Origin of the sequence: Bacillus sp. FJAT-27245 (genome assembly GCF_001273955.1) — a bacterium.
In the GTDB taxonomy this organism is placed as follows: Bacteria; Bacillota; Bacilli; order Bacillales; family Cytobacillaceae; genus Bacillus_D.
The window spans coordinates 78,585-136,255 of the sequence record NZ_LIGI01000001.1 but is presented as its reverse complement, the minus strand read 5'-3'; the positions used below and the strand labels follow the sequence as shown (position 1 = coordinate 136,255).

The following is a 57,671-nucleotide window of genomic DNA, read 5'->3' as shown; positions in this document are numbered from 1 at the left end:
ATATGCCGCGGCATATTCCTTTGTGTGGGTGATGGAAAGATGGGCTTTCATTTCTTCCGGACGGACGAAATACGGTTTCCCAAGTGCATCTTTGCCTACCTCGATATCTTGAAAAGAGAGTGAAGCGCCAATGCCGGTACCGAGTGCTTTGGAAAATGCCTCCTTTGCCGCGAATCTTCCCGCGAGGAATTCAGCCCTTCTCCCGTTCGGCAGAAGGCTGTATTCTTCTTTTTCCCTCCCGGTCAATATGCGGTCAGGAAACCGTTCCTGCTTTTCCATTAGCTCTTTAATTCGGCCAATTTCAATTAAATCGATTCCAATTCCTTTAATCATTGTCCAACTTCCTTCTAACAGCTATTTTGCAAGCATACGATTTACCTGAATGGATTTGTCTGCTACTTCCGGCTAAGATGTAGGTATCGCTTAATTAAGCAGCCATAGGAGGGCCACATGTTTACGAGAACCGAAAGCTTCGGCCAATTTATCCGTTTTTACCCAATCGTATCTTTAATTATCGCTATTAATCTGATTTTTTATCTCGCTTCCGTTCTTCCTATCTTTCCAAATTATTGGATCATCTCAACCTTTACGGGCTTCAATCTTTATATCGCGGAGGGAGAGCTTTGGAGGCTTGTCACTCCCATCTTCATGCATGCCGGCTTTTCCCATATTCTGTTCAATAGCTTTTCGCTAGTCCTTTTTGGCCCGGGGCTCGAAAGGATGCTCGGCGGCGTAAAGTTTTTGGCAGTGTATTTCATCTCCGGCATTTCCGCCAATATCGCGACGTATCTAATTGAACCGATAACTTTCAGCCATGTCGGTTCAAGCGGCGCCATTTTCGGCTTGTTCGGGTATTATATCGCGATTGTCTTCCTGAGGAAAAGAGGGATGTCGCGCCAGGATAGCCAGGTCATCCTGACAATTGCCGCCATCAGTGTAGTCATGACATTTCTCCAGCCCAACATCAATATTACCGCCCATCTGTTCGGACTATTGGCTGGGTTCATGCTCGGCGCGGTTGCAGGCCGCAAATAGCATTCCAGAAAGCGGGCAAGGGAACCCAAAGACGCTACTCAAACAAATTTGGCAAGGGCCGGCAGCAAGCGCCGCTGGAAAGCCAGTTGAACAGCGTACAAGCACTCCCGCTTTCCTGAAAAACTCGAACACTTTCCATAAATTCAATTTTCCGGTTTATTCTGCATCCAGTATACCGAAGGACTGGCATTGCCGCACGATTGGATGAACCTACCTGATTCTGAACGAAGCCTGGTCGATTATTTCAATGCTTGGTTCACTCCTTAATTCCTCCATTAGCCGGAACAGGGCGGCATCTTTTTCCTTGGCTTCTATCATGCAATCAATTTCCGGCACCGAACCCTTTATTTTTTGCAGAAATTCAAGGAACATCGCGGAGTCGATATACCCTGCATGCGCTCTGAACTCATTATCCGACTTCGGGCTTGAAATATGCATTTTAATGGGAAGCGGGGACGCTGACCATGTACCGATTACCCTCTCCCACTCCTCCTCCCATCCTGCCCCGCCACTATGGGCAAGGTGGTGATGATAGTCGAATACACAGGGAATGCCAAGCTTTTCGCATAAATACAGGCATTCCTTTAACGTAAATGTCGTATCATCGTTTTCAAGCATGATCATCTCCTGCAGGTGCGGGTGAAGATACCCCCAATTGTGAATAAACATTTCCAAAGCTTTTTCATTATCATTATMCCCGCCGCCGATATGGACGACACAGCGGTGCACAGGAGGAATTTCCATTTCCTTTAACATGTGGTAATGCATTCCTAGTGTTTGGATGGACGTTTTTAAAATATCCTTCTTATTTGTATTCAGGACAACAAAATGATCCGGATGAAAATCAACGCGCGAAGGATGCTCTTTTAAAAAGGATGCGATATTTTTAAACCCTTCCTCGAGAGGGGTTATGTAATCCCAGCCGGATAATTCCTCATGGTTCGCAAGCGGGATGAGCCGTGAACTGAACCGGAAAAATCGGATGTCATTCGCGAGGTTATGCCGGAGCAGCCGGAGGCAATTCGCAAGGTTGGAAAGGGCAATCCGTTCCAGTTTCCGAATCGCCGCTTCCCTGTCCTTCAGCCTCTTGAATTGGGCGAACGTCATTGTTTGTGACGGGGAGCAATGCTCTACAATTGTGCTCATTGCCACGTATCCGAGCCTGACTACGGTCATTTGGCATCCCTCCAATTAAAGCTTTATTTTTAGGATGCCTTTTGGCCCCGAAAAACATATGCTTGGCTGCTTGGAAATAAAAAGCACAGGCCCCAATCGGGGACCTGCGCTAAAGAGGTTATTATTTATTGTAGCTGCGTGGCTTTCCGCCGGTGCGCTTTTCGTATGGGCGTTTTTCACCGTAACGGCCGGAGCCTTTGCGGCGGTCATAACCACCTTTGGAATCTCCGCGGCCTCCTCTGTTGAAAGGCTTACGATCGCGGTCCCTTCTTTGTGGAAGAGGAGCCTCTTCTGTGAGCTTGACCGGAGTTGTATCAGGCTCCTTCGTCAGCATCTTCAGAACAGCTGCGACCACAGTCGAAGCGTCATTGTTTTCAAGAAGCTCCGCGGCAGCTGCTTTGTAGTATTGGAGATTATTGGACTCAATTGTTTGTTCAATCCGTTCAACAACCGCTTTTTGCTGTCCTTCAAGCGCTTCATCAAGGGTTGGCGGCAGCATCCGTTCCATCTTGCGCTTCGTTGTCCTTTCAACTACTGCAAGATAGGACTTTTCGCGCGGAGTGATGAATGTTAAGGCAACGCCTGTTTTTCCGGCACGGCCTGTTCGTCCGATTCTGTGGACATACGATTCCGGATCCTGCGGGATATCAAAGTTGTAAACGTGGGTTACGCCTGAAATATCCAGTCCGCGCGCGGCAACATCTGTCGCAACAAGGACATCGATGGAACCTTCCTTGAATTTCCTTAACACAGAAATTCGTTTTGCCTGGGTCAAATCCCCGTGGATTCCCTCAGCCGTATAGCCCCTGAGTGTCAGCGCCTCGGCCAGTTCGTCAACGCGGCGCTTCGTACGCCCGAATACAATAGCCAGTTCCGGGGATTGAATATCAAGAAGCCTTGTCAGTACATCAAACTTATTTTTTTCCTGAACTTCAAGATAGTACTGTTCAATTGATGGAACAGTCATTTCCTTCGCTTTTACACGGACAATTTGCGGGTTCTTCATGAACTTTTCGGCCATCCTCTGGATAGGTGCCGGCATAGTGGCAGAGAAAAGCAGCGTTTGGCGTTCAGCTGGAATCGCAGCGAGGATCGCTTCAATATCTTCAATGAAGCCCATGTTCAGCATTTCATCCGCTTCGTCAAGGATAGCTGTATGAACCTGGTCAAGGCGCATAGTCTTTCTGTTGATATGGTCAATGACACGCCCTGGAGTACCGACGATGATATGAGGGCCTTTTTTCAATGAACGGATTTGGCGGCTGATATCCTGCCCCCCATAAATAGGAAGTACTTGAATCCGTTTACCGGCGCCAATTTTATAAAGTTCCTCGGACACCTGGATGGCAAGCTCACGGGTTGGGGCAATGATGATACCCTGGATGGCATGGTTAGAAGGGTTGATTTTTTCAACTAGAGGAATCCCGAAGGCAGCGGTTTTCCCAGTTCCCGTTTGGGCCTGCCCGATAAGGTCTTTATTTTCCATGCTTAATGGAATGGTTTCCGCCTGGATGGGCGTAGCTTCTTCAAAGCCCATTTTAAGGACAGCTTTTAACGTTTGTTGGCTAATGCCTAAATCTTCAAACTTGGTCAATGTTTTCATTCTCCTTCATGTGTTGCTGTTAAATATAGTATGCGTGCAGAAAAACGTCCCGAATCCACATAAGAGCAAGTTCCGTTTTCATTTCTCTATTTTAGCAAAAAAAAGACATTCTCCCAAAGGAGTATGCCCTGTAATGACTACCTTTTAGACACGTTGGTGCCTATCATACCATTTCCGGCCTGATAATGCAATGAAGCAAACCTACGCTAACATGACTCCGGCAGGACAGGTATCCCCTCAAGAAAGTCGTCTACCTGGGAAAAAAGGGCACCTTTTTCCCGGCAATGGCAAATATGGTGGGCTGATTCTTTTATATACGCCAGCTTTTTATGCTCTGCGGGTATCGATTGATACAAAAATTCAGCGCTCTTGGGAGGAACGAGTCCATCGCTCTCTCCCTGGGCAATAAAAGTCGGCGCTTCAATCAACGATAATTGGGGCCTGATAAAAGCAACCAACTTTCTGAATTGGAGCGCTGCGGACAGTGGCGTTTCCGTTATTTTTCGTTTATAGCGTGAAAATAATTCATTTTCCTCCAAGGTTCCGTTAATCAAGTCCCTGGCCATTTCCCTCAATTCTGCAGCCATCTGCTTTGGGTTAAGGTAATAAGCGGCGGCGCTCAGGAGGATGAGCCTATCCACTTTGTAATTTGCGGCCAGGTATCCGGCAATCAGTCCGCCCATCGAAAAACCGATCACATAGATTGTATCGCACTGCTCGGCCAGCTCCATGTATTCCCTTTCAGCATAAGCGATCCATTCCTTGAATTTCACCCCTCTTAGCGAAAGGGTTTCCCCGTGCCCCGGCAAGGTTGGAATCCGAAAGACCCAATCGGGGTGCCTGCTTTTAAGATAGTCGGCAAGCGGTTCGACTTCATATGGTGCACCTGTAAAACCATGGATGCATAAACAGCCTATCATGCTTGATCACCCCGGAAGCTTAAAGTTGAACAATAGTACTTTAATGGCTTTCCTCCTTCTGCAGGAAGGCGACCACTTCTTCCAACTTCATTCCCCTAGAAGCTTTAACCAAAACCAATGTATCGGAATTTGTGTGTTTCTTTAGTTCCTTGCTTAGCTTTTCCTTTTCTTCAAATGCATAAACCCTTTCACGCCCCAATACCTTCCTCGCTCCTTCGGCGATCAGGGAACCAAGCTTCCCGTAGGTAAAGACAAGGTTAATCTTCCCAGGGTCAAGCATTTCACCAATCTTATGGTGGTATTCCTTTTCAAGCGGGCCTAATTCAAGCATATCGCCAAGCACGAGAATTTTTTTCGTATATCCTCCCAGATTGGCGACAAGCTCAATAGCCGCACTCATGGAGGTCGGGCTTGCATTATAGGCATCGTTGATAATTTTTTCGCCATTTAACCCTTCCGACAGCTCCATCCTCATCTGCGTCAGCCTGACCGATTTAAGCCCTTCCGCCATTTCCTCGAATGACAACGAGAAGTGGCGGGCAACCAGCATGGCGGCCATCGCATTCATAATATTATGCGTTCCGAGAACGGGCAGGTAAAAACGCTCATCCGAAAGATTCACCCGGAACTCGTTTCCATGAGTGGATTGGGTAATTTCAACCGGGTACATATCATTCGATTCACCGCGACCGAATGTTTGTAAATGGATCCCAGCGCCAATCCCGGAAACCCTCTCCATTAAAAGCGGCTCGTCCCCATTCAGGACGGCGATTCCGCCTTCCTGCAAACCTTCAAGAATTTCAAGCTTGGCTTCGGCAATTCCTTCCCTAGATCCAAGATCAAGTAAATGGGATTCGCCAATGTTCGTAATAATGACAGCCTCCGGACGTGCCAGCCTCGTCAAAAAGGAAATTTCCCCGCGGCTGCTCATCCCCATTTCAAGGACAGCCATTTCCGTATCCTCATCCAAATTTAAAACGGTGAGCGGAAGGCCGAGATGGTTGTTATAGTTTCCTTCTGTCTTCTGGACTTTGTATTTTGTCGAAAGGAGGCTTGCCGCCATATCCTTTGTCGTTGTTTTTCCGTTGCTGCCAGTAACCCCGACGACTTTAACGCCAATTTGGCTGCGGTAGCTCCTAGCAAGTTCCTGAAGCGCTTCAAGGCAATCGTCCACAATCAGGAGCGGAATGCCTTCGGGTGGATTCGGGGCATCCTTCTGCCAAAGGGCGGCAACTGCGCCATTTTCAATCGCGCTTTCCACAAACTTGTGGCCGTCAACCTTTTCACCCTTAAAGGGAATGAATAAATTGCCCTTCTTTATTTTCCGGGTATCGATACTAACTCCTGTTATCCTGGTTTCTCCAAATGGTGAAACATCATTGAGTACGGGAATCATGTCTATGATTTCGTTAATCGTTTTCCGAATCAATCGGATTACCTCCTAAAAAACAAAATGCGCAAGCGCCTTGGTCAGCCCCGACAAGCAAAGATAAGGTCCCGCAGGATGGGCCTGCCCTCCGGAGGGAACCGGCTTAGACCATAGAGGGGCTAGGCGCTCCTCGGAAAAGAAGAACACTTTTCCTTCGTGCGATGTTATGCTGCCGTAGCTTTCCTTGTGGAGCTGGATTACAATAACTTAATTCGAGTTATCCACAAGGTTCATTTCTATAATTTCCTAGACAAAAACAAAATGCGCAAGCGCCTTCGCGAGGGAAACTGGCTAGGCGCTCCTCGAAAATCCTCAATTATGCCAAGGCATAATTTCTTGACGAATAAGGACCGGGCGATGCAATTTGGCCCAACGATTGGGTAGCCTTAAAAAGGACACCGCTACTGCCGTGTCCCCGCCCGTCTTTTCCTTAAAATGTATATTTAATGCTTTGTTTTTCCGCATGCCTTTCGAGCGCCAGGCTAACCAGCCTCTCAATAAGTTCTGGATATTCCACCCCGGTATGCTTCCAAAGGAGGGGAAACATACTGAACGGCGTGAAACCAGGCATCGTATTTACTTCATTGATTAAAACAGTGCCATTTTCGGTTAAGAAGAAATCCGCTCTAATTAGTCCCGAGCAATCAAGCGACTTGAAGGCCCGGATTGCCATGTCCCTGATACGCTCGTATGTTTCTCCATCAACATCTGCCGGGATGATCAGAGCTGTGTCCCCATCCTCATACTTCGCCTTGTAATCATAGAAATCCGTTTTCGGGACGATTTCACCTGCAACCGATACTTCCGGATGGTCATTGCCAAGAACGCCAACTTCAATTTCCCTGGCGGTTACCCCGACTTCAACGATTACTTTTCTGTCAAAAAGGAACGCTTCCGAAAACGCCTTCTCCAGTTCCCCGCGGTTCCGGCATTTGCTGATCCCGACACTGGAACCAAGATTTGCCGGCTTCACGAAACATGGATAGCCAAGCTTGTTCTCAATCTTTTCATAAGCCCCTGCCTTATCCGCCTCCCATTCACTTCGGATAAAGAAGGTGTAATCGACTTGAGCAAGGCCTGCTTCAGCAAAAATGTTTTTCATGATTACTTTATCCATGCCCGCAGCCGAGGCGAGCACACCATTCCCTACATAAGGAAGGTTCAATAATTCCAACAGCCCCTGAACAGTACCGTCTTCTCCATTCGGCCCGTGCAAAAGCGGGAAGATTACATCAAGTCCGCCATCATTGTCGTTTCCCGCAAAAATGGCGGGAGCAAGCTTTCCTTCTGCCGCTTCCGGGGAAAATTCAAGCTCTCTTACAGAGCTGATCGGCCCTTGAAGCTGCGGGCCTTTCACCCACTTTCCTTCTTCCGTGATATAGATTGGAAAAATATCGAACTTTTCAACATCAAGCGCTTTGATTACAGCCATTGCGGTTTGCAATGAGACTTTATGTTCCGCGGATTTCCCGCCATATAACAATCCTAATTTTGTTTTCATACCGAACCTCCGTAAATTAATGCCATGGGCAAACCCAACTATATAATTTTCGCTATATAGGTTGAATCAAAAATTGTATAGGCTAGTATAACCTTGCTGTTGATTTCCACTCCGGGCACACGCTTTCCGCGGGGCGAAGCAGCTACCTGTATCAACTTCTCGAGAAACATCTGTGAATTGGCTCCGTGCAGCTTTGCGACGAGCTGAAGATTCACTTCCTCGAATAATCTGTGGCGCAGGAGCATTTTTTGTGGAGCCTCCTCGGCGCTAGCGCCTGTTTGTCTAGTTGCAGCGCCTAGCCCCTCGAGGTCGCTTGGTCCTTCAGGTGAAGTCAAAGAGCGACTTCTCCTTCAGGCCCTCCAGCGCTTGTCGGGGCTGACCAAGGCGCTTCCACTTTTCTAGGGGTCTCCACCTTGCCGCTGCATCCCGCCGGAGTCGGCGCCCTCCGCTCCAATCAACTTACATTTCAAACTGATAGTGTAATTATTTATTTTAACCTATATAGTATATGAATCTGGCTTTCCTATTTTACCATCATGAAAAGGAATATAGGTACGATATCGTTTTGTCTTCTATTAGGTTTATGAAGGAGCCAGCCCGGCCAAAAACCGCCAATCACAAAATTGCCATTTTTTCCAGGCAGGAAGTTCCTTATCATATAGTATGATTGGGTGGGCTCCCTGCCTCATTGCTGACATGCCTTCGATATCTTTTATTTGCAAGACAATCCTAATATGTATTCCAGTGGAACAGAATGGCTGATGCCCGCTTGTTTCCGGCTGGATTAACTAACGAACAATCTCCAGTCTTTCGTTTTTTTATCAAAAACGATTTTCGCATGGCATGGTTTTCCGGCCGATTTGCTATAGGCTTCCGCCATATCGTCCATATTTGCGAAATCTCCGATAACCCAGATAGGGATTTCAACCCTTCCCCTTTGGGTATCGGCATCCCTGACGGAAATGCAGATACCTTCCTTCATAAAAGAAGTCAGGGAGAGGAGCAGCTCTTTGTTCAAGATCGGGTAGATACGTTTTTTCCGGATTCCAAACAGGGTCTTTTCTACTTTCAAATCACCTAGCTTCAAAGGAATTACATAGCTAAGCATTGTAAAAAAGTCCATTAGATTTCGATAGTATGTTTTATTGAACCAGCCATCGTCATGGGCAAGATAAACGAACCGGTTGCCGAGCTGATTATAAAATGGAGGCCTTAGATGCTGTTTGATATGGCCCAGATAAAGGAGCTCGGCAATATCCTGGCCGTTCAGTTCGTTCAGGGCTTCCTCTTCGTCAAAATCGACCCAGCAAAAGTCCCCATACCCATTCACATCATCATGGGCAAGCTTTGCAATCTTATCTCTTTGTACGTATTCAAACCTAGTATGGCGGTTGTATTCCCCATCATCGAATTGATGTTTCAATAAAAGGAGATGATTTGCAAAGCCTGAAAAAGCAGCGGTGAATTCACTGAATTCGATGCCGCAGGACATAACATATTGGGCTTGCTGGTTTAAATGGACATAGATGAGGCCGCGTACGTCCCGATGATGCTTTTTCAAAGGCAAACTCCTCCAATCTGTATTAAAGTTCCCTTCCCATCATAACAAAATCCGGTGGAAAATTCGCATTTCATTTCGTTTACAAAAACATGGGTATTATTATCACCAAAGGTTCCCTCAGGCAGTCTGGCTACTTATGCGAAAATTTGGGAATCCTGTGACAGAAACATGGACTGGCCTGCTCTTTTTCGTTTTTTTATTTTCAATTCAGCGCTAATTTTCATATAATGTATCATGGCAGCAAGGCTGCCGGAAAGGAGCGTGAGCGCATGATTAAAAACATGACAGTCGATCAGATTACCCTTCAGGTAATTAAAGCCATCAAAGAAAACAAAAAGAAGGATTTCGAAGCAATTCTTGATGAACTCCAGCCATATGATGTGGGCAAGCTGTATGAAAGCTTCCCGGAAAAACACAAGACTCGTTTCCTTCTATTCCTGAATCCTCATCTTCTCGCCGATTTGCTCGAGGAGCTTGATACAGAAGAACAGCATGAAGTCCTGAACAAATTGGGGATTGAAAAAACGGGTAAAGTCCTTGACCTGATGGATAATGACGACCTTGCCTCCCTTCTTGAAGAGCTGTCACCAGATAGAATAGCCGCTCTCCTGTCCGGAATGAAAATAGAAGAGTCGAAAATCGTCCGCGATATCATGAACTATCCACCGGAAACTGCCGGACGTCTCATGACGAACCGGTTCGTCTGGATTCGAAATTACTATACTGTCCGGGATGCGGTCGGCAAGCTTAAGTCATTTGCCGATTTTGCCGAAACCCTCAATTATTTATATGTAATCGATGAACAAAGGCGCCTTGTGGGGGTTGTTTCCTACCGCGACCTGCTTATTGCAGATGCGGACGAGGCCATTAATACGATTATGTACGAACGGGTCATTTCCGTATCCGATATGACCGACCAGGAAGAAGTAGCAAGGATGATTGAACGGTATGACTTCATGGCTATTCCGGTTGTGAATTCAGAGAATGTCCTGGTAGGAATTGTAACGGTCGATGATATTATCGACGTTGTCATCCAGGAAGCGAACGAAGACATTGAAAAACTGTCGGCTTCCGGAAAATCGATTGACTTTGACACGAAGGCATTCGTTGCAGCATACAGAAGGCTTCCCTGGCTTATTCTTCTCCTCTTTATAGGCCTGGTCTCCGGAAAGATTATCAGTTCCTATTCCGAAACCTTGGAAAAAGTCGTCTCCCTCGCATTCTTTATGCCAATGATTTCCGGCATGACCGGGAACACCGGGACACAATCGCTTGCCGTTGTCGTCAGGGGTCTGATTTCGAACGATATTGACAAAAAGGTTATCGCCCGCCTGATTTCAAGGGAATTAGGGGTTGGCCTGATTATCGGCCTGACATGCGCCCTCCTTATTGCCGTTATTGCTTTTGTTTGGCAAGACAGTTATATACTAGGGATTGTTGTTGGAAGTTCCCTCTTCCTCACCCTCATCATTGGAACTCTTGCCGGAACGGTTATACCTCTCGTGCTTTACCATTTTAAAGTTGACCCAGCCGTTGCGTCCGGGCCGCTCATCACCACTTTGAACGATATCTTTTCGCTCATCACCTACTTTGGAATAGCCACAATGTTCTTGCACAAGCTAACGTAAAGGGGCATCCGCCCCTTTTTTAATTTTCATTGTCTCGCGGGGCAATAGCCAATAGATGGTGCTTCAATACCGTGATAGACACCGGTGTTTCAAGGTAAACCTCCCCATCCGTATCTGCCTCCATCGGCTCCGCCGTCTGAATCATGATTTCCTCTCCGCTGCAATGGAACAGTTCACAAGCCGGATCTCCGTTATCCACTGTAACGTCATTGGCGAGCAGTTCCCTAACTAGCGCCAAATTCGTATTTTTGATAACGAAAACATTCACCTTTCCGTCATCCACATCAATATTCTGAAAAGGAAGCCGGTTTGTCCCGATAAACCTTCCATTTGCCACAAGGATCATTACCGCCTCTCCTACAAAACGCTCCCCATTGCAGTCGATTGCATACCGAAATGGTTCCATCTCCCTCATTGTCCTAATTGCGCTTAAGTAATAGCTCACTTTGCCCAGCAATGCTTTCTCGGATTCTTTTATATTATTGGATGCTTCTGTTACCAACCCAACGCCTAAAAAATTCAGGGCAAACTGGCTATTAATTTTCATGACGTCAATCGGGACAGGGGCTCCCGCTACAATTACTTCCGCCGCCTTCCTGATATCCTGTGGAATATTGAGAGTCCTCGTAAAATCGTTGCATGTCCCGCCAGGCAAAATGGCCAGGATTGGCCTTTTTTTCAGGGAGGAAAGGCCGTTTATACACTCATGGACAGTCCCATCCCCACCAAGGATGATGACAAGATCAGCCGACTCACCAAATTCGGCACAAAGCTCCCGGGCATGGCCGGGCTTTTCCGTTTTTAAAAGCAACAATTCTTGTATGGCGGGGCTGAGAACGGGKATGCATTCCCCAAGCACTTTCTCGATGTCCTTCTGCCCGGCATTTCCGTTATAAATCAGGACAGCCCGTTTATAGTCGGCCATTATCGTCCCTCCCGTTAAAAATCACCTATTAACCATCCTTATACCCCGCTTTTTCCCGTCTAGTAACATATGGCCTACAGACAGTTTAGCCAACCCATTCCCGGGTATATCACCATTAACCCGCTAATTTAGGGAAACGCAGAAGGAGTGGAGTATATTGGAAAGTAACTATCAATTCTGGAGCGGCTGGGATCGGATCGTCTACAGGCTCCCTGATTTTTTGGTGGCCTTGGCTGTTCTCCTCATCGGTTGGTTAATCGCCAAGGCAATCGAAAAGGGCGTATATAAGGCCCTGTTAAAGTCAAACCTCGATAATCGCCTTTTTTCCAATGCAAACGACAAGAAGTATTCGTCAGAAAAAATTATCAGCAAGATTATCTACTATTTAATTTTGGTATTCGTTTTTATCCTATTCTTTAATATTCTTGGGTTGCACACCATTGCCGGCCCGCTTGTCACGATGCTTACCGCGATTACTTCCGCGATCCCAAGCATATTAAAAGCGGCGCTTATCCTTGTTGTTGCATGGCTTGTCGCTACCGGATTAAGCATGCTGATCCGAAAAGGCGGCCGGACATTAAGGGCGCATCAATGGGCGCAGAAGCTGAATATCACCCAGGACAGCGAAGGCCCCGGACAGCTGGCCGACAGGATCGCAAAGATTGTTTTTTATCTGGTCCTGCTCATGTTCCTTCCGGGTGTGCTCGCGGCACTTGATATCAACGGTATTTCCGGACCGTTTTCCACTATGCTCGGCAGCATGCTGGCCTTCCTGCCGAAACTATTCTCTGCTGCGCTAATCATCCTTGTCGGCTGGTTCGTGGCGAAGCTTGTCCGGGATATCGTTACAAATCTGCTTCAAGGGCTTGGCGCAGAAAGGCTTGTAGAGCGATTTGGCGCGAAAAGGCTTTTTGAAGGGACAAGCCTATCTTCGGTTATCGGGACAATTGCTTTTGTTCTCATCTTGATCCCGACTGCCATCGCCGCACTCGAAAGGCTTGATTTAAAAGGCATCTCAACACCGGCCATCCATATGCTGAACGATGTACTCACAATGATTCCAAATATCGTTGTAGCCATTTTGATGGTGCTGGTTGGCGTATGGATTGGAAAATGGGTCAACAATTTCGTAACCGGGTTGCTTGAGCGCGCCGGCTTCAACGTTTTCATGAAAGGTATCGGTATTGGGGATGGGGCTGCTTCCACATTGTCTTTATCAAAAATCGTTGGAACGGTCGCCCAGGTACTCATTGTCCTGTTGTTTACTGTTGAGGCATTGAACCTTGTCGGACTTGACTTCCTGGTTACGCTCGCAACAGGCGTTATCGCGTACCTGCCGAATGTGCTGGCCGCGGTAATTATTCTGATGGTTGGGCTTTGGGTCGGCAATTTTGTTAAAAAACTGCTGGCAAGCATGCTTCAGGGCCCACACTACGGCCTCCTCTCATCCGTCGCAAAATACGCAGTAATTGCGATTTCGGTTTTCATGGCACTTGACCAGCTCGGGGTTGCCGCATCCATTGTCAACGCGGCCTTTATATTAACTTTGGGAGGCCTCGCCCTCGCATTCGGCCTTTCCTTTGGCCTTGGGGGCCGGGAGTTTGCCGCCAAATATCTTGCACGTTTTGACCAGAAGCTTGAGCAGACAACTGTCGTAAAACCTCCCGCAGCCCATGGGGGAAATACGATGGGCACTGGAGGCCAGCCCGGAAACCCAATGGCTGGCGGACATCCTGGCCACAGAAATCCAACTGAAAAACCATTTTCGGATCCGAACAACCATAATCCGAATGATCCCGATAATCCATTTCATAATTTGTAGGAAGTTGAAACACCGCTGGAGCGATCCCGGCGGTGTTTTTTCCGAATAGCTTTCGGTATTCCATAAAGCAAAACCTCTTTACAGTGGAAATGCTGCCAGTAGAATGTATCTGCAAATTTCAATCAAACGTTTGATTGAAATACTCTGCAATTGAACAATAGTGTTTATCAAAAATTATGGCGGATAGGAATTTGGAGGACCGGACCGTGATTGTATCTCACCGTATTCTGAGATAAACTAGTATACGATATTACTTTTAAGCAGGTGTGACATGAAGGAGTTTATTTTCAATATATTGACCGCCTTGTCTGAACTCGGTTATCTCGGTATTGCCATTGGCCTGATGATTGAGATTATCCCGAGCGAAATTGTCCTTGGCTATGGCGGGTATATGATTTCCCAGGGGACAATTAATTTTCCGCTCGCGGTCGTTGCCGGGACAATCGGCGGCACTTTTGCCCAGTTGTTCCTCTATTGGGCCGGTTATTATGGCGGGCGTCCGTTTCTCGAAAAATACGGAAAATATGTTTTTATTAACAGCCACCACATTGATTTAGCCGAAAAGTGGTTTCAAAAATATGGCGCGGGGGTTATTTTTTCCGCCAGATTCATTCCGGTAGTCAGGCATGCAATTTCAATCCCTGCAGGCATTTCAAAAATGCCGGTTTCGAAATTTACCCTCTATACAATTGCGGCTGTTATCCCATGGACAATTTTCTTCCTTTATCTCGGGGTAGTTCTTGGTGAAAATTGGGTTAACATTAAGGAAGTCGCCCAGCCATATGTAATTCCGGCTCTTGGGGTCGCCATCGTCCTTGGCGCAGCGTACATTTACATAAAAAGAAAGAAATAATCGATTGCCGGATATTCGGCAATCTTTTTTTTCGAAAAAAAATTTCGTATATCCTCGAAAATGTCAGAAGTTTGTCACAAAACATAAATAAAAACCTGTTAAAGTAAAATCATCCCTTTTTATTCAATTCCCAATTCCCTCAGTGGCAAAGGATTGCCTCCCACAATCACTCATGCCAAAAATTTAGTTTCCGAATTCATTGGTCAACTATTTTGTTACTATTTTTTAACATTGACTTGAATTTTCCCGCAATTTAAAATGAAGGGTACGTTTTTTCGAAGGTGAATTTTACATGCAAAGGGGAATGATTTATGAAAAGAATAGGTTTAGCTTGGCAAATCCTGATCGGGCTTGTTTTCGGGATTGCCGTTGGGGCTGTTTTTTACGGAAATCCATCCGTACAAGCTTATTTGCAGCCAATTGGAACCATTTTCATCCGTCTAATTAAAATGATTGTCGTCCCTATTGTCATTTCCAGCATTATTGTTGGGGTCGCCGGAGTTGGCGATATTAAAAAGTTAGGGAAACTAGGCGGTAAAACCCTCATCTATTTCGAGATTATAACAACAATTGCCATTCTGGTCGGATTGGTTGCGGCAAACCTGTTCCATCCGGGAACAGGAATTGATATGGGCGCCCTCACAAAAGGCGACATCGGCAGCTATGTGTCCACGACAGAAGAGGTCAAAAGCCATAGTATGGCCGATACATTCATTAACATTGTCCCAACGAATATCATTGATTCCCTTGCAAGGGGCGATATGCTCGCCATCATCTTTTTCTCCGTATTCTTTGGTCTAGGGGTAGCCGCAATCGGGGAAAAAGGAAAACCTGTCCTGGCGTTTTTCCAGGGAACGGCTGATGCGATGTTTTATGTTACGAACCAAATCATGAAGTTTGCTCCTTTCGGGGTTTTTGCCCTGATTGGCGTAACAGTATCCAAGTTCGGGGTTAGTTCCCTCGTTCCGCTCAGCAAGCTTTTACTAACGACTTACGGAACGATGGTTTTCTTCGTGATTGTCGTCCTGGGAATAACCGCAAGGATTTTTGGTATCAACATCTTCCATTTGTTTATAATCCTTAAGGACGAGCTAATCCTTGCCTATTCGACAGCCAGCTCGGAAACGGTACTGCCGAAGCTGATGGAAAAAATGGAGAAGTTCGGCTGCCCGAAAGCCATTACCTCCTTTGTTATTCCAACGGGGTACTCCTTTAACCTGGACGGTTCAACCCTTTATCAAGCCCTCGCGGCAATCTTTATTGCCCAGATGTATGGCATCGATCTCAGCATCAGCCAGCAGCTTTCTCTTTTGCTTGTATTGATGGTGACATCCAAAGGTATTGCCGGCGTTCCGGGAGTATCATTCGTCGTCCTTTTGGCGACACTTGGAACGGTTGGCATCCCGCTTGAAGGTTTGGCATTTATTGCAGGCATAGACAGGATTCTTGACATGGCCAGAACAGCGGTGAATGTTGTCGGTAATTCACTCGCAGCAATCGTCATGTCGAAGTGGGAAAAGCAGTACGACGAATCCAAAGCCGCCGCTTACCTTGCTGAAGTTAAAGACAGCCAGCCAGCGGCTCTATAATTTGTTCCTTTGGCCTCCCTTTTTATCAGGGGGCCATTTTTTTTAATAAAAAAATCCATCCTTGTGTTTAAGGATGGATTGGACGTGGTATATGAACTATGTTTGCATTCTAAATTAACAGTTTAATTCAGCCATTTTGTGATTTTTACATACGTTCCCTTGCCTTCAGCTGTCTGGATTGAAAATTCATCGGCCATCCTTTTAATGGCGGGAAGCCCGGCTCCAAGGCTGCCAGAAGTTGAATAGCCTTGTTCCATTGCCCGATTGACATTCAGGATTCCGGGTCCGCAATCGACGGCATGGATTTTTACACCTGTCGCTCCATTGCGCCCTTTTATCGTTTCAATAGAAATATAGCCCTGGCCGGCATATTTGAAGATATTGCGCGCCAATTCGGAAATAAGTGTAATAATGCGGGATTGGTCGAACGCACTGAAACCAAGCTCTTTAGCTAATTCTCGCGCAATCCGCCGGGCGGACATAATATCGCTTTCGGACTTTATTTCAATAGCCGGCTTGTCCGGAAAATGTCCATTAAACAGGCGATCCTGGCCGATTACTTTTGTGATTTCAAAAACCTCCACCATTGATCCCCCCTTATAAAATAAGCCAGAAAGGCCTTGCAAATCCTTCCTGGCTTATTGGCGGTGTTTTTCATGCAGCTCGCCGCACCTTTTGGCAGAATTTTTATAATAAAAACGGAATAATTCGATAGGAAACTCTCCTAAAACCGCATAATTTCATGGTTTTTACTTCTCAAGTATACTGGAAAACCTTACAAATAACTACAGGAATAAGTTACTAAACCAATTTTCCCAACTTTTTTACCGTTAAAATCCCATTAATTGTCTTAAAAAGTGATTATAGGGTGCTTGTTATTGTTTTCTTATGAAAATATTAAATCATCCTATCGGTATTTGTTGTCGGAAAGTGAAGAACATGTACAGGTTTTTCCCAATATTTTTCGTCATGAACCTTCAGTTTTCCCATGTGGGCCGAATAATTAAAGTTGCCAAGTCCATTCATGTTTTGCTAATAATAATACTAATAGAGATTTAGCTTCGCCATCAGGCAAACGGCACAATCCACCGTGTAAAAATAGGAGGTGTAGCCCTGGTTTACAGGGCATTCCATTGATCGCATTTAATTTGCTGCTAGTTCTCGTTCTAATTGCGTTGACAGCTTTTTTTGTCACCACAGAATTTGCAATTGTCAAAGTCCGGAGTTCCAGAATTGACCAACTAATTGAAGAAAACAGAAAAGGGGCAAAGGCAGCAAAACACGTCATCACCCATTTGGACGAATATTTGTCCGCTTGCCAGCTCGGCATCACCATAACAGCACTTGGCCTCGGTTGGCTTGGTGAACCGACTGTAATGGCATTGCTTAAGCCAATCTTCGATAATGTTCAATTGAACCAATCGATTTCCAAAGTTATTTCGTTTGGGATTGCCTTTTCGCTCATTACTTTTTTACATGTTGTTGTTGGTGAACTGGCGCCAAAAACCTTTGCAATCCAAAAAGCTGAAGCGGTCGCATTATTCTTCGCCAAGCCGATTATTACTTTTTACAAGATTATGTATCCTTTTATTTGGGCCTTGAATGGTTCGGCGCGTTTCCTTACCGGCCTTTTTGGCTTAAAGCCCGCCTCCGAGAACGAGTTGGCCCACTCTGAGGAAGAATTGAGGATTATCCTTTCCGAAAGCTATGAAAAAGGGGAAATCAATCAATCCGAATTAACATATGTTAATAATATTTTTGAATTCGACAACAGGATTGCGAAGGAAATTATGGTTCCGCGGACTGAAATCGTGACCTTTTCCATCGATGACAGCATGGAGAAAATCCTTGAAACGATTCGCCGGGAAAAGTATACGCGCTATCCTGTTGTAGTTGGGGATAAAGACAATGTGGCTGGAATGGTCAACATTAAGGAAATCCTGACGGCAACATTAAAGCCTGAGGCGTTAAAAGAAAAGCCCCTCACCTACTTTATGAAGCCGATCATCCATGTCATTGAGACAATCCCGATTCACGAGCTCCTTGTAAAACTGCAAAAAGAGCGAACCCATATGGCCATTTTGGTCGATGAATATGGGGGGACGGCCGGACTTGTGACCGTCGAAGACATTTTGGAAGAAATCGTCGGGGAAATCCGCGATGAATTTGATGCTGACGAGGTTGCCGATATAAGGAAAATTAAAGATGGCCATTACATCATGAGTGGGAAGGTGCTTCTCGAAGATGTAAACGATATCCTTGGGATTGAGATTCCCGCGGAGGATATTGATACACTGGGCGGCTGGATCCTCTCGCATACGTATGACGTTAAAATTGGCGACATACTCCATGAAGAAGGGTATGACTTTAAGGTAATTGATGTGGATGGACACCAGATTCTCTATGTAGAAATTAAACAGTCCGAAGTAAAGCTGCCAGCCGGACAGCTTGAAGAGTGATAAATAGGAACCTTTCCCCCATTGGGAAAGGTTCCTTTTGTTTAGGCATAAGAACCTTGTCGAAAAAAATTCCCATTTTATTCTTGTGTTCTAATTTTTTAGAACGTATAATTAATCTAAATCGAGATAGAAAGTTAGATTGGGGAGATTAGGAATCATGGAACCAAAAATAATGGAAATAACCTTGGAACAACAAAAGCTCATCTCGACCCCGCTAAGGGTAAAAATCATTTACTTATTGTGCGAGGAGGCCATGACAGCCAAACAGGTTGCCGATGAACTTGGAAAAACGGCCGGAAGCATCCATTACCATGTCCAACAACTTTATAAAGGGGGAATCCTTGACCTTGTCGAGACGAGAGAAAACAAGGGGATTATCGAGAAATATTACCGTTCCAAAGCCACACAGTTCAACCTGAACACCAATGACCCCGAGCGAAAAGGAATACGCACAAAAGCAATTAGCCTTGAATTCACAGATGAGGAATTGGCCGACTTCGAGGAAGAGTATGACAATCTCCTCGAGAAATGGCTTAAGAAAACCGTCGCGCATAAAGAAGGACGGACCTCTTTTACGCTTTCATTGGAATTTAAAAAGGACCTTACCGGAGAGGACGTGTAATAATGGAACACGCCGTTAAAAGGAATCTGTTTCTCTTTGTCCCCGCCAAAATGATTGCTGCGCTTGGTTCGTCCATTTACAGTTTTTCCATTGGGCTATATATCCTAAGCCAGACAGGGTCTGCCCTAAACTTCTCAATCACGCTCCTGATGGGAAGCATACCCAGGATTGTCCTTTCTCCGCTGGCTGGCGCGGTTGCCGATCGCTTTGACCGGAAAAAAATCATCATCGTGACGGATTTCGCATGTGCGGCCTGGCTTGGCATCGTGTTCGCCCTCTTTACATTCGTCACGAAAGAAATCTGGCTGCTCTATTTGGCAGCCGCGGTCCTGACTTCATTGAATACTTTTTACTCAACAGCGGTTACCTCCACAATCTATAACATGGTTGGCCCAGACCATCTTCAGAAGGCGATGTCGCTTAACCAGACAGCTATATCCTTGTCAAATATCCTTGGTCCTGTCCTTGGGGGAGCACTGTTCGGCTTTTTCCCTGTCAATTCCTTCATGGCCATTAACATCGCAGCGTTCACCATCTCCGCCATATTCAGCCTGTTCATTAACTATCACCTATTTGCAGAGAAAAAGAAAAAAGAAGTAAGCAACGGTTTTTTCCATGATTTAAAAGAGGGGTTCACATACGTTAAAAATGAGTCATTCATCAAGAACATTGTTTTCTTCGCGATAGGGCTTAACTTCTGGTTCGCGGCCGCCCCAATCGCACTCCCTTATATTGTTATGGTCGTCCGGAAAATGCCGTCCTACCAGCTCGGCATCATCGAAGGCGCTTTCTCGGTTGGCACACTGCTGCTTGCTATAATCCTTACCGTTCGACCGGAAATAAAAAGGAAGGACCGTGCCATCCTTGGCGGCGTCGCGGGTATGTCGGTTATCCTCATTCTATTCGGCCTTCCGAGCCTGCCAGCCGCCGCGGGGGTTTCCAACAGTTTCATATTTATATACATGATCATCCTTGCCCTGATCACTTCATCCCTTGGCATGGTCATTAATATGCCTATTTTCGTCCTGCTGCAAAAGAAGACGCCGGATGAGCTGCGCGGACGTGTTATGTCCCTGCTCGAAGCGGGTGCCGGCGGGATGATGCCTATCGGGCTAATCCTCTTTGGTTTCCTATTCGAAAGGGTGCCGGCTTGGCTTTTATTGGGGATCAGCGGTGGCTGCGTCCTCGTACTCGTTGCCTATCATGTTTTTAAAAGGACATTCGCAGATCAGCTTGAAGAAGAGCCGAAAACGGAAGAAAAGGCTGTCCCCGCACACTCGGGAGCATAAACGAAATACGCAAAAGCACCTCAAAAGGATGAGGTGCTTTTTAATATTAACTGATTTTCCTCATCATTTTGCCCGAACAATCCGGTCCCGCTCGGCTAAGAAAGGGTAACCCGGTTCTTCCCTTCTTTTTTGGACGTATATTGCGCTTTGTCGGCCCGTGCCAATAACGAAGCAATCGTATCCCCTTTTTGGTAGGCTGCGATTCCAAAGCTTGACGTTACCTTGCCCGCTATCGCAAAATCATGCTGGGCAATGCCAGTCCTTAGGCTTTCAGCCAACCTAGCCGCGGATGCTTCCTTATCCTTTAAAATAATAATAAACTCCTCGCCTCCCCATCTGCCAAACAATTCGTTAGGCTTGAGGGAATCTTTGATCAGGAAAACAAACTCCTTAAGTACAACATCACCAACATGGTGTCCGAACCGGTCATTGATCGTTTTAAAATTATCGATGTCAAAAAAGATAATTGAAAAACCATTTTCATTTTTTTCTGATTCTATCATATGGCCATTAAGCCATTCATCAATTTGATAGCGGTTGCCAATCCCTGTCAATGAATCGGTATACGCTTCCCGTCTCGCCACGGCCAATTGTGAATACACCCCGACAAGATGGTGGGCAAAAAATAAAGCAACAATATAAACAATATTCCCCAGATAAAACTGAATCAGGGAGTCCATTTCCTCCGCATTAAACCTTCCTGCATTTATGGCTGCAGGCACGATGGTGATTCCAAGAACAATGAGCGCAAACACAAGCCCTTGCTTATTTTTCAAGGTTAGAAATATATACATCATATAAATCGGCATCCAAATGATAAAATCCCCCAGTGAATCGTGGCGGGGCGTCAAAAGGACGTTATAGACAGCATCATAAAACGTAATAATATGGTACACCGTCACAAGGAAAAGGTTTGATAGTTCAATAAACCGAATTGCCTGATTCCTGTATAACAGGAGCCAGCTGATGCTAAACCAGCCAATTAAGACTGTATTGATAATGGAACCAAGCAGATACTCGTCGCTTGCGTTATTTTGCAAATAGTTATTTAAAAAGAGGGAAACGAGAACACAGGGAACAACCCATAAATAGATTGACCGTTTTAATGAATAAAGCGACTTATACTGTTTATCCATCCAGCTGCCTCCATGCCCCTCGTTCTACTGGCGTATTGTTAAAAAGGAATATGTATATTAATTAAATAGTAGGCGTAAAGACCCATAAATACAAGGGGTTATTTCCAATTTTTATCCATAAATACAGGAATTTTAATCTATATAGGTTGAAATAAAAATTGGATTCTAAATGTGAATGATGTGGTTGATTTTCGAGGAGTCTACATGCAGCTCCAATCAACCAGCTTCCCAAACGAATGGGTGTAATTATTAAGTTCAACCTTTATATAAACAAATGAAATTCCAGAGCTATGATAAAAAAATTATAGTGGAGCCTCCTCGTCGCTCTTGCTCCTGCGGGGTCTCCACCTTGCCGCTGCATCCCACAGGAGTCTACGTGCCTTCCGCTTCCGTCCACATGGCAATTCTTTAGTTTAATTTATATAATATCCACTTACGGTTAGTTCCCACTTGATAAAAATTGGCTTTACCTAGAAAAGAATGTAAGATGAGTCTAAAAAGGATGAACTTCATGGAAGCACTGTTTCGTTATAACTGGAAGGTCAGAGAGGAATGGTATCGTTGGTGCGAAGGCCTAACCGAGGAGGAGCTTCTTGCAACTCGGACGGGCGGGGTTGGAGGCATTCTTAAAACGCTGTTGCATATTATTGATGTTGAATGGAGCTGGATACGCATTATTCAGGACAAGCCTGATTTCCAGGAAAAGTTTGAAGATTTTAACTCGCTTCAAAAAGTAAGGGAGCTCGATGCCAAATACCGAGTTGAGATTGAGGAATTCATCGGGTTCTGGAACTTGAGGATGGAAAACAACCTGCACCAGGTGACAGAACCGGACGGGCGCCTCGTAAACCTCACATGGGGTGAGGTCATGCGCCATATAATCGTGCACGAGGTCCACCATATAGGCCAATTATCCGTTTGGGCAAGGGAAATTGGGAAGAAACCGGTATCGGCTAATTTTATCCCACTCTAAGCCCCCCACCCCATGATTCAGGGAAATTGAAGAAGAATGCTGGGGAATCGACTGCCTTTAAAGTGTTCGATTGGATCACCTAACCACCAGCGGGGGATAAATACCTCCCACTGGTGGAAGGTTCACTTTATCGGCCGCAGGCTCCTGCGGGCACAAACAAGTGATCGGAAACACTGAATAACTTCAGTAAAAAAGTCACATTTTCTCTACTGGCGCCACTGTGAACTTTCCATACTTCACACCTTTTAAACTCGTCATCTTATCGCTTAGCAATTGGATTTCTTTTGCTTTTCCCTTTACGATGATGAGTTCAAGACAACTGGATTTTTCGAGATGAAAATGGGTAGTAGCCAGGATATTATCATGCATTTCATGCTGAATCATTGTTAGCTCATCAAGCAGGTTTCTCTGGTGATGGTCGTAAAACAAAAGGATGCTTCCCGCTACTATTTGCTCTGCCGTTTCCCATGACTGCTGAACAAGTGCATCCCGAACAAGGTCCCGGACGGCTTCAGATCGATTCGTATATCTTTTCTGCATGACCAAATGATCGAATTTTCGAAGCAGAGAGCCCTCCATTGAAACGCCAAATCTCTTTAATAAGGAATCTTCCAACGATTTCCCTCCTTCTCCTGCTTCTCGCAGATTAACAATCAGCATTTACTAAATATCTCATGGAAGAAAGGCCCTGGTTACGGAAGTTTCACTTTATCCCATTCTTCTATATTCCAGAATAATCCAAACCCATGATGGCCTAATGTACGATTGCTAATGCCGCTCACGCTTTTATCCACACCATATAACGCATCTAAATATACGAGGAAGTTAAAGGCGGGGTCCAAGGCCAATTCGCGCTGGAATTGCTCATAATACTTTTTCCTCTGCCCTTGGTCCGTATGAATTCGTGCATCTGTTAGTAACCGGTCTACTTTTGCATTTCGATAAGCATTCAAATTATAAAGGCCGTCACCAATTTGGCTGCTATGGAAAATGCGGTACGTGTGGTCATCAGGATCAAACTCACTGCCCCATCCAATTACAAAAGCATCTGCTTCCTCGAGATTTATCGCTGACCAGTCCAGTGGCTTTTGAATAACTGCTATTCCAAGCGGTTTCAGCTGCTCCGCCACGATATTGGCCAACGCTACACGCACAGGATCACTTGCGGGAGAAACAAGGTCAAACTCCAATCGACTGCCATTTTTAACGAGTACACCGTCGCTTCCTTTTACCCACCCTGCTTCTACAAGCAATTGGCTTGCTTTTTCAGGCTGATAGGAATAGGAAATTTCCTGTGGTGTGTTTGCCCATGACTTTTGCAGCGGGCCGTATGCATGCTCCCCTTTATTGGCGAGCATGCCTTTGACGATGGCGTCGCGGTCAATTGCTAGATTCATAGCTTGGCGAATTTTCGGATCATTGAATAAAGGATTACGGAAATTGTACATAATTGCCCGGTAATCAGCTGTTGGGATTGTTTTAATGGTGAAGTTATCATTTTCTTTCACACTGGCAAGCTGATTCGGTTCCACGAGAGCAAGGTCAATTTCACCCGTCTTTAATTGAAGGACACGAGTATTAGCGTCGGGTACCGGTTTAAAAAGGATCTCATCAAGCTTTGGCTTTTTTCCATAATAAGAGTCACTGCGCTCGATAATGATCGTATGGTCATTTCGCCATTCTTTAAGTTTAAATGGCCCGTTTCCAACTGGATGCTGGTTGAATTCCGACTTGTTTATATCTTCATCCTTTAAAATATGTTTTGGGACAATGCCGATTTTCAGCTTATCAAGTAATGGGGGAAAAGGGTTGTCCAGTTTGATTTGTACTTGCTTTTCATCAAGTACATTTACTTCTTTAATCTCACGAAAATCACCTGCATTCGGTGTATTTGCCTTAGGGTCCATTATTTTTTCCAACGTAAATTTAACATCTTCGGCTGTAACAGGCTTTCCGTCTTCCCATTTCGCATCTTCACGAAGAGTAAATGTGTACGTCAGCTTATCAGGGGATATCTCCCAATTTGATGCCAGGTCCCCAACCATTTCATTCTTTTCCGTCGGCTTAGTAAGCCCCCTGAAAATCATGCTATCAATCTCGCTATGGCCCACTTCGTTTAAGATAGGATTAATTCGTTCGATTTCCAGCTCTGTCCCATAGACGAGCTGTTTTGTTGCAGAAGATGGACGAGCCCCCATTTTATCTGCCGATTTCCCCCCGGCACACCCACTCAACACAAGAATAATGGTCGCGGCTGTCAATGATAGTACTGCCTTAGCTTTTTGAGATGACATTTCCCTTCTCCTGTCTGTTGTTTTGTTATGTTTCATGAGCTCGTTCGCCCGGATGCAAGGCCAGCATCGAAGATAACAAACGCTTCGTATAAAAATTCGTTGAGGACCTTAGCTCATTTGCCTTTGCTTCCTCGACAATTTCGCCTTTTTCCATAACAAGAATACGGTGGCAAAGTGCCATGGCAGCCCGAATATCATGAGAGATAAAAAGGATTGCTGTTTCTTCGCTTGTATTTATTTCTTGCAACAGGGACAGCATTCTTGCCTGTGAGCTCATATCCAGACTAGCAAACGGCTCGTCCAAAATAAGAAGCTCCGGTTCGAGAATAAGAGCCCTGGCAATGGCAACCCGCTGTTTCATTCCCCCGGAAAGTTCATAAGGGTATACCGAACGAATCGTTTCATCCAGTCCGACTTTTTGTAATACTTCTTTGATTTTCTCCCGCTTGGTTCCGTTTTTCCCACCCCAATAATCTAGCCCTTCCCCAACAATCTTCTCTACATTCCACCGGGGATCAAACGACGCCAGGGGATCCTGGTGGACCCATTGAACACTTTTTCGGAATGGAGGTGCGCCATGCCAACCGATTTTTCCTGTTTCGTTTCGTTCCAATTGCAGCAACAGGCGGGAAATCGTACTTTTTCCACTTCCGCTTTCTCCAATTAACCCGACAATTTCACCTTTTTGGATATGAAAACTTACACCGTTTACTGCCTTTATCAACTTTTGGCGAAACCATTTCTTTTTGGAATAAGCTTTGCTCACTTCCTCTACCGTGATGAGCGAATCACGGGCGGCGGTACTTGGTTGTCCGTGTATATGTGTCAGCTCCCTGTAACGGGCCAGCAATTCCTTTGTATGTTCATGGGCGGGCTGATCAAATAATTTTTTCACAGGAGCGCGCTCGACAATCTTTCCATTCTTCATTACGATAACGGAATCGGCCAGCTCTGCCACCACGCCAAGATCATGGGTGATGAACAGCACGCTTCCTCCAGTACGATTGCTCCATTCATTAATCAAACGGAGGACATCCGCCTGAATCCGCGTATCCAGCGCTGTTGTCGGTTCATCCGCAATTAACAGTACCGGATCAAGTGCCAATGCAAGGGCAAGCTGAACACGCTGTCTCATCCCACCTGAAAGTTCATAAGGATACGATTCATAGATACGCTCCGGTTTTGGCAACTGCATATCGTCCAAAAGGCGAATTGCCCGTTCATTTGCTTCACGCTTCGAAACGGCTGTATGGGCCGAGAACAACTCCCGAAAATGCTGCCCTATCGTCCGCAGCGGGTCGAATGTTTCAAACGTATCCTGAAACACAAAACCTACTTGTTTTCCGCGATAATGCTGCTTTTGCTTTTTGTTCAGTTCAAGAACACTTTTTTGTAAAAACGAAATGCTTCCTGATGAAACAGCCATCCCTTTTGGAAGCAAGTCCAGCATCGCTTTTGCTGTCATGCTTTTTCCAGAACCGCTTTCACCAATAATGGCGACAATTTCTCCATCCGGCACAACAAAAGAGACATGATCCAAAATCTGTTTTTCCTCATCATTCGCCTTCGCCCCGACGGAGAGGTTCTCCACTATCAATACATGTTCCTTCACCATTTCCCACTCCTCTTTAATTGCGGCAAGGCAAAGCGGTCCTGCAGAACATCCCCAAGAAAAGTAACCGCCAGAACAGTGAATGTTATGAGCAGGCCTGGAAATAAAGCTATCCACCAGGCACCGGACAGTACATAACTTTGCGCACCCATCAGCATGTTTCCCCAAGATGGTTCATGAGGAGGAATACCAATCCCGAAAAAGCTCAAGGTCGCTTCCGATAAAATAGCGTGGCTCACACCGGTAATGGACATGACAATAATTGTTGGCAAGGATTGGGGCAGCAAGTGCCGAATGAGCAGTTGGGCTGGCGAAGCTCCAACTACAACTGAAGCCTGGATGAAAATCTCCCCTTTCAAGGACAGAATCTCCGTTCTGATTAAACGTGCAATCGGCATCCAGCTTGTCATCCCAATAACAATAACTACCGAGAGAAAGCTTGCCGGAATGAACACCTGTATCCCAATCATAAGGAGGATGCTCGGAATACTAAGTAATGCATCCAAAACCCGCATCATGATACGGTCAGCCATTCCACCCAAAAACCCGCTAATAACCCCATAGCCAGTACCGAACGAAACGGACAGCAGCATGGCTGCCCCGCCAACAGCAAGTGAAACGCGTCCCCCATACAACAAACGGGCAAATACATCACGGCCAAGTTGATCTGTCCCAAATAAGTGCGCGGCAGTCGGGGGCTGCAAAATGTTCATTAACCCTACGGATAGAGGGTCATAAGGCGTAAAGACCGGCGCCAGCAGTGTCACAGCCAGCAAGATAATAAGGTAACAACAAAGACACTTTACAAACCCCTTGCCTATCGCACTCATCTGCTTTCCTCCTTCACTAAATGCCGCCGCATCCTGGGGTCAATCCAGGCACAGATAAGATCAATCAACAGGCTTCCAATAATAACGAAGCCCATACTCAGTAAAATTGTCGCCAGTAAAACAGGATAATCATGTGCAAGCGCCGATTTTAATGAAAGTCTCCCAAGGCCCGGCCATGAAAACAAAGTCTCAACGACAACTGATCCAGCGAATAGAAGAGAAAGCGACATGCCCGCAAAGGCTAAGTAGGGAAGCGAGGCATTTGGAACAAGATGTTTCCATAGAATCGTTCTCTCTGAAATGCCCCGTGCCCTGAGAGCCCATACAAACTCCTTCTCCTGTGTAACCGTGATATTGTTGCGTAATAAGCGGATATAGTAGCCAATATGCGACAAGCTCAATACGAGAGCGGGCATGATCAGGTGCCTCAGCCAGTCGCCTGCGCCACCTTGGCCCATTCCCGCTGTGGGAAGGACCCCAAGATAGACCGAGAAAAACAACATAAGTATTAAGGCAAACCAAAAAGAAGGAAGTGACATGAAAACAAAGGAAGAGACGGTGACAGCATAATCGAAAGATGAGTAACGCCAGAGGCCGGTAATAATGCCCAATAAGAAAGACAGAACGAGTGTTAAAGCCGCGGCCGCAAGCATGAGTGCCAAAGTCGGTTCAATCGCTTTGGCAATCATCACTTTTACCTCTTCTCCCGTACTGTATGACCTGCCCCATTCCCCTTGGACAACATTAGTGAACCATTTGGCATACTGAGTGTACAACGGATCATTCAAACCCAAGTTTTCGGCAATCCGTGCTTGGTCAGCCTTGCTCATTTTTTGAAGCTGATCCCCATACATTGCCGCTGCAGGAGTGCCTGGGAGCATTCGAATAAATGCAAAACAAAGAATACTTCCGATTAGAAGCGCTACCACCGCTTCACATATTCTTGAAACAACAAACCTGGCCATATGCCCTCCTAACCGGTACGGGAAATAACACATTTTTTTCAAAAAATAACACCGCCACACAAACGGCTGCTACCTGAACGTTAATACTAGTGGAATATAATCGATACCTTTTACATTTGTTAGCACAACCTAGTTGGACAAATCCGACCGCAAAGATGGTTGGGCCCGTCCAACTGTGTTACGTAGTAATTAAAATGTGGCACTAATAAACATAAAAAAAGGATACAAAGGCCGCATCTTTCGCTTACTCACCATTGGACACAATCAGGGAAGGCATCAGGCAATCCAAAGCGCCCGGGATTTTGTGAGCAATAATAACAATGGGTTCCTCATATACAGTGGTGTGAGCAGCCGGGGGGTTTAGCTCCCCCCTCCTGCTCTATCCATATTCTTTATGTGTTAACTACCTATGGTTATCTGAAAGGACTGGATTCGTTAGGCGGCTTTCCGCACCTCGGATTTTTCGCCTTTGACTTTCCTCAAGAGGCCCTTGTGCAGATTATTCTGGTACGCAACCGCTCCAAGGACAATAACAACACCAAGGACTTGGATAACTGACGGTATCTCACCAAAAAGAAGGATGGCAATGATCGCGACGGTTGAAATAGGGCTTAGCAACAAGAGTCCAGCGACAATTGTAGAATCCAACCGGACGGCACCATACTGAACGAACGTCCATGCTATCGCTTGGCCAGCTGTAGCTAAAACAACCATCCAAAACCAGTTCATTCCAGTAATCGGATCTCCGAGAGTAGTTTCCGGATTCATTGGGAGAGCGCCATTAACCATAACCCCATGAGTCAAGTCGAAGCCGCGGTCAGAGAAAAACAACATAAAAATTGTTGGGGCTACCAGCTGGGCAAGAGTTGCCCACGCCATTGGCTGAATGATTTGCCCTGCATTTACCTTGGACGCTTTACGGCTAGTATAGAGGTAAATTCCATAGCAGCATCCGGATAGAGCGCCACAAATAGTCCCAAGCACGGCGATATTTATCCCATAAACGGTCGTCGGGCCTGCCGTCGGAGCAGCACTGTCGAAGACACCGCCAGACATGATCACGCCCAGTATCATGATTGGAGCAACAATAAAGTAGCTTTTTGGCACCCTTTCCCTGTCGAATAAGAATGCAAGCGCAGGCAAAATAATGATTTGAAGATTAAGCAGGATTGATGCAATACCTGAGCCGACATAGAAGATAGAATAATTCCAAGCTGTAAAGTCAATTCCCAGGAACAGACCAGCGAGAATGGAAAGAGTGATTCCGGTTTTGTTGAGCGAACCGATTTTTTTTGCTTCCCTTAAGGCGAATGGAAGCAGGGCAAGCAATCCAAGCCCGCAGCGAAGGATAACAGATGTTGCAGGTTCGAAATTGGATTGTTTTACCCAAGGGGCAGTAAATGCGAGAAAGAGGATACCGATCATAAGGATCCAATACGCCCGGGCATTTGACCCTCCATTATTATTCACACTAGTATTAACCATATGTTTCACTCCAACTAAAATAGATTGTAAAGATGATTTTCAAAACATGAAAAAAAGGTTGTGTGATTATTTTTCTTGAGTGAACTTATGCCATGTAGCGTGCCAACTCGTCCCATGTGTTGTTCATTTCCCGTTTCAACAACACCAAGTCCAAGGCAAGCCATCTGATATTCACGGCTTTCCCCTCAAGCAGCGCGGCGCCCACTTTCATATGTTCGAACCGCTGAAGTTTTTCATTCAATTTCCGGATGTCCATCTCCTTCAGCGTAGGGGCAACAAACCACAGTGATCCGACATATAGATGATCTTCAAGCAAGCCCATTTGGCCGAGGCTCATTTGGTCAGGTGAAAATAGCAAGGAGTCATAAATCAAGCATTCTTCTTCCATCCAAACTTGAAAATTCGTTTTCACATCACTGTAGTGAAACTTTTCGCCCCGTTTGTCACGGCCAGGAGAGAGAATCTCCCCCCAAAGAAGCGTGGCATCCTGAGCCATGTTTATGACAGTTTGCCCGCGAAATTTCGCGCTTTCAAATGGAATGGCGGCTTCTGTTTTCCATGCCAGGCTTCCTTTTGAACCAATGGACACGTCAATGTTTTGCGAACTCCACATACCGTTATAGGAAGGATAGATTTTTGTTGCGGATTGCGGAATAAGACAGACATTTGCCCCTTCTTTGACATCGATTTGAAAGCTATTTTGGTCCCCGGCCACAAGGCCGCCTGATGTTTCCACCATATATACCGTTGCCTCGGACGGATTGGCATGATTTAAATACAAGGCCCGGCTAGCCCTAAGCGGGGGAAGCTGGTAACAATCGGCTATGATCGTCTTACCCCCGCGATTTGCAAATTTCAATGACAAGCAACCATTATGATTCAGCCGCTTAATTGGACTTTGCAGGCTCATCGGATACCACTTCCAGCAATAAATCAGTTTTGATCCACGCTACTACTTCATCGAGACCTTTTTTCGTCTTAATGTCCGCAAACGTGAATGGCCTTCCCGCTCTTGCTTTAGTCGTGTCACTTTTCATGATGTCAAGGTCTACGCCAACGAATGGAGCAAGATCCGTTTTATTTACGAGGAGAAAGTCTGAACGGGTAACGCCCGGACCACCTTTTCTCGGAATGTCGCCGCCTTGTGCAACATCAATCACATAAATAAACGCATCGACTAATTCAGGGCTGAATGTTGCCGATAGATTGTCGCCGCCGCTTTCCACAAAGATGATGTCAAGGTTCTCAAAACGTTGTTTCAATTCATCGATCGCTTCGAAATTCATTGACGCATCCTCACGAATCGCCGTGTGTGGACAGCCTCCCGTTTCAACACCGATGATGCGGTCTGCTTCTAGTACTTTCTCGTTGATTAAATAATTGGCGTCTTCCCTTGTGTAAATATCGTTTGTAATAACGCCAAGGTTGTATTGATCTTTCAATGCTTCTGAAAGTATTTTGACAAGTGTTGTTTTACCGGAACCGACTGGTCCGCCAATGCCAAGGTGTATTGTTCTCATTTTCACTATCTCCTCGTATATCATTCTATTTAGGCTTTTTAATTCCGCTGGAAATGCCAAAAAACTACAAAAACAAAAGCACATCACTTGGAATTTATAGGATATTGCTGTATAATTGGATTGGGACAATTCTCTCTTTCTTGTGGGGACAAGCAAAAGAATTTTTTTCCTATATGCGCGCGGATTTTCCTGCACGCAGGCTATACACCCTGTTGCTCGAACCTGGAGGATAGCAGCTCCGGGGCAGCTTCGAAAACAAGGCGTGTTTGTTGAACGGTGAAGGGTTAAACTTAAGCCCTTCACCACAGCCAATGACCCGCCGAACCGTTCGGGATACCATTCTTTACGAAGTCCGGGTCTTTTTGAACAATCGTGCCTTGAAAAAGGCAGACGTGTTTGTTTTCTTCCTAATCATGAAATAAACAATCGTGAATAAAGAAATTCGTGCTTCATTGACGCAATTTCAAGGGCAATTGAATTGTTGTCAAGATCGTCCAAGTTCATGCCCATTACGTGCCTTGCTGTTTCCTGAATGGCAGGCAACAGGGAAAATACCGTTTGCACCCCGCTCATCTGCCCAAGGGGAACGGCACGGACAGCGTTTTGAACGAGCGCTGTTATGGATGAATAAAGGTATGTTTCAACCGCCTTCTTGACATCCACGCCCAAAAGCGCGGTATATATGCCGTAAACGACTGGAAAATGGCCCTTAATTTCCTTGCTTTTTAATTTTTCACTCCAAAACATAAGCAATTCTTCACTGCTTAGCGGGTATACCGCCTGTAAAAATTGCCGCCCCATCATCGCGCTTCCCTTCCTGGTCTCTGGAGATAGCTTGATGCCGTGGCATATGTTCTCAAGGCGGATGAGACCCTGTTTGTCGTGTTTTCTGGCAAGGTGATATGCTTCCTTAACAATGATCGCATCCGTGGAAGCAAGATTATGGCGGAGATACATATTGCAAAACTCCGACAAATCTTCCTTGTTACGAATGGAGTTTTCCTGGATATACGTCTCCATCCCAAAGGAATGTGCGAAACTTCCAGTCGGGAACGCCGAGTCATGGATTTGAAGGAGATGCAGGAACCACGGATCAGTGTTGATGGCCCTTATATTTGAACGGCTCTTTGAACCTTCTCTCTGATTGTTCATAGATAACCCCCACTTCATCCAGCAATTTCTCAAGCGTATGGTCGTACCGGACGAGAATTTCATTATCTTCAATAATGCATGGGGTATGGCGGTTTCCGATTTCAAATGCCACTTTTCCCATTTCCCGCATTGTCTTTGGTTTGATGACTAATGCCTTTTCCAACTTGGTCCGAATGGCAACGAGCGTATTTTCATCTTCATACAATACGTCACCAAAGCGAAGAGTCCCGCTGTTTTCAAGCGAAACGGCAATATCCGTACCGTTTACTGTTTGTTTGCGGAAAATTCTCTTGTTCAACTCTTCCCATTCCAACTCAAGCCAGTCAATGTTTTTGTCTAATGAACTACAATCGTTGAGGTTCCCCGCTATTTTCGTAATAACCAAGGTCTTAACCTCCTTCGTATTTTTACCATACTGCCTACAGAAGGCCCTTCACATTGAATCTGAACGAATTTTCTTTTAGAACAGGAAATACCTTTGGGCCATGGCGACTTTTTCAAACGGTTCACATGTGATAAGTTCTCCATCCACCCTTACTTCATATGTTTCCGGGTTAATGTCGATATCCGGCGTCGCGTCATTCCACTTCATATCCTTCTTGCCAATGTTCCGGCAATTTTTAACCATGCCTATGCGCCGTTTCAAACCGAGCTTTTCCGGTACTCCGAGCTGAATTGAACTCTGCGACATGAACGTAATGTTGGCCGCGTATTTCGCACCACCGTACGGAGCAAACATTTGGCGGAACATAACCGGCTGTGGAGTCGGAATGGAAGCGCCAGGGTCACCAAGCTGTGCGTAGGCAATGAAGCCGCCTTTGACAACCGTCTCCGCTTTTACGCCAAAGAACTTCGGATCCCAAAGAACAAGGTCAGCAAATTTACCGACTTCAATCGAACCGATTTCATGGGAGATTCCCTGTGCAATCGCAGGATTGATCGTATACTTCGCTACATACCGTTTGGCTCGCATATTATCGGACCCAATTTTTTCTCCAGGCAAAGCGCCTCGTTGCTTTTTCATTTTGTCTGCGGTTTGCCATGTTCTCAGGACCATCTCCCCAGCTCGTCCCATCGCAAGCGCATCGGATGACATGATGCTGATTACTCCCATGTCATGCAAAACATCTTCAGCCGCGATCGTTTCCGGGCGGATCCTTGAATCAGCAAACGCAACATCTTCCGGCACATTGTGGCTCAAATGGTGGCAAACCATGAGCATATCAAGGTGTTCGTCGATTGTATTAACTGTAAAAGGCCTCGTCGGATTCGTTGAGGAAGGCAGTACATTCGGATGCCCGGCCATTTTCATAATATCCGGGGCATGTCCGCCGCCCGCACCTTCTACGTGGAATGAGTGAATGACGCGCCCGTCAATGGCACGGAGCGTATCTTCGAGAAATCCAGCTTCATTCAATGTGTCCGAATGGATGGCAACTTGCACGTCGGCCTCATCGGCTGCTCTCAAGCTGCGGTCAATCGACGTTGGAGTCGCTCCCCAGTCTTCATGGATTTTCAAACCAACCGCACCCGCGTCAATTTGCTCCATGAGTGGCGCAAGGGATGAAGCGTGGCCTTTTCCTAAAATACCGACGTTTACCGGAAAGTCTTCCGCCGCCTTTAACATCATTTCGATATTCCACGGTCCCGGTGTAATCGTCGTTGCTTTGGAACCTTCCGCCGGGCCTGTTCCACCGCCGAACAAGGTCGTCGTCCCATTGGCCAGCGCCACAGCAAATTGATCCGGATTAATAAAGTGCACATGTGTATCAATCGCTCCGGCTGTAACAATTTTGCCTTCGCCAGCAATCGTTTCCGTAGCCGCGCCGGCGATCATATTCGGGGTAACACCGTCCATAATGTCCGGATTGCCACCTTTGCCGATACCGACAATATAACCGTCTTTTACACCGATATCCGCCTTGTAAATCCCAGTGTAATCAAGAATAAGCGCATTGGTAATGAGAAGGTCGAGGACATTTTCATCACGTGTGTATGTGCCGTTTTGCCCCATACCTTCACGCAATACTTTACCGCCGCCGAACTTCACTTCTTCTCCATAGGTAGTGTAATCCTTCTCTACTTCTACCCATAGGTCCGTATCAGCGAGGCGAACCTTATCCCCAACAGTTGGACCATAATTGTCCGCGTACTGCTGTCTATTGTATTTCATCTGTCACTCACACTCCTTTATAACCTAATTCCTTTGCTTTCCTTAAACTCTCTTCCTTCATGTCAACGGAACCGTTTGTTAAATCCGCAATCCCGTAAACACAACGGTTGCCGCCGAGTTCCGTTAATTCAACTTCCATCTCTTCGCCTGGTTCAAATCGAACCGCCGTGCCGGCAGGAATATTCAGCCTCTTGCCGATTGTTTCCTTGCGGTCAAATGAGAGCTCACGGTTCACTTCGAAAAAGTGAATGTGCGACCCTACCTGAATCGGACGATCTCCGGTATTCGAAACACGAATCGTTGTTTTCTTGCGGCCAGCATTAATTTCAATGGCATCTTCCGCCAGTCGGTATTCACCTGGCACGATATAGTCATTTTTAACAGCTTGATTACTCATTTCTGCTATCCTCCTTTTCCATGCGCGTTTACATTTTGGCCAATCTTTAAGAAATAGGGTTGTGAACGGTTACGAGTTTTGTCCCATCTGGAAAAGTTGCTTCTGCCTGAATATCGGCAATCATTTCCGGAACGCCTTCCATCACATCGTCCCTTGTCAACACGTGTCTTCCTTCTTCCATCAGCTGAGCCACCGTCTTTCCGTCACGTGCCCCTTCCATAATAAAACTGGTAATGATAGCCACGGCTTCCGGGTAATTTAACTTAAGGCCCCTTGCCTTTCGCTTCAAAGCCAATTCACTCGCCAGAAAGATTTGCAGCTTTTCCTTCTCTACTGGATTTAAATGCAATGACTTCAACTCCTTTATTCTTAATCTGCATAATTTACTAGAATGGTGAAAACCACCATTTTACAATTCGGCTGTACAATGCAGTGTGATTGTACAACGTAATCGATTGTACACCCCAAGTTTTTATGCATGCAATAAACCCTTCGGAACGTTCACAGAATGTTCAAAAGACCCAAAAATGACTTTTTTATAGAAAATTAATACTAAATTGGGTTAACACTATATACGTATTGTTAAATAATTATGCATATTTTGCTGAATGAAAGGGTATACAATTCCTAGTGAAAAGCGGGAGGGAAAGGGTTTCCATGGCAGCGATCGTAACGAAAGGAGTACCCATTAAGTAATTTTGGAAAGGAAAATGCCTTGAGGTAAACTTTCTGAAAAAGTTCACAAACTTGTCAATTTATATAGTTTAGATTTAAACGTATTTAACTTGTCAAGAGGTTATTTGAGGAATTTTCTGGTAGGTTAGTTTGTAAATATTTTATAAATTTTGTATGTTATAGTAAAAAAGTACTAATAATTGGGTGGAAACCAAGCGCTTGTTCTCAAAACCAAATTAAAAAGATGGTATACATTTTCGTGAGATTCACTTCACCTGCAGGCACAACCCAATAGGTAATAGTAAAAGGCATCGGATTATCCGATGCCTTTTACTATTAAATTACTTTTTTAGGCCAGAAACTGTATTTTCCAAGAATGGCGATTAGTGCCGGAATCGCTATCGGGCGGACAATGAACGTATCAAAGAGCACCCCTATTGCAACAGCGAAGCCAAAGATTCGCAGTTCCAGGACCGGCTGGGTGATGAGTACCGCGAATGTAGCAGCAAGGATGAGCCCCGCGGATGAAATGACACCGCCTGTTTTGCCAACTCCCTCCATGACCGCCTCCTTAATGGGCAAATGCTTTTTCTCTTCCCGGATACGGGAAATGAGCATGATCGAGTAGTCAACCCCGAGCGCCACAAGGAAAACAAACGTATACAACGGTATCCGATAACTAATGCCTGTAAAACCAAGCATGTCCTGAAAAATGAATACACTGAATCCCAGCGCGGCGCCAAAGGAAAGCAGAATGGTTGCCATCATATAGACCGGGGCAAGCAGCGAGCGGGTTTGGATGCCGAGCATGGCCATAATCAATACAGTCATCAAAATGAGTATCCGCACTTCATCGCCATGGCTTGCATTCCGAATATCTGTATTTTGCGCCGTTTCCCCGGCAAACAACAGCTTCGCATCTGCAATCTTACTTTCCTTTAGGAGTTTTGGAGATTTATTGCGAAGCTTTTCTATCACGTCAAATGCTTTTTCTGAATAGGGATTGTCTTTCAGCACCATATTGATTTTGGCCACATTCTCATGGTTTTCCGCGAATGGATGGCCCTGTATCTCAGCTTTGGAGACACTATCCAGGCTTCCAAGCTTTGTGGCAAGGTCTTGAACCTGCTCAGGCGACAAGTCTTTTTTTGCCTGAACAATTACTGTAGTCGGCGCAATTTCCCCTGCCGAGAAGGCTTCATTAAGCCTATTGTACCCCTGGACGGATGACATGTCCTTTGGGAACGAATCCAAAAGATTGAATGAGTAATTGACATGCCTAAGCATGAATGCAAAAAAGATAAGAATGATTACGATCGGTATGAGCGATAACCATGGTTTATCCGTTACAAACCTGCCAAGCTTATGCCAAAAATTTCTCTTCCTTGCCAATTTCACTGCACGCTTGCGCGGATTTGACGGCCAGAATGACTTTTCTCCCGCAATCGCGAACAGCGCCGGCATCAAGGTTAATCCGGCAAGCAGCATCATGGCGACCGCGACGGCAAAGACCGGTGCGAATCCCCGATACGCTTCATAAACTGCAAAGAACAATGTCAGCATGCTCAGGAATACGGTACCGCCGCTGAATACAATCGGCTCTTTCACCATGTTCGTTGCAATTTTCATCGCCTCGTTCACTGGCAGCCCTTTTTCAAGTTCTTCGCGGAAACGGGCAAACAATAGAAGCGAGTAGTCGGTAATCACCGCAAACAGCAGGATCATCATGATGGACAGAGACTGGCTATCAATTGGGAACGAGCCATATTTGCCCATCAGCCCGAGCAGCCGGTCAACGACTGAATAGGATATTCCCGCTCCAATCAACGGGATTAGCGCCAACAACGGCGAACGGTAAATCAAAATCAGGATAATAAAAATCAGGCCTACGGTGGCCAATATCAAAACAACGTCCGCCTTCGAAAACATTTCATACGTATCGGCCATGATTCCCGCCGGACCGGTGAAGTATGTTCTTAGATTGGACGGCATGTCCTTTGCGGCCTCTTTTTTCAGCCCATCCATCGTCGCCTTGATTTGTTTGTTCTCCATTCCGACAGGCAACAATACTGGAATGAAGAATGTTGTCTGGTCTTTGGAAAAGAAGGATGCCCGTGCCTGCTTGGGCATCAGGGATAATGGGACAACCACGAGATCTTCCTGAGCGTCTTTAACGGCCTTCTCAATATTGGCAATTGCCTGTTCAACGTGGTTTTCCTTTAAGCCGTTAATATCGTAGACTACTATAAACAACGGAATCCCTTCGGACGCGGGGAAATATTCCTTTAAAGCCTTTTCGGCCTTGACCGACTCAGCTGATTCGGGCAAGCCAAAGTTTTTACTTGGCGAGGTCTGCTCTTTTGCTGCCGGGGCAATTCCTGCTAGTACCCCCGCTGCAATGAGCCAGCAGAACAGAATGATGAACCATCTTTTTTTCTCACTAAAGAGTTTCATCAAGTTAATAGCCTTCTTTTGTATCGATCATAAATGTGGTGATGATGAATACGGCAAAGCTAATCAATAAAGTTACTCCGCCAGCAATATAAAAGATGACCGCTGCCGTCTCGTTTACATCGAAAGGCCTGAGCGCATTCAGCCACATCCCCACAGTTAGTCCAATCGAACCAATCGCCGCCGTCCAGCCATGAAGGGATACCAATTTTGAAGATTTAATTTTATAGACACGGTAAAAAATTCCCCAGGCAAAAACAGAAAGCCAGCCCACCACCAATATATGGGCGTGGATTGGGCGAAGCTGGTAGCTGCCCGAGCCCGCCATATGTGACCCCATTATCGCCCCGATCAGGCCAAAAATAGCCGCGAGCCGAATGAAACGTATACTCCATTTTGCTTCCATCATGTCAACCTCCATAGATTTTGTTTCTACGGTGATAATAGTAACTGGTCAACATGAACTTTATATGAACTTAGAGTTACAAATTCGGAAGCTTGATTGTAAATGTGGTGCCTTCATCAGAAGAGCTTGCAACGTGGATTTCCCCTTTATGCAGCTCGATGATTTGTTTTACGATTGCTAAGCCCAGCCCTGTCCCTTCCTCTGACCGTGATGCATCAGCCCGGTAAAAACGATCAAACAGCTTTTCCCGTTCGGCTTCCGTTACGCCAATCCCCGTATCCTTCACCGTAACCTGGATATCTTCGCCTTTCCGTGTGAGCCCGATAGCGATTTCCCCATTTGGTTTATTGTACTTAATCGCATTGGATAGAAGGTTGTCCCATACATTCTCAAGCAGTGATTCATCCCCTCGGTATACAAGCGGCTCCATTGTCATGGACAGGTCCAGATTTTCCTCATCCAGCCACCAGCGATATTTGTTTATACAGGCCTTTAATTGCTCATCAAGGCGAAATTCATTGAATTTTACAAGCCTGGACGATTGGTCGAGGGATGTCAGCAATAGGAGCTGGCGGGTCAGCTTGGACAATCGGTTCGTTTCGGATTCAATGATTTCTGTATAATTCGCCCGCTCCTCATCCGTAAGGCCAGAAGATTTAAGGAGACCGGTATAGCCTTTAATATTCTGCAATGGGGATTGAAAATCATGGGACACATTGCTGATGAATTCCTTCCGTATTTTATCATTTTCCTGCAACTGGCCAACCATTTTGTTAAAACTGGCCGCAAGCTGGCCAATTTCATCCCTTCGTTCAATGCTCAGTTGCGTATCGTATTTTTCATTGGCAATCCGCTTTGTTGCCGCGGTGAGTTGCGTTATCGGAACAATGAGCATCTTGGCGACAAGAAGCATTGCCAGGAGGCTAAGGATGGCAGTGACGATAATGAGGCCTCCGAGTATCGTATGGACTTCGCTGAACAAAAGTTTAATATCCGGCCTCATGAACAGGGCATAACGCTTGTTTTCAAACGTGAAGGGCACGCCGATTGTATTCGACAATTCATTCGCGAAAAAGCCTGTCATGAACGTTTCTCGCGGAAAATTGCGCATGCCGTGATAGACGTTCCCTCCCAGCACTTGTTCAACAGATGAGGGGGACAGGTTTTTGGCCCGGTATTCGCCTCCATAAAAGGACTCCCAGCCGGTTTCGTCGACGACATAAAGCTGATAGCCAATATCGCCGACCGTCCCCAGGTAATTTGTTAAATCCATCTCCGGGGAATCCTTAATATGGCCGACAATTGTTTCGGCAATCTGAACGTTTTTGGCATCATTCCGTTCCTTCATGACCCGGTGGTAATACGTATTTGTCACGAGGAATCCGACAATCGAGCTGAAAACCATAATCAATAAGGTCATTAGCAGAAATTTCCCATATAAGGATTTCATGAACCATGCACCTCAAGCCTGTAGCCTACCCCTCGTACCGTTACAATTTCAACATCGCCGGCAATCTTTGCAATCCGCTCGCGAATTCGCTTAATGTGCGTGTTCAGCGTCTGCTCGTCCCCCTCATAATCGTACCCCCATATCTTCTCCATAATCGTCGCGCGCTGGAAGACCTGGCCCGGCTTGGAGGCAAGCAATGTCAGAAGGTCGAATTCCTTTAAAGGCATAATCAATGTACTCTTACCCGCTGTCACTTCAAAGCTTTTAAGATTGATTGTTAAGGAGCCTACCTGCAGGATGGAATCTGCCGGCTTGTCGTAGCGACGCAAAATCGCGGCAATCCGGAACAGCAATTCCTTCGGCTCAAACGGTTTCACCATATAATCATCGGAGCCTGCCCGGAAGCCCTGCTCCTTATCTTCAAGCTCACCCTTTGAGGTTAACAAGAGCACAGGCAGATCCCAGTTTTCCCGAATTCTTTTCGTCAACTCGAAACCATCCATCCCCGGCATCATGACGTCCACAATCGCCAAGTCGGGCAGATCCGCCTCAAGGATTTCCAGTGCCTGGCCCCCGTTTCTCGCCTTTACCACCTGATAGCCCGCCTGGGTTACATGGATTCCGACCAAATCGACAATATGCTTATCGTCATCAACAACCAGTATCTTTCTCATCGTGTACGCCCCATTCACGTAGCATTTTTCTCCATTATAGCGGAAACGGTGCCTGGCACCTAAAGGGGCCGCATCATGCAATCAGTAGTATTTGGTTCTCTTGCCATAAAAACAACCTCACAGGCTGTTTCAGCTGGAGGTTATTTTGCAGCTCAGCGTTCAGAGCGATGACGTTTACAATCCTTGAAATCCGTATTTCTCCAATATCCTGACCGACTCACTTCCAGTCAGGTATTCGTAAAATTCTGTTGCTTCTTTTAAATGGCGGGTGTCTTTGATAATGCCAAGAGGGTAAATAATCGGGCCGTGGGTTTCCTCTCCCGCACTATCGGCAATCTCCACTTTTTTAGAAGCGATCGCATCGGTTTTATACACTAGACCCGCATCCACATTGCCCGTTTCCACATAGGTAAGCACTTGGCGTACGTCCTTGGCGTAGACAATCTTTCCCTCAACCGCCTTCCAGACTCCTAGATGCTCAAGGGTTTCCCGCGCATATTTTCCCGCGGGGACAGATTCCGGAGTTCCAACCGACAGTTTATCCGCTTTATCCAAATCTTCAAATGTACGGATAGTATTCTGCGCGTTTTTCGGGATGATGAGGACAAGCTCGTTGCCTACAAGATTTGTCCTTTTTTCAATCAGCCCCTCTTCCTCGAGCTTGTCCAATTTATCCACGGCTGCCGAGAAAAAGATGTCAACTGGTGCTCCCTGGGATATTTGCTGCTGCAGGGCACCCGAAGCGCCAAAGTTATAGTTGATTTTTATAGTGGAATGTTCCTTTTCAAAATTGGCCGCTATTTCATTTAAGGCGTCCTGCAGGCTCGCGGCCGCCGAGACGGTCAGCTCGATTTGTTTTTCTCTCGGCTTATCTTTTTCCGCGCAGCCCGAAGCCGCCATGATAAAAAGCAACAACGCAATCAAACTAAATAAATTTCTCACAGGCGCTCTTCCTTCCCGGGATGAAACCATTTATCCGTCAATCAAAAGATTCATATTGATTGAAGTTCCCATTTATCGTACTTTTCATTATACACTACGGCCGGATTGGTTTCTGAGATAGCAAGTTCATTTCATAAAGGTTTCATAATTGAAAAAACGCCCGTGATACATGTGTTTTTTGTAAATATATTATTCCCCTTCATCCAGCTTTTTCTCAAAGCACACACACTCGTGAACTCTATTAAAGCGCCCCTGTATACTCTCTTTCTTTTCTCCTACATAATGCCCGAAAGCCTGAACTAGATGAAACCCCGAAAGGCTGCTGCTTACAGCCTCCCTGATTTCCTCTTTTCCTTCCAAATACACCTGAAGGTACGAATCCACCTTTTTAAATCCATTTTTCACATACCACTCTCTTACCCAATCGTCATCCCTTGTCCATGCCTCAAGGCGGTTCAGGCCTTTCCCCCTGGCCGCCTTTTCCGCTTCAAACAATAATTGCCTTCCGATGCCCTGTCTCCGAAAATCCGGGTGGCTAGCAATATGCCAAATCATGCCGCCCAAACCAGTGCCTCTCGAACACACCTTGCTTTCCTCATTCTCATATTCAACATCGATTAAGCCGATCACCTGGCCATTTTTAATTGCAACAAGTTCAATTGCAGGATTTTCATATATTTCTTTTTCTCTTAAAACATTGTCATAATAAGCGGTGTCCAAAAACGACAGCACCCTGCAGCGTACCCAGCCTGTCTCATCGCCTGAACGATACGGCCTGATTTCCAATCTATCCGCCTCCCAGTATTTTTTGTTATAAAAATAAAAAACTCCATAAATAAAGACCTTCATCCGATCACGAAGGCCTTAGTATACACAATCTCTTACAATTAATTTTTCCTATTTTGAGGGGTATGAACCAAAGCAATTCGAAGTACGGATATATAATTTTCAGTTTTCACGGCAATCCCCTCCTTATAAGCTCATTGTATGGCTATCCTCCCAATATTAAACTCCCTTATACAGTTATCCGGACAATATAACGAGAGAATGTGATCGGTAGCCCCGCCGTAGTGGTATTTTGTTCAAAAATTTTTGTAACTTCCGCCATGTTATCTTCCACTATCCTTTTATGGACATTCGGCTTTTGGCCATGACAGCGCAAATTAATTACATCTTCGGGAGAGTGTAAATACTCCGTGCTCTCAATATGCTCAAGCTCAGCAGAGGTGAAGTTTCCTCTCTCAAGACGTCGCCGAATCTGATCTAATATCGGAGCGCCTTCTTTCTTTTCAAAAAATGCTGGGAATAGAAGGGGCAGCTCCTTCCCAAGTCCGTCTCCAGGGTGAAGGCCCAGTACTTTTCCGCCCTCCTTTACGGCCTCTTTAAAAAAAGATAGGCAGAGGTAGGACCTTTTCGGATATAGGCGCAATCAAATGGTCCCCTCTCAATGGGCAATCCATGCTTTGAATTCCCCGTCACAAAGGAGACATTCGCACTCTTCTTTTCATTTCCTGCAGCCGCAAACTTTTCGGTTGCATCAAATCCAACAATCTCCCTTGCAACCGTCCCGTACTGGATTGTGAACCTTCCATCCCCGCAGCCAATATCCAGAACCTTTTTACCTTTAACCATCTCCATAACTTCCGTGTCAAAAATAGACTCTCCATTTGGTTGCATTATCGAGGAGTTCCACGGGTAGTGGTACTTCCCTTCAAGGTCTCCAATCTGTTTGTACCATTCCAGGGAATGCGGCGGAAGCCAGTCCGAAAGGGTGGTCGGGTCAGTCAGCATTTACTTTCCTCCAATTTTTTCAAGACATGAACTGGATAAGTCCCCAAGCTGTCTTGGGGTTAGCATTTACTACTAGTGATAGGTCTAAAAGCCAAACAAAATCCTATCATGTAATTGCAGTGGGCACCGGGCCTCTTTTAAAAGAGGGTAAAGGTGCCCATTTTTCATATATAACGCCTGGCCGTCAATCGGAAAAATCGTACATTCCGTTATTCTCCACGATAACTTCAGCCCAGGACATGCCTCCATCGACTGTTTTATACAACAAAGCCCCTTCCTCATTCCCAATGGCAATCCAGCCATCGCTTTCGTTAATAAAGTCAAAAGCCAAGATCCTCTCATTTTCCGGAATCAGGTTTTTAACAGATGCTAGAGTCCTCCACCCATCATTAAATGCATACATTTCATTCCGGTTGCTGACAAGCCACATCCTGTTTAAATTCACAGCGTCTATTTCCAGTTCGTATTGACCGCCGTTTTGCAAAGGGATGCCGGGGCCTTTGGTTAAGCCCCATGTCTCGCCTCCATCCTCCGTTGAATACACATACACTTCCAGACCGTCCGTCCGAAAATAAACAGGAATAAGCCCGGCAGTATCACTAAAGAACATGGGGGTTTGCACATCAAAAAAATGGTCCTTTGGCATTTGCTCTGTAACAGGGAGGGAATAGGAATCCCAGTCCGCTCCTCCATTTATTGAACGATAAATCCACGGATAGCCGCTCGCGGCAAGCGGTATCCAGCCGCCACTATTAGATGAAAAGACCGCCTTTGATTTGTACCCTTCAGACGGGATTTGCTTTTTTGTTTTGCCTCCTGATATAGCAACCCAGTTCTGGCCGCCGTCTTCGGTTTTCACAAGCTCAAGTTGACTCCCACCTGCCCCTATTTCCCTTACATAATTCGTCATCCAGCCAATCTCTTCATTTAAAAAATGAAGCCCAATCATTTGGCTGTCCGAGGCAAACGGCTCGCTTTTCGTCCAGGTATCCCCTCCGTCCGCTGTAAAAACAATCTGTTTATCTCCAAACTCCTTTTTGGTCAGCCAAACATGATCTTCATCCAAAATGTACATGGGGATAGTTATATCTCCTTTGGGGGTCACATCCCGCCAGTTCCTGCCTCCGTCCTCAGTTTTTAATAATCTTCTGCTCGTATCCTTCAAAGCCAGCATCCACCCTTTGTTTCCATCAATCATATGTAGGTTCATCACATAAGGGAGATGCTGGCTCCCCCTTTCTTTTTCTGGAGCAGGTTTGGCATTCTGTCCTGTAGAATTGCAGGCAGCAATCAATAATGCACAACACAGTATGAAAACAGCAGCTAAAGTTCCTCTTCGATTCAATTTTTTCCCCCTTTCTAGCTTACCTGAATTCAATCAAACGTTTGATTGAATTTCAGAAAACCCTCTGGACTCAAGGGTTGGCTGTCCTTTAGTTTAGAAAAATCCCCGACCATTTTCTGAAACTCCGCACTCTCTTCAAGGAACGGAACATGGTTGCTTTTTTGAAAAATATAAAGCTTGGAATCAGGAATTAGCTCGGCTATTTCCTTTGAAAAATCAACAGGGCACTGCGAATCATGCTCGCCGCAATAAACAATGGCCGGAATACGTAGTTGCCTAATTTTCTCCCTAATATCATAAGCAGGCAGTTCGGTATATGAGAAATAATCGAGCCGCTTCTGAACTACCTTCCCGCTGCTTGGTTTTGAAAAGTACTTTTCGAATTTCCCCGGATCATTTAGCGACATTTCGGTCCATTCCCTGCCCGCTTTCATCTTCTCCTCCCTTGAAGGCTCCGCTGATTTAAGGATTGAAAGCAGTTCTTTCAGGCGGGGGTTAAGAGGATTGTTCCCGCAATAGATGCTTCCGCTATGCTCCATATAGCCGTTAGTTGCCGATGCTCCGCCAATCATTACTTTGGTTAAGGAATGGGGAAACAAGAAAGCATAAACAAGGCCAAGCATCCCTCCGGTCGAGTGCCCGGCAAATCCCCATTTCTTTATATTCAAAGCGCTCCTTAATGCTTCCAAGTCAAGGGCCGTTTCTTCCATGCTCAGTTCTTTCTCACTGGAAACTTTACTTGAACTGCCCGCCTCCTTTAAATTGACCAAATAAACTTGGAACGACTGGTTGAACATATCGGCAAAGTAGTTGCCCAGTTCATTAAATTCACTGTACAAATGAGTGATGCATAGCGGCTCCCCGCTCCCACAGACAAATACCTCAAATGTCCCTCTCCCTGTACTAATCATTTCTCTTTGCCACATAGCTGCCTCCCATCGCAGGTTTTACATTTACTTATTCTCTTCATGGAAGGATTATCCTTTAAATGAGCATATCTGAAAATAAAAAACCCGCCTAATTGACGGGTGAGAATTCAACTATCTAGGTTTAATTAATGATTTTATACTCTATAGGCACCTTGTCGTTGATTTCCGCTACAGGCACACGCTTTCCGCGGGGCGTCAGTGGAGCCTCCTCGGCGCAAGCGCCTGTCTCTTATGTACCCCTTTGGGCTTTAGACCTTTTTTGGTCCTCCTCCGCTCGATCATCGTCACCTTTATTCTTATAGGCAATCGATCGGGCCTCGTATGCCCTTGCGATTCCCGGGAGGTTCCCGATGTCTTCAAGGATGGCAATTGCCTTGGTTGCATACTCAATAGTTTCATTGTTTTCAGCAGGAATCATGCCCTTGTTTCCCAAATCCGCGAGAATCAACCAGTACCAGCCTACCCCTTGCCTATGGTCGGCTGACTCCCCTTTTTCGAAGGCATCCTTCGCCTCATTGAGGAAGGACAGGCCATCTTCAATTTGCCGGCTCGATAACAGATTGATTCCCGTTGAAAAAAGGCTCTGGGCATACGCAATCGAATCCCCCGAAAGCTTTGCGCTCTCAATTTCTTTTTTATTGATTACATTGGCCTCATCTCGCCGCCCTAGTTGGCGGAGCATGCCTGCCTGGCGAAGATAGCACTGGGCCAATACTTTGTTTGCCGATGCCCCATCAGCTAAATTAGATTCAATTAATTTCGCAACTTCTAATTCAACTTCCCGGTAATGCTCCAATGCCAAATCATATTTTTCCTGCTGCTCGTATAAAACAAGCGCCTCTTCCAGCTTTTTCACCAACAAAAGAAGCCGATTCTCCATTTGATTCCCCCTGCAACGTTTATATTTTCTTAAAGTGACAGTTCTATATACAATCCAAAGAATCCTTTTTAATTACACGATAATGGAAAATTTCCACAAGATGCTCTATAGCCTCCTATAAGCCTATACAATTATAAGCCTCGAGAAATTTGAACAATTTGCTGAATAACCCAATCAACTTTCTTACTATCTTTAATTACGAACAAATAGTCTGCCTCTCCTTCTATCGGCTTTGCCATATCCTCTTGTTTAGATTCGGCCTGTTGCCTAATGAGCACTTCCTCAAAAGTAGAATAAGTACCCCTGAATATATTCGTACTACGCTGGCTTTCGGTAACCCGAACTTGAAGAACATGGTCCGGAATATCAAAGTGGACAAGAATGCGAACAAACTCTTCCTCATTAAACAACTCATTAAGTAAGTTCAATCGGCCTTTCCTGCTTCTATTTGAATTACAGATAATAAGATGACACTCAGTATTTTCTATTGCATAATCGACAATCAACCGGGATATGGCATGCTTAAGAGTATTAGGCCCTTCCTTTGGCTGCAGTTTTTTATAGTAAAAATTAATAAATTCAGCGTGATTATCCTGGTCCATAACAACTGAGTTATCCAATTCCTTTTCCAATGCCCTCGCAAATGTCGTTTTTCCGCTATGCGTTTTACCAACCGTCATAATAACTAACCTTTTCACAGCCTCTACTCCTTTTTCTTTCGGGAATACATCATTCTTCATAGGAACAAGAAGATAGCTAAAATATATGAAAAAAACTCTTTAGAAAAATAACCTTTAAGAGCTAATGTCTTAATAACAAAAAAACACCCCTTTGGATAATCATATCCAAAGGGGTATATCTTTGCTATTAACTATTCCACCGTGACCGACTTGGCCAAATTCCTTGGCTTGTCGACATCACAGTCGCGGTGGAGGGCTGCGTAGTATGCTAAAAGTTGCAAAGGTATAACAGAGATAAGCGGTGTTAGTTGTTCATGAACGACTGGCAGGACAAAAGCATCTTCGTCTGTTTCCAGCCCTTTCATGGAAATGATGCAAGGGTTGGCTCCGCGGGCTGCCACTTCCTTGACGTTGCCGCGGATGCTCAAGTTTACGTTTTCCTGGGTGGCCAGGGCAATCACCGGGGTTCCTTCCTCGATCAGGGCGATGGTGCCGTGCTTCAATTCACCGCCAGCAAAGCCCTCCGCCTGAATGTAGGAAATCTCTTTCAACTTTAATGCTGCTTCCAGGCACACATAATAGTCGACAGCCCTGCCAATAAAGAAGGCGTTTCTAGTAACGGTCAGGAATTCCCGAGCGATATGTTCAATAATTTCCTTTGAATCGCAAAGTGCCTCCATGGCGTTCGCGACAATGCCAAGCTCCTGGACGAGGTCGAATCCGATTTCGCGGCCGCGGCTCTTTGCCGAAACCTCAGCTAGAATGGCGAGGACAGCCAGCTGGGCAGTGTACGCCTTTGTGGATGCCACGGCAATTTCAGGGCCGGCATGGAGCAGCAAGGTATAGTCTGCTTCACGGGAAAGGGTCGAGCCCGGAACATTTGTTATAGTCAAAGCCGGATGGCCCATTTCCTTCACCTTTACAAGGACAGCCCGGCTGTCGGCTGTCTCACCACTCTGTGAAATAAACACAAATAGCGGCTTTTCGGACAGTAGCGGCATATTGTAGCCGAATTCGCTAGAAATATGGACCTCGACCGGAATCCCTGCAAGCTTTTCAATCAGCTGCTTTCCGACAAGCCCTGCATGGTAGGAAGTACCGGCGGCAATAATATACATCCTGTCGGCAGCCTTGATTGCGTCAATAATCTCGCTGTCAATTGATAGTCCACCGTTTTCATCCTGGTACTTCTGGATGATTTTCCGCATGACTAGCGGCTGCTCATCAATTTCCTTCAGCATATAGTGAGGGTATGTGCCCTTTTCGATATCACTGGCATCAAGCTCCGCCTTATACGGCGCGCGGCTGATTGTTTCGCCTTTCAGGTTTTGGATTGTCACTTCATCCTTTTTTACAATGACAATTTCCTTATCCATAAGCTCTACAAATTGGTCCGTCACCTGCAGCATCGCCATGGCGTCGCTGGCGACAACGTTGAACGTATCGCCCAGGCCCACGAGCAGCGGGCTCTTATTTTTAGCGACATAGATGGTTTCGTTGTCTTCTTCATCCAGTAAAGCAAGTGCATACGAACCCTTAAGAAGAGTTAGCGCCTTGCGGAAAGCTTCAACGGTGCTTAGGCCTTCTTTTGCAAAAAGGTCGATCATCTGGACGATGACTTCCGTATCCGTATCGCTTTGAAGCTCGACATTCTTTAAATAGTCGCGTTGAAGCTCCGAATAGTTCTCGATTACGCCATTATGGACAAGCGTAAACCTGCTTGTGCCGCTTTGATGGGGATGCGCATTCCGGGTGCTTGGCGCACCGTGCGTCGCCCAGCGGGTATGGCCAATTCCGGCATCCGCGAAGACAGATGTGTCAACAATTTTCCTAAGGTCCGCAATCCGGCCTTTTTCTTTAAAAACTTGTACTCCTCCACTGGTCATGACGGCGATTCCCGCAGAATCATAACCGCGGTATTCAAGTTTTTCAAGGCCTTTTAGCAAAATTTCTTTTGAATCTATCTTTCCTATATATCCAACAATTCCACACATATTCAAGTCCTCCTGTTGCAAAGAGGGCAAGACCGTGCCGAGGGCAATGCTTGCCCCCCTTATCTCCGTAATCTTCTCTATTAGAATGCCTTTACAGGACATCCTTTATTTATGCGCAGCTTGTTTCCCTTTGTCCACCGAGTCGCCTCAATGCTTTAAGAAACAAGATTCGGCCGTGCGCTGCGGCCGGGAGGCATCCGCCGAAACCTTCGATAAACCTCCACCTCGTCAACTAACCACTTCTCCGTTCTGGTTAGTTCTGGCGCTTTAATGAATTGGCAAACCTCTGCCCACCTTTCCACCTTGAATGGATTGGAATGTTTTTACAAAATATTTTGCAAAACAAGCAAATTAAATGTTACATGATGATAGTAGTGCCGTCAAGATGTATTGTGTTTCCTTGCTTTTACCAGGGAAGATAGACTAAACACTTCGCTGCTAATAAAATATGCATAAGGGAACGTGTCTGTTCCCTTATGCATAGGATAAGCACTACTCCTTTAAACCCATTTCCGCTTCTACAACTGTGGCAATACGGTTAACATAGTCCTTGCACAACTCCTCGGTCGGTGCCTCTGCCATGACGCGGACGAGCGGTTCCGTTCCGGATGGACGGACTAGGATGCGCCCGTTGCCGGCCATTTCTGTTTCAACCTGCGTAATGATCTCTTTAACTTTCTCATTATCGGTTACATGGTATTTATCCGTTACCCTGATGTTGACCAGGATTTGCGGGAACTTTTGGATTTCATTCGCCAGTTCGGATAACGGCTTCTTAGTCGCTTTCATGATATTCACGAGTTGAAGGCCGGTTAGAAGCCCATCACCGGTTGTATTGTAATCAAGGAATATAATATGGCCGGACTGTTCGCCGCCAAGATTGTACCCATTTTTCTTCATTTCCTCAACCACATACCGGTCACCGACAGCTGTCTGGACGCTTTGAATGCCGTGCTGCTCCAGCCCTTTATAAAATCCAAGGTTGCTCATAACGGTTGATACGACAGTAGACTGTTTCAGTCTGTTATGTTCTTTTAAAAACTTGCCGCAAATGTACATGATTTGGTCGCCGTCGACGATTGCTCCGTTTTCATCAATGGCAATGACACGGTCGCCGTCTCCGTCAAATGCAAGGCCGATGTCCGCTCCCTTTTCTTTTACAAAAGCAGCCAGTGCCTCTGGATGAGTAGAGCCAACCCCAGCGTTAATATTCAGGCCGTTTGGTGAAGCGCCCATTGTCGAAAGATCGGCATCAAGATCCGCGAATAGATGGGTTGCCAGTGAGGAAGTTGCCCCATGCGCACAATCAAGCGCAATATGGATGCCGGAAAACTCTTCATCAACCGTTTGCTTAAGGTATTGAAGGTACTTCTGCCCGCCTTCAAAATAATCATTCACTAGGCCAAGGTTTGCGCCTATCGGACGGGGCAGGTTGTCCTCCGGCAAATCCATTATCTGTTCAATTTCATTTTCCTGTTCATCGGAAAGCTTGAAGCCATCCGGACCAAAAAATTTGATTCCGTTATCTTCAACCGGATTATGTGATGCGGAAATCATGACTCCCGCCTGCGCCCCCAATGCCTTTGTAAGATAGGCCACCCCAGGAGTAGAAATAACGCCAAGCCTCATTACTTCCGCTCCGATGGATAGAAGCCCCGCGACTAGCGCGCCCTCAAGCATATGCCCGGAAACGCGTGTGTCGCGCCCGATAATCACTTTCGGCCTTTCTTTATCTTTTGTGAGGATGAATCCTCCGAACCTTCCCAATTTAAAAGCAAGCTCCGGTGTCAGTTCGCTGTTTGCGACACCCCGTACTCCATCGGTCCCGAAATATTTTCCCATTCTACAATCGCTCCTTCTGCTAAATCCACATCAAATGGTTGTTATGCATCTGTTTTTGTTATTGTAACGGTAGCTGTTTTTTTGGCCATCCTCCAGGAAACATCTTTAGGCCCATCGACCTCTATGTCAACATCATGGTCGCCTTCTTCCAAACCCGAAAGTTCAACAAACAGCCGAAAGTCGGACGGTCCGATTGATTCTATTTTCCCGGTCGGCCCATAGACAAGCAGGCTTGTACTGCCGCCTTCCGGATCTTTAAAGACTGCCTTTTGATCCGGGGAAAGACCCCTTATGTTGACCGGGATGGAAGAAATCTGTTTTTCTTCCTCTTCCTTGCGCACTTTGACAGTTATTTTCACCAGTTCCGGGGACACCTTTTTGATTCCCTCCGAAATGATGACTGGAACTGTAACCGTCCCGCTCTCTTTTATTTTGCTTAAATCCACCTCTGCCCTAACAGCCTTCGTGGCGGCCAGTACGGCCTCATCAGCGGTTATAACAGCATCCTTCACATCGGCTTCTATTGATTCAAGCACTAGGCCATCAGGCAGGGAACCCTTTTGAATAATATTAATTGGCACCTGTTTCGTCAAGCTTTTAATCGGAATGGTTACTTCCACTGAATCGGGTTCAACAATGACGCTTAGCTTGTTAAGCTCTCTATCGAATACTTGTATTTTTGCATCCCTTGTTGTTGTTTGTTCAATCGGCCTCTTCAAATCGACAGTCGCCTTCACATACGTAATGCTGTCAATAATATCTCTTGCGCCGGTAATCTTCACTTTATCCGGCGTAACCTTTGGCGGCGAGGGGGCAAACCCGTCTTTTACCATCGAAGTGTTGTACTCGGGGTCGACACTGAATTCCCGCGTAATCCTTTCCTGGACTGAAATATTGACTGCTGATGGGGAAACCACAGCATCCAGTTTATCCGATAAGTCGCGAACCTTCAATTTCACAGACCTGTTGCCAATCTGGGCTCCTTCAAGGTCAACATACACTTCAAAGTTCCTCGATGTTTTCGCATTCTGGACATGGCTCTTAGGCCCGGTAATTTTAATGTCTACTGTTTCAGGTATTCCTGTGACAATGAGATTTTTCGTGTCGTAATACGCTGTGACGGGAACATCTTTTATCGTCTCAGTCGTTTCATCCCCCGGCACGTAAATTTCGTTCAACTTTTTTCCTTCGGTTGGAACAGAGGAATAAAGCAGGAAGGCGAGCAACAGGGCGACGATTTTGACAAACCAGCTGTTATCCAGCATTTTATCCATTTTTCTTCATCCTCCAATTCCAAAGGGTTGAAGATGATGTTTTTCCCCTGTCTTTTCCCACAAATTCGTTGTTAATCATTTCCTTGAAGGTATCCATACTTAAATCCCGGTACAATTCCCCGTTTTTGGTAAGTGAAATACTCCCAGTTTCCTCGGATACGACAATGGTAATGCTATCGGTCACCTCGCTGATTCCAAGTGCGGCCCTATGCCTTGTCCCAAGCTCCTTCGAAATGAACGGACTTTCCGATAAAGGCAGGTAGCATGCTGCAGCGGCTATGTTGTTCTTTTGTAAAATAACAGCCCCGTCATGAAGCGGAGTATTCGGAATGAAAATATTAATAAGCAGCTCCGATGATATTTTCCCATCAAGCCGGATGCCCGTTTCGATATAGTCGGTCATCCCGGTTTCCCGCTCTATTGAAATAAGGGCTCCGATTCGCCGCTTTGCCATATAATCGGTTGCTTTGAAAATGGCCGACGCCGTTTTCTCAAGCTCTTCCTCTTCCTGCCCGCTAGTTCTGGAAAAGAATCGGCCGCGGCCAAGCTGTTCAAGTGCCCTTCTCAATTCAGGCTGAAAAATGATGATGATCGCGAGGAAACCCCAAGTAATGATGTTGTCCACAATCCAGCTTAAGGTTCTCAAATCAAAAAAGTCGCTGAGTACCTTTACAATTAAGATGACAAAGATGCCCTTTAAGAGTTGGACCGCCTTTGTCCCTTTTATTAACATGATCAGTTTATAGACGACGTACCAGACGATGGCAATGTCGACTATGCTGGCCAAAGATTTAAAAAGCGAAAAATCTCCAAAAGACATTGGTTTTCCTCCGGTCGTGTATTTAGGGAAAGAGCCGAAAATCCGGTTCTTATATATTTAGAACATGGGCCGGATTGCCTGGTGCATCCGGTAACTTAATGCCAGCTCAATAATTAAAATAAAATTGAAGATGGTTTGATATGTAACTTTCTCATTATACCATAAAATGATTCAGACGGAGGAATGCAAACCCTATGCCATGCAATTAATCAACAGGCAGTGAACGAAAATAAGCCACGCATGTGGCTTATTTCTCGTTAGGCTCCTTTTTTCCATCAAGGCTTACAAGCTCGGTGGCTGTTCTTTTAATTTGATACCATATCCAATCAAAGGCACGGTCAACCTCTTCTATATTTCCAGTCACATGTCCCGCTGAGGCAAGGTACTTCTCCCCATTAATCACGGTTACATTGCCCTGGACTTCCCCTTCTATTTCAATGTTTCCATTTTTAACAACCAGGTCGCCTTTGACGACCTTCCCCGCTGGAACAATCACAGTATGGTCTTTAATTACCACCTGGCCAGCATTTGTTGTTGAGAACTCCCGGTCACTGTCCCAGGCCGAGAAAAGGCTTCCCGCCATGAGGAAAATAAAAACTGCTGCCGCTGTAACTATCGGATGGCGCTTCATCCAGCGTTGAATCCCGACCTTTTTCTTTTCCTTGGGCAGTTTGGCCATGACCGATTGGGTAAAGTGATCTGGTGCGTGTACATTCGCCGTACTGCGAATGAGGGCAATCGTTTTCTTCATTTCATGAAAGATATTCTGGCAATCCGTGCAAGTGCCTAAATGGCTCTTTAAGATTTGTTCGTGCTCAGGGTCTAAATCGTCATCAAGATATTCATGCATGTATACAATTATTTCCTCGGGACAGTTCACATCATTCACCTCTTATACATGTCGTAATTGCTTCCTTAATGCTTCCCGCCCTCGATGAATCCTGGTTTTTACCGTTCCAAGGGGCAAATCGAGTATTTCACTTATTTCATTTAGCGACAATTCTTCAATATATTTCAGGACAATGACTGACCTGTATTTTTCGGGAAGCTTGATTATTTCCCCCTGGATGGCCTCTTGAAGTTCCATCATCTCAACTTCTTTATCGGGAAGGGGGGAATCGGACGGTATACGGGAATAAAGGGTTAATCCCTCAGTCCCTGCCATCTCGGCATCTAAATAAAAATCCGGCTTTTTCTTGCGGATTCTGTCAATGCAGAGATTGGTCGCAATCCTGTACAGCCAGGTCGAGAATTTATATTCCTGGTTGTAGCTGTTGATATTCACAAACGCCCTGATAAAGGCTTCCTGTGCGATTTCTTCGGCCTCATGGCTATTCCCGAGCATCCGGTATCCAAGCTGGTACAGCTTATCCTTGTACAGCTCGACTATCTCGGCAAATGCATCCTGGTCGCCTTTTTTGATTTGTTTTATCCTTTTTTTAACAAGAGCATCCAATGTTTTACCTCCGCCTCCAATTGCGGCTATGCGATAGTACGAACCGCGTGCAAAAAGGTTTCATTTATTTAATAACAATTTTAACAAAATCTTACCATATATCTATCCCGGAGGTTTGAAATTATCGAAGAACGGAGATAAAAATAGTAACTTTGAGAAAGGAATTGGTACTCATGCATGGTCATCTTTCCCAATTAGCAAGGGAAATTGAAACATCCCGAAGAGAAATGGTTCAACTTGCTTCCAACTCTGCTCTTACAGACCGTACCGTTCTCGAGGCCAGCACCAAACTGGACTCTTTACTGAACACTTACCATCTAATGATGAACAAAAAATACAAATCAGTTTAAGGATTTCTATTAAAAAAACCAGCAGCCTCTCTCAGCAGGAGGCCGCTGGTTTCTTGTTTCCCCATTATTGGCTTTTCCTATAAAAGCTTCTCTCCGAATAATGAGCCCATCAGTTCAACTGCGACCCTTGCTGTTTTGTTCCGTTCATCAAGTATTGGGTTTACTTCAACAAACTCCGCGGAGGTGATGATGTCAGCTTCAGCGAGCATCTCCATTGCCAGGTGGCTTTCCCGGTAGCTGATTCCGCCAATAACAGGAGTACCCACCCCCGGGGCATCCTGGGGATCGAGCCCGTCCAAATCAAGGGATAAATGAACGCCATCGGCCCGGCTTTGCAAATAGGCAATCGTCTCTTCCATTACACGCGCCATGCCCATTCGATCGATTTCATGCATTGTGTATACTTTAATGCCCTTTTCCTTAATCAGCTCCTTTTCTCCATCATCAAGCGCCCTTGCCCCAATAATAACAATATTCTCCGGCCTTACTTTTGGAGAGTAGCCACCCAGTTCCACCAGCATTTTATGCCCGATTCCCATGCTGACAGCAAGTGGCATACCGTGTATATTTCCGGACGGGGACGTTTCAGCCGTATTTAAATCACCATGGGCGTCATACCAGATAACACCAAGGTTTTTATAATGTTTGGAGATGCCGGCCAATGTACCAATGGCGATACTATGGTCGCCCCCAAGGACGAGCGGAAACGCCCCCTTTTGAACAACTTTATCCACTTCCTCGGCAAGTTTGGCATTTTTCTCGGTAATTAGTTCAAGATTCCTTAGCTTGGATTCCCTGTCGATGACAACTTCAGGCCTGCCGACAGGAATGTCGCCCAAATCCTCTATTTCATCAAATAATGTTTTCAGCCTTTCGACAACTTCAGCATAGCGGATAGCGCTTGGACCCATATCCACTCCCCTCCGCAATTGTCCAAGGTCCATTGGCATCCCGATAATGGACAACCTTTTCATCAAAAACTCCCCCTTTATTCACTTTATTGTAACCGCTTTCCTCCCACTGACTCAACTCGACAATCCTTTGAATATATATACAGAGGGAAATAACAAGCACAAAAAAGCCTTAAATCTCAAGTCGATTTAAGGCGAATAGGTCTTTATGTAAAATGTGATGGTGGAGCCTAGCGGGATCGAACCGCTGACCTCCTGCGTGCAAAGCAGGCGCTCTCCCAGCTGAGCTAAGGCCCCGTCTTTGTTGGAGCGGAAGACGGGGTTCGAACCCGCGACCCCCACCTTGGCAAGGTGGTGTTCTACCACTGAACTACTTCCGCGTATATTGAAATTATACTACAAAAGGTTCATTTGAACAAGAATATGAGCCATGAAGGACTCGAACCTTCGACCCTCTGATTAAAAGTCAGATGCTCTACCAACTGAGCTAATGGCTCGAGTTATTTATCTATCCTAAACCTCGTCAGCACGTGTGTCCCCACCTCAGTAAGGAACGCAAGTAGCAGCTCGGTGGGTACAACTCGCAGATTATTCACGTAGCTTCGCTCGTCTCTACCAACTGAGCTAATGGCTCGAGTATAAAAAAAAAGACTGGGCTAGCTGGATTCGAACCAACGAATGACGGAGTCAAAGTCCGTTGCCTTACCGCTTGGCTATAGCCCAATAACATTATTTTCCCCAAAACAGGAATTCCGATACAACTTAAAAAGAACATACATAGTATTGCTCTTTTTGTTTTGCCCTATTCAGGAATTGGTGGTGGGGGACGGATTCGAACCGCCGAACCCTGAGGGAGCGGATTTACAGTCCGCCGCGTTTAGCCACTTCGCTACCCCACCGATAAAATGGTGCCGGCTAGAGGACTTGAACCCCCAACCTACTGATTACAAGTCAGTTGCTCTACCAATTGAGCTAAACCGGCATAGTGGATATTATTAAAATTAATGGTGGAGGATGACGGGATCGAACCGCCGACCCTCTGCTTGTAAGGCAGATGCTCTCCCAGCTGAGCTAATCCTCCAAATAAATGGTGACCCCTACGGGATTCGAACCCGTGTTACCGCCGTGAAAGGGCGGTGTCTTAACCGCTTGACCAAGGGGCCTTCATAAAAATAAGCTTCCAAGCGGGCTCGAACCGCTGACCTCTTCCTTACCATGGAAGTGCTCTACCTACTGAGCTATGGAAGCATTATTCTATAATTTATTAGTAGTGGCTCCGCAGGTAGGACTCGAACCTACGACCGATCGGTTAACAGCCGATTGCTCTACCACTGAGCTACTGCGGAATAAATAGTATATCCATACTCTTGAACAGCAATTATGTCCCCGCCTCGGAAAGTCTCGCAAGGAGCGGCTCGGCGTGTACAACTAGCAGCTTATTCATGGTAGAGATGCTCGTCTCTACCACTGAGCTACTGCGGAATAATCAAAGCCTGGCAACGTCCTACTCTCACAGGGGCAAGGCCCCAACTACCATCGGCGCTGAGAAGCTTAACTTCCGTGTTCGGTATGGGAACGGGTGTGGCCTTCTCGCCATAACTGCCAGACAATGAATCAGACATATTCTATTATAATGCCTTTTTAGGTTTTTTCAAGAGAAAATTTCATTCCCTCAAAACTGGATAATTTTCAGAAGAAGTTCGGAAGAACAAAGTAATCTAATTGGTTAAGTCCTCGATCGATTAGTATCAGTCAGCTCCACACGTCGCCGCGCTTCCACCTCTGACCTATCAACCTGATCATCTTTCAGGGATCTTACTTCTTACGAATGGGAAATCTCATCTTGAGGGGG

General features: G+C 45.8%; 52 protein-coding genes, 10 tRNA genes, 1 rRNA gene and 1 pseudogene (1 of these 64 only partly in view). 10 read left to right on the top strand and 54 right to left on the bottom strand.

The genetic code is table 11. From position 1 onward, the window contains the following. Positions 1–333, bottom strand: partial view of a holo-ACP synthase gene (acpS, locus tag ADU24_RS00735; protein WP_053364849.1) — the 5' portion only. The gene continues 21 nt to the left of window position 1, outside the view; the window shows 333 of its 354 coding nt (coding positions 1–333); its start codon is at positions 331–333; its stop codon lies off the left edge, out of view. A 117-nt stretch (positions 334–450) separates the two neighbouring features. Between acpS and ADU24_RS00730 the strand changes: the two genes are divergently transcribed. Next, the gene (locus ADU24_RS00730) at positions 451–1,035 is read left to right on the top strand and encodes a rhomboid family intramembrane serine protease (RefSeq protein WP_053364848.1); all 585 of its coding nucleotides are present in this window, start codon (positions 451–453) and stop codon (positions 1,033–1,035) included. A 210-nt stretch (positions 1,036–1,245) separates the two neighbouring features. Here the strand turns inward: ADU24_RS00730 and uvsE are convergent, their stop codons facing one another. From uvsE to ADU24_RS00695, 7 genes are all read right to left on the bottom strand, one after another. Further along, positions 1,246–2,211 carry a UV DNA damage repair endonuclease UvsE gene (gene uvsE, locus ADU24_RS00725; protein ID WP_053364847.1) on the bottom strand — a complete coding sequence of 322 codons (966 nt, stop codon included), beginning with the start codon at positions 2,209–2,211 and terminating at the stop codon, positions 1,246–1,248. A gap of 121 nt (positions 2,212–2,332) precedes the next feature. Beyond that, a complete protein-coding gene (locus ADU24_RS00720) occupies positions 2,333–3,814 on the bottom strand; it encodes a DEAD/DEAH box helicase (RefSeq protein ID WP_197277454.1) in 1,482 nt (493 codons plus the stop codon). 206 nt (positions 3,815–4,020) lie between these two features. Continuing rightward, positions 4,021–4,734, bottom strand: a complete 714-nt coding sequence (locus ADU24_RS00715; protein ID WP_053364737.1) for an alpha/beta hydrolase — start codon at positions 4,732–4,734, stop codon at positions 4,021–4,023. Between the two features lie 40 nt (positions 4,735–4,774). Then, on the bottom strand, positions 4,775–6,163 hold the full coding sequence (locus ADU24_RS00710) for a UDP-N-acetylmuramoyl-tripeptide--D-alanyl-D-alanine ligase (protein WP_053364736.1): 1,389 nt from the start codon (positions 6,161–6,163) through the stop codon (positions 4,775–4,777). A gap of 430 nt (positions 6,164–6,593) precedes the next feature. Next, positions 6,594–7,664, bottom strand: coding sequence for a D-alanine--D-alanine ligase (locus ADU24_RS00705; RefSeq protein WP_053364735.1), 1,071 nt, complete (start codon positions 7,662–7,664; stop codon positions 6,594–6,596). Positions 7,665–7,702: 38 nt separating this feature from the next. Then, the gene (locus tag ADU24_RS00700) at positions 7,703–7,999 is read right to left on the bottom strand and encodes a hypothetical protein (protein ID WP_053364846.1); all 297 of its coding nucleotides are present in this window, start codon (positions 7,997–7,999) and stop codon (positions 7,703–7,705) included. Positions 8,000–8,448: 449 nt separating this feature from the next. After that, on the bottom strand, positions 8,449–9,225 hold the full coding sequence (locus tag ADU24_RS00695; protein ID WP_053364845.1) for a hypothetical protein: 777 nt from the start codon (positions 9,223–9,225) through the stop codon (positions 8,449–8,451). 269 nt (positions 9,226–9,494) lie between these two features. On the opposite strand from ADU24_RS00695, the gene mgtE reads away from it, so the two are divergent. Then, complete coding sequence (gene mgtE, locus ADU24_RS00690; RefSeq protein WP_053364844.1) at positions 9,495–10,853, top strand: magnesium transporter; 1,359 nt, start codon at positions 9,495–9,497, stop codon at positions 10,851–10,853. A 19-nt stretch (positions 10,854–10,872) separates the two neighbouring features. Here the strand turns inward: mgtE and ADU24_RS00685 are convergent, their stop codons facing one another. Next, entirely contained in the window at positions 10,873–11,778 is a 906-nt protein-coding gene (locus ADU24_RS00685; RefSeq protein ID WP_053364843.1) for a diacylglycerol/lipid kinase family protein, read from the bottom strand. A 157-nt stretch (positions 11,779–11,935) separates the two neighbouring features. On the opposite strand from ADU24_RS00685, the gene ADU24_RS00680 reads away from it, so the two are divergent. From ADU24_RS00680 to ADU24_RS00670, 3 genes are all read left to right on the top strand, one after another. Then, positions 11,936–13,600, top strand: coding sequence for a mechanosensitive ion channel (locus ADU24_RS00680; RefSeq protein WP_082306766.1), 1,665 nt, complete (start codon positions 11,936–11,938; stop codon positions 13,598–13,600). Between the two features lie 271 nt (positions 13,601–13,871). Beyond that, positions 13,872–14,453 carry a DedA family protein gene (locus tag ADU24_RS00675; protein WP_053364842.1) on the top strand — a complete coding sequence of 194 codons (582 nt, stop codon included), beginning with the start codon at positions 13,872–13,874 and terminating at the stop codon, positions 14,451–14,453. Between the two features lie 311 nt (positions 14,454–14,764). Then, on the top strand, positions 14,765–16,042 hold the full coding sequence (locus ADU24_RS00670) for a cation:dicarboxylate symporter family transporter (RefSeq protein WP_053364841.1): 1,278 nt from the start codon (positions 14,765–14,767) through the stop codon (positions 16,040–16,042). 122 nt (positions 16,043–16,164) lie between these two features. On the opposite strand, the gene ADU24_RS00665 is transcribed toward ADU24_RS00670, so the two are convergent. After that, on the bottom strand, positions 16,165–16,524 hold the full coding sequence (locus tag ADU24_RS00665; protein ID WP_053368714.1) for an anti-sigma regulatory factor: 360 nt from the start codon (positions 16,522–16,524) through the stop codon (positions 16,165–16,167). Positions 16,525–17,175: 651 nt separating this feature from the next. Between ADU24_RS00665 and ADU24_RS00660 the strand changes: the two genes are divergently transcribed. The 3 genes from ADU24_RS00660 to ADU24_RS00650 all read left to right on the top strand — a co-directional run bounded on the left by ADU24_RS00660 (position 17,176) and on the right by ADU24_RS00650 (position 20,412). Further along, complete coding sequence (locus ADU24_RS00660; RefSeq protein WP_053364840.1) at positions 17,176–18,501, top strand: hemolysin family protein; 1,326 nt, start codon at positions 17,176–17,178, stop codon at positions 18,499–18,501. Positions 18,502–18,658: 157 nt separating this feature from the next. After that, positions 18,659–19,123, top strand: a complete 465-nt coding sequence (locus ADU24_RS00655; protein WP_053364839.1) for a winged helix-turn-helix domain-containing protein — start codon at positions 18,659–18,661, stop codon at positions 19,121–19,123. A 2-nt stretch (positions 19,124–19,125) separates the two neighbouring features. Then, entirely contained in the window at positions 19,126–20,412 is a 1,287-nt protein-coding gene (locus tag ADU24_RS00650; RefSeq protein ID WP_053364838.1) for an MFS transporter, read from the top strand. Between the two features lie 95 nt (positions 20,413–20,507). Here ADU24_RS00650 and ADU24_RS00645 read toward each other — a convergent pair whose 3' ends face one another. Continuing rightward, complete coding sequence (locus tag ADU24_RS00645; protein WP_053364837.1) at positions 20,508–21,548, bottom strand: GGDEF domain-containing protein; 1,041 nt, start codon at positions 21,546–21,548, stop codon at positions 20,508–20,510. 511 nt (positions 21,549–22,059) lie between these two features. Between ADU24_RS00645 and ADU24_RS00640 the strand changes: the two genes are divergently transcribed. Further along, positions 22,060–22,521, top strand: coding sequence for a DinB family protein (locus ADU24_RS00640; RefSeq protein WP_053364836.1), 462 nt, complete (start codon positions 22,060–22,062; stop codon positions 22,519–22,521). A 195-nt stretch (positions 22,522–22,716) separates the two neighbouring features. Here the strand turns inward: ADU24_RS00640 and nikR are convergent, their stop codons facing one another. From nikR to sigW, 31 genes and pseudogenes are all read right to left on the bottom strand, one after another. Beyond that, positions 22,717–23,136, bottom strand: coding sequence for a nickel-responsive transcriptional regulator NikR (gene nikR, locus ADU24_RS00635; RefSeq protein WP_053364835.1), 420 nt, complete (start codon positions 23,134–23,136; stop codon positions 22,717–22,719). A gap of 77 nt (positions 23,137–23,213) precedes the next feature. Then, positions 23,214–24,815, bottom strand: coding sequence for an ABC transporter substrate-binding protein (locus ADU24_RS00630; protein WP_053364834.1), 1,602 nt, complete (start codon positions 24,813–24,815; stop codon positions 23,214–23,216). A gap of 25 nt (positions 24,816–24,840) precedes the next feature. Next, complete coding sequence (locus ADU24_RS23725; RefSeq protein ID WP_442853748.1) at positions 24,841–25,581, bottom strand: ABC transporter ATP-binding protein; 741 nt, start codon at positions 25,579–25,581, stop codon at positions 24,841–24,843. Positions 25,582–25,710: 129 nt separating this feature from the next. Continuing rightward, positions 25,711–26,430, bottom strand: a pseudogene (locus ADU24_RS23720) (ABC transporter ATP-binding protein); the annotation flags it as partial. Further along, positions 26,424–27,257 (bottom strand): ABC transporter permease, encoded by an 834-nt coding sequence (locus tag ADU24_RS00620; protein ID WP_053364832.1) that lies wholly within the window; start codon positions 27,255–27,257, stop codon positions 26,424–26,426. The pseudogene ADU24_RS23720 and the gene ADU24_RS00620, both read right to left, overlap by 7 nt. Beyond that, positions 27,254–28,222 (bottom strand): ABC transporter permease, encoded by a 969-nt coding sequence (locus tag ADU24_RS00615; protein ID WP_053364831.1) that lies wholly within the window; start codon positions 28,220–28,222, stop codon positions 27,254–27,256. Before ADU24_RS00615 ends, ADU24_RS00620 begins: the two co-directional genes overlap by 4 nt. A gap of 435 nt (positions 28,223–28,657) precedes the next feature. Continuing rightward, complete coding sequence (locus tag ADU24_RS00610; protein WP_053364830.1) at positions 28,658–29,707, bottom strand: DMT family transporter; 1,050 nt, start codon at positions 29,705–29,707, stop codon at positions 28,658–28,660. An 85-nt stretch (positions 29,708–29,792) separates the two neighbouring features. Then, positions 29,793–30,566: an urease accessory protein UreD gene (locus ADU24_RS00605; protein ID WP_197277455.1), complete on the bottom strand. Its 774-nt coding sequence runs from the start codon at positions 30,564–30,566 to the stop codon at positions 29,793–29,795. Between the two features lie 28 nt (positions 30,567–30,594). After that, a complete protein-coding gene (ureG, locus tag ADU24_RS00600; RefSeq protein ID WP_053364828.1) occupies positions 30,595–31,227 on the bottom strand; it encodes an urease accessory protein UreG in 633 nt (210 codons plus the stop codon). 411 nt (positions 31,228–31,638) lie between these two features. Beyond that, positions 31,639–32,379: an urease accessory protein UreF gene (locus ADU24_RS00595; protein WP_231689541.1), complete on the bottom strand. Its 741-nt coding sequence runs from the start codon at positions 32,377–32,379 to the stop codon at positions 31,639–31,641. Then, a complete protein-coding gene (locus tag ADU24_RS00590; protein WP_053364827.1) occupies positions 32,321–32,764 on the bottom strand; it encodes an urease accessory protein UreE in 444 nt (147 codons plus the stop codon). Before ADU24_RS00590 ends, ADU24_RS00595 begins: the two co-directional genes overlap by 59 nt. Positions 32,765–32,839: 75 nt before the next feature. Next, positions 32,840–34,552: an urease subunit alpha gene (ureC, locus tag ADU24_RS00585; RefSeq protein ID WP_053364826.1), complete on the bottom strand. Its 1,713-nt coding sequence runs from the start codon at positions 34,550–34,552 to the stop codon at positions 32,840–32,842. A gap of 7 nt (positions 34,553–34,559) precedes the next feature. Further along, a complete protein-coding gene (locus tag ADU24_RS00580) occupies positions 34,560–34,919 on the bottom strand; it encodes an urease subunit beta (protein WP_053368712.1) in 360 nt (119 codons plus the stop codon). Between the two features lie 76 nt (positions 34,920–34,995). Further along, positions 34,996–35,298, bottom strand: coding sequence for an urease subunit gamma (ureA, locus tag ADU24_RS00575; protein ID WP_053364825.1), 303 nt, complete (start codon positions 35,296–35,298; stop codon positions 34,996–34,998). A 662-nt stretch (positions 35,299–35,960) separates the two neighbouring features. Then, positions 35,961–38,078: an MMPL family transporter gene (locus ADU24_RS00570; RefSeq protein WP_053368711.1), complete on the bottom strand. Its 2,118-nt coding sequence runs from the start codon at positions 38,076–38,078 to the stop codon at positions 35,961–35,963. A gap of 4 nt (positions 38,079–38,082) precedes the next feature. Then, positions 38,083–38,481 carry a hypothetical protein gene (locus ADU24_RS00565; RefSeq protein ID WP_053364824.1) on the bottom strand — a complete coding sequence of 133 codons (399 nt, stop codon included), beginning with the start codon at positions 38,479–38,481 and terminating at the stop codon, positions 38,083–38,085. Positions 38,482–38,557: 76 nt separating this feature from the next. Further along, positions 38,558–39,931, bottom strand: coding sequence for a sensor histidine kinase (locus ADU24_RS00560; RefSeq protein WP_053364823.1), 1,374 nt, complete (start codon positions 39,929–39,931; stop codon positions 38,558–38,560). After that, positions 39,928–40,605, bottom strand: coding sequence for a response regulator transcription factor (locus ADU24_RS00555; protein WP_053364822.1), 678 nt, complete (start codon positions 40,603–40,605; stop codon positions 39,928–39,930). Before ADU24_RS00555 ends, ADU24_RS00560 begins: the two co-directional genes overlap by 4 nt. A gap of 174 nt (positions 40,606–40,779) precedes the next feature. After that, positions 40,780–41,577 (bottom strand): molybdate ABC transporter substrate-binding protein, encoded by a 798-nt coding sequence (gene modA / locus ADU24_RS00550; protein ID WP_053364821.1) that lies wholly within the window; start codon positions 41,575–41,577, stop codon positions 40,780–40,782. 159 nt (positions 41,578–41,736) lie between these two features. Next, positions 41,737–42,333, bottom strand: a complete 597-nt coding sequence (locus ADU24_RS00545) for a GNAT family N-acetyltransferase (protein ID WP_053368710.1) — start codon at positions 42,331–42,333, stop codon at positions 41,737–41,739. Positions 42,334–42,918: 585 nt separating this feature from the next. Next, the gene (locus tag ADU24_RS23470) at positions 42,919–43,338 is read right to left on the bottom strand and encodes a class I SAM-dependent methyltransferase (protein ID WP_231689540.1); all 420 of its coding nucleotides are present in this window, start codon (positions 43,336–43,338) and stop codon (positions 42,919–42,921) included. 184 nt (positions 43,339–43,522) lie between these two features. Further along, positions 43,523–44,683: a WD40/YVTN/BNR-like repeat-containing protein gene (locus ADU24_RS00535; protein ID WP_156324479.1), complete on the bottom strand. Its 1,161-nt coding sequence runs from the start codon at positions 44,681–44,683 to the stop codon at positions 43,523–43,525. A gap of 29 nt (positions 44,684–44,712) precedes the next feature. Next, positions 44,713–45,609 (bottom strand): alpha/beta fold hydrolase, encoded by an 897-nt coding sequence (locus ADU24_RS00530; RefSeq protein WP_053364819.1) that lies wholly within the window; start codon positions 45,607–45,609, stop codon positions 44,713–44,715. Positions 45,610–45,841: 232 nt separating this feature from the next. Further along, on the bottom strand, positions 45,842–46,492 hold the full coding sequence (locus ADU24_RS00525; protein ID WP_053364818.1) for a hypothetical protein: 651 nt from the start codon (positions 46,490–46,492) through the stop codon (positions 45,842–45,844). Between the two features lie 131 nt (positions 46,493–46,623). Beyond that, the gene (locus ADU24_RS00520; protein ID WP_053364817.1) at positions 46,624–47,190 is read right to left on the bottom strand and encodes an AAA family ATPase; all 567 of its coding nucleotides are present in this window, start codon (positions 47,188–47,190) and stop codon (positions 46,624–46,626) included. Positions 47,191–47,363: 173 nt separating this feature from the next. Beyond that, positions 47,364–49,166 carry a glutamine--fructose-6-phosphate transaminase (isomerizing) gene (glmS, locus tag ADU24_RS00515; protein ID WP_053364816.1) on the bottom strand — a complete coding sequence of 601 codons (1,803 nt, stop codon included), beginning with the start codon at positions 49,164–49,166 and terminating at the stop codon, positions 47,364–47,366. A 492-nt stretch (positions 49,167–49,658) separates the two neighbouring features. Then, positions 49,659–51,008 (bottom strand): phosphoglucosamine mutase, encoded by a 1,350-nt coding sequence (glmM, locus tag ADU24_RS00510; RefSeq protein ID WP_053364815.1) that lies wholly within the window; start codon positions 51,006–51,008, stop codon positions 49,659–49,661. Positions 51,009–51,049: 41 nt separating this feature from the next. Beyond that, positions 51,050–52,282, bottom strand: a complete 1,233-nt coding sequence (locus ADU24_RS00505; protein WP_053364814.1) for a CdaR family protein — start codon at positions 52,280–52,282, stop codon at positions 51,050–51,052. After that, on the bottom strand, positions 52,275–53,102 hold the full coding sequence (gene cdaA / locus ADU24_RS00500) for a diadenylate cyclase CdaA (RefSeq protein WP_053364813.1): 828 nt from the start codon (positions 53,100–53,102) through the stop codon (positions 52,275–52,277). Before cdaA ends, ADU24_RS00505 begins: the two co-directional genes overlap by 8 nt. A gap of 247 nt (positions 53,103–53,349) precedes the next feature. Beyond that, a complete protein-coding gene (locus tag ADU24_RS00495) occupies positions 53,350–53,982 on the bottom strand; it encodes an anti-sigma factor family protein (protein ID WP_053364812.1) in 633 nt (210 codons plus the stop codon). A 12-nt stretch (positions 53,983–53,994) separates the two neighbouring features. Next, complete coding sequence (gene sigW, locus ADU24_RS00490; RefSeq protein ID WP_053364811.1) at positions 53,995–54,558, bottom strand: RNA polymerase sigma factor SigW; 564 nt, start codon at positions 54,556–54,558, stop codon at positions 53,995–53,997. Positions 54,559–54,731: 173 nt separating this feature from the next. Here sigW and ADU24_RS23615 point away from each other — a divergent pair, with 173 nt between their 5' ends. Further along, positions 54,732–54,908, top strand: a complete 177-nt coding sequence (locus ADU24_RS23615; RefSeq protein ID WP_082306762.1) for an aspartyl-phosphate phosphatase Spo0E family protein — start codon at positions 54,732–54,734, stop codon at positions 54,906–54,908. A 77-nt stretch (positions 54,909–54,985) separates the two neighbouring features. Here the strand turns inward: ADU24_RS23615 and rocF are convergent, their stop codons facing one another. From rocF to rrf, 12 genes are all read right to left on the bottom strand, one after another. Then, positions 54,986–55,882, bottom strand: a complete 897-nt coding sequence (gene rocF, locus ADU24_RS00485) for an arginase (RefSeq protein WP_053364810.1) — start codon at positions 55,880–55,882, stop codon at positions 54,986–54,988. A gap of 158 nt (positions 55,883–56,040) precedes the next feature. Next, positions 56,041–56,116, bottom strand: a tRNA-Ala gene (locus tag ADU24_RS00480). Between the two features lie 8 nt (positions 56,117–56,124). Beyond that, positions 56,125–56,199 (bottom strand) — tRNA-Gly (locus ADU24_RS00475). Between the two features lie 44 nt (positions 56,200–56,243). Continuing rightward, positions 56,244–56,316 (bottom strand) — tRNA-Lys (locus ADU24_RS00470). A 154-nt stretch (positions 56,317–56,470) separates the two neighbouring features. Beyond that, positions 56,471–56,542: transfer RNA gene (locus ADU24_RS00465), tRNA-Gln, on the bottom strand. Between the two features lie 91 nt (positions 56,543–56,633). After that, positions 56,634–56,718, bottom strand: a tRNA-Tyr gene (locus tag ADU24_RS00460). A gap of 7 nt (positions 56,719–56,725) precedes the next feature. Next, positions 56,726–56,801, bottom strand: a tRNA-Thr gene (locus ADU24_RS00455). 23 nt (positions 56,802–56,824) lie between these two features. Next, positions 56,825–56,900 (bottom strand) — tRNA-Val (locus tag ADU24_RS00450). A gap of 7 nt (positions 56,901–56,907) precedes the next feature. After that, positions 56,908–56,982, bottom strand: a tRNA-Glu gene (locus ADU24_RS00445). A gap of 12 nt (positions 56,983–56,994) precedes the next feature. After that, positions 56,995–57,067: transfer RNA gene (locus ADU24_RS00440), tRNA-Thr, on the bottom strand. A gap of 23 nt (positions 57,068–57,090) precedes the next feature. Continuing rightward, positions 57,091–57,165: transfer RNA gene (locus ADU24_RS00435), tRNA-Asn, on the bottom strand. 145 nt (positions 57,166–57,310) lie between these two features. After that, positions 57,311–57,426, bottom strand: a 5S ribosomal RNA gene (gene rrf / locus ADU24_RS00430). Positions 57,427–57,671: the final 245 nt, after the last annotated feature.

Excerpts from the sequence above, each read along its gene's own strand:
- ADU24_RS00730 (WP_053364848.1), top strand. The coding sequence starts at position 451 with ATGTTTACGAGAACCGAAAGCTTCGGCCAATTTATCCGTTTTTACCCA.
- ADU24_RS00720 (WP_197277454.1), bottom strand. The coding sequence starts at position 3,814 with ATGAAAACATTGACCAAGTTTGAAGATTTAGGCATTAGCCAACAAACG.
- ADU24_RS00715 (WP_053364737.1), bottom strand. The coding sequence starts at position 4,734 with ATGATAGGCTGTTTATGCATCCATGGTTTTACAGGTGCACCATATGAA.
- ADU24_RS00705 (WP_053364735.1), bottom strand. The coding sequence starts at position 7,664 with ATGAAAACAAAATTAGGATTGTTATATGGCGGGAAATCCGCGGAACAT.
- mgtE (WP_053364844.1), top strand. The coding sequence starts at position 9,495 with ATGATTAAAAACATGACAGTCGATCAGATTACCCTTCAGGTAATTAAA.
- ADU24_RS00675 (WP_053364842.1), top strand. The coding sequence starts at position 13,872 with ATGAAGGAGTTTATTTTCAATATATTGACCGCCTTGTCTGAACTCGGT.
- ADU24_RS00670 (WP_053364841.1), top strand. The coding sequence starts at position 14,765 with ATGAAAAGAATAGGTTTAGCTTGGCAAATCCTGATCGGGCTTGTTTTC.
- ADU24_RS00665 (WP_053368714.1), bottom strand. The coding sequence starts at position 16,524 with ATGTCCGCCCGGCGGATTGCGCGAGAATTAGCTAAAGAGCTTGGTTTC.
- ADU24_RS00655 (WP_053364839.1), top strand. The coding sequence starts at position 18,659 with ATGGAACCAAAAATAATGGAAATAACCTTGGAACAACAAAAGCTCATC.
- ADU24_RS00650 (WP_053364838.1), top strand. The coding sequence starts at position 19,126 with ATGGAACACGCCGTTAAAAGGAATCTGTTTCTCTTTGTCCCCGCCAAA.
- ADU24_RS00645 (WP_053364837.1), bottom strand. The coding sequence starts at position 21,548 with ATGGATAAACAGTATAAGTCGCTTTATTCATTAAAACGGTCAATCTAT.
- ADU24_RS00640 (WP_053364836.1), top strand. The coding sequence starts at position 22,060 with ATGGAAGCACTGTTTCGTTATAACTGGAAGGTCAGAGAGGAATGGTAT.
- ADU24_RS00630 (WP_053364834.1), bottom strand. The coding sequence starts at position 24,815 with ATGTCATCTCAAAAAGCTAAGGCAGTACTATCATTGACAGCCGCGACC.
- ADU24_RS00620 (WP_053364832.1), bottom strand. The coding sequence starts at position 27,257 with ATGAGTGCGATAGGCAAGGGGTTTGTAAAGTGTCTTTGTTGTTACCTT.
- ADU24_RS00615 (WP_053364831.1), bottom strand. The coding sequence starts at position 28,222 with ATGGCCAGGTTTGTTGTTTCAAGAATATGTGAAGCGGTGGTAGCGCTT.
- ADU24_RS00610 (WP_053364830.1), bottom strand. The coding sequence starts at position 29,707 with ATGGTTAATACTAGTGTGAATAATAATGGAGGGTCAAATGCCCGGGCG.
- ureG (WP_053364828.1), bottom strand. The coding sequence starts at position 31,227 with ATGAGAACAATACACCTTGGCATTGGCGGACCAGTCGGTTCCGGTAAA.
- ADU24_RS00595 (WP_231689541.1), bottom strand. The coding sequence starts at position 32,379 with ATGAACAATCAGAGAGAAGGTTCAAAGAGCCGTTCAAATATAAGGGCC.
- ureC (WP_053364826.1), bottom strand. The coding sequence starts at position 34,552 with ATGAAATACAATAGACAGCAGTACGCGGACAATTATGGTCCAACTGTT.
- ADU24_RS00570 (WP_053368711.1), bottom strand. The coding sequence starts at position 38,078 with ATGAAACTCTTTAGTGAGAAAAAAAGATGGTTCATCATTCTGTTCTGC.
- ADU24_RS00565 (WP_053364824.1), bottom strand. The coding sequence starts at position 38,481 with ATGGAAGCAAAATGGAGTATACGTTTCATTCGGCTCGCGGCTATTTTT.
- ADU24_RS00560 (WP_053364823.1), bottom strand. The coding sequence starts at position 39,931 with ATGAAATCCTTATATGGGAAATTTCTGCTAATGACCTTATTGATTATG.
- ADU24_RS00555 (WP_053364822.1), bottom strand. The coding sequence starts at position 40,605 with ATGAGAAAGATACTGGTTGTTGATGACGATAAGCATATTGTCGATTTG.
- modA (WP_053364821.1), bottom strand. The coding sequence starts at position 41,577 with ATGGTTTCATCCCGGGAAGGAAGAGCGCCTGTGAGAAATTTATTTAGT.
- ADU24_RS23470 (WP_231689540.1), bottom strand. The coding sequence starts at position 43,338 with ATGCTGACTGACCCGACCACCCTTTCGGACTGGCTTCCGCCGCATTCC.
- ADU24_RS00530 (WP_053364819.1), bottom strand. The coding sequence starts at position 45,609 with ATGTGGCAAAGAGAAATGATTAGTACAGGGAGAGGGACATTTGAGGTA.
- ADU24_RS00525 (WP_053364818.1), bottom strand. The coding sequence starts at position 46,492 with ATGGAGAATCGGCTTCTTTTGTTGGTGAAAAAGCTGGAAGAGGCGCTT.
- glmS (WP_053364816.1), bottom strand. The coding sequence starts at position 49,166 with ATGTGTGGAATTGTTGGATATATAGGAAAGATAGATTCAAAAGAAATT.
- glmM (WP_053364815.1), bottom strand. The coding sequence starts at position 51,008 with ATGGGAAAATATTTCGGGACCGATGGAGTACGGGGTGTCGCAAACAGC.
- ADU24_RS00505 (WP_053364814.1), bottom strand. The coding sequence starts at position 52,282 with ATGGATAAAATGCTGGATAACAGCTGGTTTGTCAAAATCGTCGCCCTG.
- cdaA (WP_053364813.1), bottom strand. The coding sequence starts at position 53,102 with ATGTCTTTTGGAGATTTTTCGCTTTTTAAATCTTTGGCCAGCATAGTC.
- ADU24_RS23615 (WP_082306762.1), top strand. The coding sequence starts at position 54,732 with ATGCATGGTCATCTTTCCCAATTAGCAAGGGAAATTGAAACATCCCGA.
- rocF (WP_053364810.1), bottom strand. The coding sequence starts at position 55,882 with ATGAAAAGGTTGTCCATTATCGGGATGCCAATGGACCTTGGACAATTG.